Below are 57,096 nucleotides of genomic sequence, written 5' to 3'. Positions count from 1 at the left end.
GGTGACGGTGCCGAGGATGCCCTTGATCTCGGTCAGCGGCTCCCAGTGGCCGCTGAAGTTGCGGACGGCGTGGTACTGGCGGGCGCCGTTGTCGGTGGCGATGACCACGTGGGTCTGGTCCCCGGAGCCGACCGTGCTGAGGGAGGTGATGGGACCGGTCGGGCCGGCGGCATCGGCGACGTTGCCCCAGGCGAGCCAGTTGCCACTGGCCTGGCGGATGGTGTGGTAGGCCTTGCCGCCGCTGACGGTGGTGACCTGGAGCTCGCCCCGGACGACGGCGGTGGCCGCGGCCGTCACGTTGCCGACCTTGCCGGAGGTGATGTCCTGGAAGGGCGTCCAGTGGCCGCTCGCGTTGCGGATGGTGTGGAACGCCTTGCCGTCGGCGACGGCGACGACGTGGAGATCCCATCCGTGGTTGGTCGCCGTGACGCCGGTGAGGTTGCCGAGGGAGTTGGCCACACCGAAGACGTCGCCCCAGGTGCCCCAGGTGCCGTCCTGCTTGCGGATCGAGTGGAACAGCCTGCCGTTGTCGCTGACGGCGAGGACGTGGGTGTCGCCGTTCATGCCGACGACAGCGGAGCTGCGGATGCCGCCGATGTCGCCAGCGCCCTGGGTCCGGATGTCCTCGAAGCCGGTCCAGGAACCGTCGTTCACCCGGACGCCCTGGTGGAGGGTGGTGCCGGACTGCACGAGGGCTTGGGTCTTCCAGCCCGGGGACTGGGCGCGGACGCGCTGGAACCAGCCGTGGAGGTCGTCGACCCGGGTGCTGAAGGCCCCGGTGCGGGTCTCGGTGGCGGGGGTGCCGAGGCAGCCGCCCTGCCAGCCGAGGCTGGTGATGCCGACGAGGGCGGGCTTGCCGCCCTCCGTGCGGAACGCGGGACCGCCGGCGTCGCCGGCGCAGACGGTGGCGTCGGCCGGGGTCCTGGCGGCGAGGCCGAAGCCGGTCGCGGTCACGTCGCCCGCGGTGAACACGGCCGCGTGGCGGGTCACCGGGACCCAGTCGGTCCTGGTGCGGCCGAAGCCGGCGACGGTCAGTTCCTGCCCGTCGGCGGGCGCGGTGGCCGCCAGCGGGACGGGGGTGATGTCATGGGCGGGCTGCGCGAGACGGGCCATGACGAGGTCACGGTCGGCGTGCGGGATCAGCTCGGCGATGTCGCTGGAGTGGCCGCCGCTGGTGATCAGGAGGGACTTGCCGACCACGGCGGTGGTCTTGTCCTTCGGGGCGCCCGCGGTCACGGTGTTGCTCTTGGCGGGGTCCTCGGCGAAGCAGCTCTTGGCGGTCAGGACCCAGTACGGGTCGACGAGCGCACCGGAGCAGGCGCGCTTGCCGTCGCCGACGGTCAGCTTGGTGTTGAAGGCGAGCCCGGCCGTGTCGATGGGCTGTCCGGCCCCGAGGGGAGCGGTGCTGCCGGTGACCCGGAGCTCCAGCAGGACGGCGGCGGACGGGTCTGCGCCCGCCTCGCCGAAGCCCTTGCTGCTGCTGTCGGGGATGTCCAGGCTCTGCGTCTCGTTCTTGACGGAGATGCTGGCCTTCACCGACCGCTTGTAGGTCTGGATCCGGTACGCGCCCGGGATCGAGACCGTGAGGTGACCGGTGCCCATCGGGGCGGCGAAGCACATCCGCTCCTCGGGCAGCTTCAGATCGCGCGCCCACACCTTGATCTGGTACGGACCGTCGCAGGAGGTGTACGTGATGCCGCCGTCACCGCTGATCAGCTTCGCGCCGGTCTCGGCCAGCACCTCGGCGCTGTTCGGGTAGGTGCCGTCCTCGAAGACGAACGGGGCGCCGGGGTCGGCGGCCGGCTCTCCGGCGGCCGAGGCCAGGGGTGTCGCGGCCCCCATGAGGACCGCCGCGGTCGCGGTCGCGGCCGGCAGCCACCGGCGTGTGCGCAGTGCCATGAACATCACTTTCGTCATGTCGCCTGTCGAGCAGGCGAGTCGAGGGGTCGCCCGGCTCGTGCGGGACGACAGGATGAGGTAAGGAGGGGCCTTCGCGCGATGCGTCAGCGAGGCAGTCTGGCGACCGATTCGATGAGTGCGACGAGGGGCTGGGCGGTGTCCTCGGGCACGTCGGCGAGCGCCCGCGCGGCCTGGCAGGCGACGTTGTCGAGGTCGCAGCCGGAACCGGGGGCCCCGGCGGAGCCGGAGTTCCCCAGCAGCCGGATCACCAGGTCCGTGTGGATCTGCCGCAACACCCGGTCCAGGGCACGTGCCGGAGGGTCCGTCAGGAACTCGATGCCCTCGCCGAAGAACGCGGCGATCTCGGCCGCGTGGACGAGGTTCGGCGCCCTGCCGGTCTTGAGCACCCGGTCGAGCCACTGCGCGCTCATTCCCGCACTCGCGGCGATCTCCGCCAGGGGGTGGGTGCGCCTGCTGCCGTCCTCGGTCGTCTTGAACCGGGTCCCGCGCAGGAAGAGGATCCGGTCGACGACCTGGCGGTGACGGGTCGTGGCGGTGTCCGGCCGTTCGCTGTCTCCGCGGAGTAACGGCGTGGCGGTGTCGTGCCGTTCGCCGTCTCCGCGGAGTAACGCCTCCACCTCGGCCACGGCGAGGCCCGACGCGAAGGCGAGACCGCCCTCGCCCTCGACCCTCAGCACGTCATCGCGGTCGAGCCCCGCCCGTCGGATCAGGTCGACGATGCGCGTGAGCGTGTCGATCGGCTCGGGAATCGGCCTGGCACTCACCGTGTGGCCTCCCCCCGGATCCCTGTGCTCGTGGCTTTCGAGGGGAGACGGTAACGGCTCAGCGCCCGCTTATCAACTGTCGCTGACTGGACATCAACGCCAGTTGAAATCCTTCGGGTTCCTCCCTAGGGTCCTCACAGGTCGGGAGACCCCCATGCCTGCAAAAGGGCCGTGGTCAGCCGTTTCCGCGCCTCGTCCACCCGGCGCGACCCCGCGACGGGCAGCGCGGTTCCCGTCGGCGGCCCGGGGCGTCCTTGCCTGACAGACCTTCAACTTCCCGCCCAGTCCGGCGGGGTTCCACGCACGCCGGTCCCGGCGGGTCCGGCAGTACAGAGGGGGATATCCGTGCGTCACACAACAGGCCGACCACACGGCGGGGAGAGGAGGAGACCCGGCGTTTCGCGCTTGCTGGTAGGCGGCCTGCTTCCGCTGGCCCTCCTGTCGACCCTGGTGTCCGCGGCACCGGCGGCCGCGGTCGAGGAGACACCGGTCAGTGACCGGGAGAAGACCGTCGCCCACTGGAAGTCCGGCGGTCTGGCGATGAAGTCCGCCGCCGGGGCCGCCCTGACGGGATCGGACGCGGACATCCGCGCCTTCCTCGACAAGGGCCGCGCCATCGCGGAGAACCTCGACGACCGCGAGGCGGCCCTCGAGGTCATCGCAGAAGCCGGACCGGCGGTACGCAAGGCGGCCGAGCAGGCGCTGGAGGGCACCCCGGAGCAGCTGGACGCCTTCCTGAAGGAGGGCTGGAAAGCGCCTCTGGACCAGGACCAGCGGGTCGAGGCGGCCCGGATCGGCGAGGCCGGCGGCAGGACTCTGAAGGAGGCCGCCGATGCCGCACTGAACTCCGACATCGAAGCCGTACGGACCTTCCTGAGCGAGGGTCAGTACAAGAAGCGCGACTCCGACGCACGGGTCCGCGTGGCGCAGCTCGAAACGGCCGGCGGGCCCAAGCTCCGCGCCGCCGCCACCGCGGCCCTCAACGGCTCGATCGAGGACGTCCGCGAGTTCCTCACCTTCGGCCAGCACGTGGCCCGGGCGCAGGACCAGGAGCACGCCTCCGTCAGCGAACTCGCCCAGCAGGCCAAGGAGGCCGGCGACGCGGCGGAGCGGGAGAGCAAGGCTGCCAAGGAGTCCGCCGACAAGGCCATCGCCCTGTCCCTGCTGGCCCGGAAGGAGACCGAGCGGGCCAGGGACGAGGCGAACGCCGCCGAGAAGGACGCCGCCAAGGCCGCCGACGCCGCCCGCCGCGCGGCGGAGTCCACCCGGCGTGCCGCCCAGGCCGCGCAGGCGGCGATCTCCTCCGCACGCTCCGCGAACTCCGCGGCCCAGGTCGCCGCCGCAGCCGCCACGGCCGCCGCCCGTGCCGCGTCCGGAGCCGCCAACGCCGCGGCCAAGGTGCTCACCTTCGCGGCGGCGGGCAAGCGCGACGAGGTGCTCGCCGCCCATGCCCGGCAGGCCGCCGACGCCGCCGACGCCGCCGCGACCGCCGCGGACCGGGCAGCGATCTCCGGCGACGCCGCCGCCGCGTCCGCGAAGGCCGCCGCGTCCTCGATCGTGAACGCGGACGGCGCAGCCGCCGCCGCGGAGGAAGCCGGCCGGTACAACGAGGAAGCCGGCGGTTCCGCCGCGGAGGCCCGCCAGGCCGCGGCCACCGCCCGCCGCCACGCGGCGGAGGCCACCCGCGCCGCGAACCAGGCCGCCGCGCACGCGGCCGACGCCGCACGCGCCGCCCGCGAGGCACGCGACGCGGCCCGCTCGGCCGCCAAGCACGCGCGCAACGCCGCCGATGCCGCCATGAAGGCCGGCGAGCACGCGGCCGGATCCAGGGCGGCGGCCGAGGAGGCCAAGGCCCACGCCGACGCGGCCCTTCAGCGCGCGAACGAGGCCATGGCGGCCGTGGGCAAGGCCAAGGAGATCCACGACCAGGCCCGCAAGGCCCAGGCCGAGGAACTCGCCGCCCGCAAGGCCACCGGCATCAACCAGGCCAAGGACATGAAGGCCGCGTACGACAAGACCCTGGCAGACGAGAAGAAGGCCAAGACGGACGCCGAGACGCTCCAGGCCGACTTCGCCCGCCTCGCCCAGGACGCCGCACAGCCCTCGGCCGACCCCGCCCAGATCGCCACGTCGGGCCGGAAGATGGCCCTGGCCGCCCTCCAGACCCAGGGCCCGTGGAGCCGCGCCGCCGCCGAGAGCGTCCTCGGCGCCCCGGACGCCGTCGTGGTGGAGTACGCCCGCAACGGCTGGCGTGCGGCGGAGCAGCGGGACGAACGCGACCACGTCCTCAAGCTGGCCGACGACTCGCCGTACCAAGCGGTGAAGGACGCCGCCACCGCCGCACTGAGCGGCGATGCGGCGCGTATCCACACCTTCTTGGTGGACGGTCAGCACAAGGCAGCCGTCTCCGACTACCGGGTGGAGGTCGCGCGCATCGGCAACGCCGGTGGCTCGGCCATCAAGAAGGCCTCGGACGCCGCACTCAACGGCACCGGATATCAGCCGCTGCTGGATTTCCTCACCACCGGTCAGTACACCGCCCGTCACAGCGACGACCAGGCGACCGTGGCAGGCCTGGCGGAGAACGCCGGACCGGAGGTGAAGGCCTACGCCGACATCGCCATCGAGGGCCCCGGCCCGGGCCTGCACACTTTCGTGGAGAACGGCCAGTACAAGGCGGCGCGCCGGGATCAGATCAACTCCGGCCATGTCGCGCAGATCCAGAACATCATCGCCGGCTCGGCACAGGTGGCGGCCGGCGCCCAGCAGCGGGCGGCCGAGGCCCAGAAGAACGCCGCGACCGCGCTGGACGCGTCCAACGAGGCGACGGAGTACGCCCAGCAGGCCCAGGTCTACGCCGCCCAGGCCGCAGGCTTCGCCACCCAGGCCGACGAATCCGCCAAGCAGGCCGAAGCCTCCGCGAAGAAGGCGGCCGAACACGCGGCCACCGCCCGCAATGCCCAGCGGCAGGCCCGTGCCAGTGCGAACAGCGCCAACGCCTCCGCGGCCTGGGCCGAAGCCAGCGCCGAGCTGGCCCGCGGCTATGCCGCCGAGGCCTATGCCGGGGCCGAGGCCGCACGCCAGTCATCCATCAACGCCGGAGCCGACGCGAACGCCGCGGCCGCCACCTACCAGCGGCATCTCGACGCATACCTCGTCGAAAAGGCGCGGGCGAACGAGCAGACCTGGTGGAAGAAGGCCCTGGAGAAGTACCAGTCCTACGGGCAGATGTTCGTGGAGGGCGTGGAATACGGCGTCGACTACGCCAAAGAAGCCGCCAAGCAGACGCTGCACTGGTATCTCAACCTCTCGTACGCGGACAAGATCCGCCTGAAGGGGGAGTTGATCCACGCCGGGTCCGACCTGGTCGGCGGGGTCCCCGGCCTGGGAGAGTTCTTCGACGGCTACAACTGCCTCACCTACGGCCTGGATGGAATCGCATTCGGAGACTCGAGCAAGTTCACCGATGCGGCGTGGTCCTGCGCTGCCGCCGTCCCGTTCCTCGGTTGGGGTGCCTATATTCCCAAGGGGAAGAAGTGGTACAACAAGGCTGAGTCGCTCTGGGAAAAGCTGAAGCGCTTCGAGAAGAAGATCGACAACGCGGTGCGTTGTCCCGACAAGAAGCACAGCTTCCCCGCCGGCACGCCGGTGCTGATGGGTGACGGAACCTCCCGCCCCATCGAACGTGTCGGAGTCGGCGACGTCGTCCTGGCCACCGATCCCGTCACAGGGAAGTCCGGAACACGCCGCGTCGAGGGGACGATCCACACCCCCGATGACGTCGACTTCACCGGAATCACTCTTGATGCCGCCGCCGGCGGCGGTTCCCTCACGGCAACCGGCCACCACCCGTTCTGGGCCCAGAACCGTCGGCAGTGGACCGACGCGGCGGCCCTCGACGTCGGCGACACCCTGCGCACCCCGGTCGGCGATGTCGCCCGGATCGCCAAGGTCACCCACTGGAAGAAGCTCCAGCCCGCGTACGACCTGACGGTGAACGACCTGCACACGTATTACGTGCTGGCAGGCCGGACTCCGGTCCTCGTGCACAACTGGACGCCTTGCCAAGAGGCCCTCGAAGCCGTCTGGATGTCCCCGAACAAGCCCCTCGCCGTCAGCTTCACCGAGCACTACAAGAAGCACGCCACGGCATTCGGGAAGACGGAACAGGAGTATCAGGCGGACGCGCAGGCATGGCTTGCGTCGAATCCGGCCAGGCAGCATTTGAACGCGGATCTGATCGACCTGGCGGACGGGACGCAGGGCGTCAGGTATCGGACTCCGGGAGGGAAGGGGCCGGGAGGTATCATCAAGAACCGGAAGCTCGTCACCTTCTGGTACAACGACAACGACAGGCCTTAGGGAGAGGTGTACCGGGAAATGGAATTCATGGATTCCTACAGCCTGTGGCGACAGCTCGTCCGCCCCCCGCAGGGGGTGGACGAGGAAACCCGGGATCTCCGAATGGATCTGCTGGTGTCCGACGAATTCCTTTTGTCGGTGACGAACCTGGTCGACTACGGGATCTATGACCCTCCGAAAGTCGACGTCCTCTCCTACCTGGACGGACTCCTGCTCCGGGCGGAGAAGATGATCGCTGTAGGCAGTCCCGAGGTCAGGGAATCCGCCCGCAACCTGCGTGCGTACGCGGCGCTTTCGCGTCTGATGTACCGGCAGTACCTTGATGTCGGCCCGTCGGATGACGTTCCCGAGGAGCCGCGAGACGAGTGACCCTGGAGCCCCGCCGGTCCCGCCGGTGGGGCTTCCGCGCCTCGTTCACCGGGCGTCACCTGTCTGGGTGGGGATTGTCTGCCCTGCGTGGCCTGATGGACGGCGTGATCGATGAGCATGTGCGCCTGAGCCTGGGCGTCGACCAGTTCGCCGTCTACGACATGCACGACAACCGGGAGGGCACCATCGACGCGTACGGCTCCGAGGTCATCCCCGCGCTCGGCGCGTGAGGGCGGTTCGTCGGGGCGCCGGGAATCCGTCAGGTCGAGCGGGTGGGGCGCCGGGTCTCACCCGATGTCGGAGGCGTCCGCGCTCCGCATCTCGGTCGCGATCAGATAGCCCAGGTGGGTGCGGTTGCGGGCGCCGAGCTGGGTCATCAGCTTGGAGATGTGCTGCCGGCAGGACCGCTCGCTGATGCCCAGGTGCCGCGCGATCGCCGCGTCCTTGTCCTCCTCCATCAGGAGTCGCGCGATGGACCGCTGCATGTCGGAGGCGATGACCCGCCGGCGGCGCGTCTCGTACGCGGAGGCGAAGGGCTGGGCGGCCCGCCACGCCGTCTCGAAGGTGCTGACCAGGAAGGCCACCAGGTCGGGCTGCCTGACCCGGAGCGCCCCGGATCCGTCGACGAGCGGGACGAAGGCGACCCGCTGGTCGAAGACGATCACCCGGGGGAAGAGCGTGTTCAGGGTGCGGACCTCGCCGCCGGCCTCGGCGATCCGCTCGACGTACCCCTCGGTCGCCTGGCTGTAGCGGGCGCTGTGCTGGTAGATCGTCCGCATCCGCACGCCTCGTTCCAGCATCTCCATGTCCCGGTCCACCGCCTCGGAGAGGATGTTCACGGGCCGGGCGCCGCCGGGCTGGGCGGTGAGGAGGTCGGTGCGGCATGCCGCCGCGCCCTCGTCGAGCATCGCGTTGACGTCCTCGGCCGAGAGCAGCAGGAGGTCCCCGTTCGCCGCGTGGGCGCCCGTCGCCCCCTCGTACACGTCCTTGAGCCCGGCCAGCTCCAGGACGGAGCCGGCGAGACGGTCCTCCATCTCGCGGAGCGCGTGCCGCAGCGGGTGCAGCGCCCGCGCCTCCGCCACCTCCGGCGGGCGTCCCAGGAGCTGCCCGGGCCGTTCGTCCGACGGCTGCAGGAGATGCAGGGACAGCAGCCGGTCGACGGCCTCGGACGCGTCCCGCTCCGTCCACCGGTCCTCGTCGTGGCCGAGGACGCACCCCACGAGCTCGTCCCTGGTGGCACCGTCGCGCCGCAGCGCGGCGCGGTACACCGCGCGCATGACCGGCGACACCGCCACAGCCGGGAATCTGTCCGTAATCTTCTGTTTGCTTGTCATTCGTTCATGCTTCCTCTTTCGTACATGCCTGTTCATGATCCCTGACGGATCTAGCCAACCCCGAACGTCGTGGCCAGGATCGATCGTGTCGGACGGGAAACCGAGACCACCGACACATCGCAGGTCAGACGCACATCACGGGGAATGAACATGAGCAAGACCAAGCAGTGGTTTCTGGCCGTCGCGGCGACCGTCGTCGCGGCGACGGCGCTGACGCTCCAGGCCCAGGCGGCCGGCGTCGAGGGCGGCGGGACGACGTCCTTCACCGTGCAGGCCCGGGCGGCCTCGGACACCGGCTGGGGATGACCGGCCCGGGCGGTCCGCGGAATCCGGCGACAGCCGGGTCCCCTCGGACCGCCCGCCGCCCCCGGAATCCGTCCCCGAAGAAGAAGTGAACATCGACATGGCTGGTCCCTCCCTCCTTCTGCTGGTCCGAGTCGGCTGCCTGCGCGAGCGGGCCGTGACCGCCTGGACCGCCCGGCCGGACCTGAGCCTGGCGATGGCCGAGAGCGCCACCGCCGCCTACCTCAGGCTCGCCGACCTCCAGATCCCCCTCTCCCCCCAGCGCCCCGCCGACGAGGTCTACGAAGCCTGCCGGGCCGCCCTGGCCGCCGAACCCGGGCGCAAAGGGGTCATCGGATTCCTCGACTCCACGCTGCCGACGGTCGCGCGCCTCGCGGAGGAGTTCGGCCTGCCCGGCTGCTCGCCCGACACGCTGACCCGGCTCACCGACAAGACCTGGGCCCGCGCACGACTGGCGGAGTCGGCGGTGCCGGGCCCCGGATTCCGCGTGCTCGACGCCGCCACCGCCGACCCGGCGGAACGGCGCGCCGCCGTCGACGGCCTCCGCTACCCGCTGATCCTCAAGCCCGCGGACTCCTCCGCCGGACGCGGGGTGACCCGGGTGTCGAGCCCGGCCGAGCTCGACGCGGAGTGGGACGCGACCGCCCGCCACACCAAAAACGGCCGCCTCCTCGCCGAGGAGGAGATGATCGGCGAGGAGATCAGCGTCGAGACGGTCACCGTCGCGGGTGTCACCGGCGTGGTGGCGACGACCGAGAAACTGACCACGCGCGGCACGGCGTTCGTCGAGTACGGCCACGCCGTTCCGGCCCGCATGCCCGCTGCCCTCGTGGCCGAGGCCGGGGACATCGTCCGGGCCGCGCTGAAGGCCGTCGGATTCGACCACGGCCTCGCCCACACCGAACTCATCCTCACCGCCGACGGTCCCCGGGTCGTGGAGATCAACCCGCGCCCGGCCGGCGACTGCATCCTGGACCTCGTCCGGCTCACCACCGGCACCGACCTGTACGACACCGCCGCGGACCTCGCCCTCGGCGAGCCCGTGGACCCGGACGCCCTCGCGGGGACCGCGTTCACGGGAGGCGCCGCCATCCGCTTCCTCACCGCCGCACCCGGCGTGGTCCGCCGCGTCGACGGCGTCGCCGAGGTGTCCGCCGAGCTCGACCCGCGCCGCGAACGGCTCGTGCTGCTCACCCGCGAGGGTGACCGCCTCGACGGCGCGACCAGCAATCTCCACCGCCCCGGCTACGTCATCGCCGTGGGGTCCGACACGACGAGCGCCATCGCGCGCGCCGAGCGTCTGGCAGCCGCCGTCACCGTCGTCACCTCACCCGCCGCGCCCGACGAGCCTCCCCTGAACCGACTTCCCAGCTCCGAATGCTGGACCTGATCGAGAGCCCTATGAGATCCCCCGATTCCTACTGGCTGGAGAGCGGTCCGCAGTGGACCGCGACGCACCGGCCACCGCCCGCCCGCACCGAACTGTGCGTCCTCGGAGCCGGTGTCATGGGTTCCACCCTCGCCTACTGGCTGGCCCGGGACGGACGCCGTCCCGTGGTCCTCGACCGCAACCCCGCCCCCGCCATGGGCTCGTCCGGCCGTAACGCCGGCCGGATGATCCAGGGAGGCAACCTCCAGCACGCCCCGGCCGTCGAGAAGTTCGGCCACGCCGAAGCCCTCGCCATCTACCGCGCCACCCTGCGCAACCAGGACCTCCTGGACGAGGTCACGGAGCGGGAAGGGCTGGGCGGAACACGGTTCACCACGGCCAAGATCGACCTGGCCGTCTCCGAGGACGAGGCACTCGAACTCGAACGGACCGCCGACGCCCTGACCGCCGACGGCATCGCGGCCGCATGGCTCGACGCCGACGGCGTACGCCGGGCCTTCGGCACGGAGCTGTCGGACGACGTCATCGGCGGTCTGCACAAGCCGGACCAGGACGCGGTGCACTCCGTCGCCTACGTGCGCGGCATCGCCGCCGCCGCCGTCCGGCACGGAGCCGAGTTCTGCCTCGGGGTCACCGCCACGACCGTCGAACCCCACGGCGGCCGCTGGCTGGTGCGGACCGACGCCGGGACCGTCGAGGCCGACCAAGTCGTCGTCGCCCTCAACGCCTGGACCCCCCGGCTCCTTCCGGAGCTCGACCCCTTCATCACCCCGGTGCGCGGCCAGCTCGTCCAGACCGCGCCCGTGCCGTTCCGCATCCCCCAGTGGGGGCTCGACCGCGGTCTGCTGTACGGCGGCCAGGCCCCGGACGGGTCGCTGCTCGTCGGCGGCCTCCGCAACACCGTGCCCGGCCGCGACGAGGGCATCGCCGTCGAACCCGGCGCCAACACCCCCCTCTTCGCGCCCGACCTGGCCGACCGGCTGGCCGACGCGCTGCCGGCCCTGCTGCCGGAGGCGCGCGGCGCGGAGGTCGTCAGGGCCTGGAGCGGAGTGATGGCGTTCACGCCCGACCGCCGCCCGCTCGTGGGCCGATGGCCCGGGGCCGAGGGACTCTGGGTGATGGCCGCCTTCAACGGCCACGGGATGCCGTACTCCCAGATCGTCCCGCAGCAACTGGCCGAGCGGATGGCGGGTGGCGACGGCGGGCACATCCCGCTCACCTTCGATCCCGCCCGATTCCTGACCGGGGGCGGTACCTCATGAGCATCATCGAGATCGAGACCGGCACCCGGCAGGGAGACCCGTACGGACCGGAGGGCTCGTCCCCCTCCGCACCCCTGCTGGTGATCGGCGCGGGCCCCAAGGCCGTGGCCCTGGCGGCCAAGGCGAGCGTCCTGCGCGACCTGGGCGTCGACGTGCCCGAGGTCGTCGCGGTCGAGCGCGACCGCACCGCCGCCACCTGGCGTCCTGGCGCCGGCTACACCAACGGCCGGCAGCGCCTGGGCACCTACCCCGAGAAGGACCTCGGATTCCCCTACGACCGCACGGCCTGGGGCGGCCCCGACAGTCCCGTCGCCCGTCGCGTCGCGCGGCGCATGACCGGCTTCAGCTGGGCCGGCCACCTGCTCGCCGAGGGCCGGTACGCGGAATGGATCGACCGCGGCAGGCCGCAGCCCTCCCACACGCAGTGGGCCGACTACCTGGAGTGGGCGGCCGGCGAGGCGAACCTGCGCGTGGTCAGGGGAGAGGCCACCCGCGCGGAGCTCCACGACGGCGGATGGGAGGTGACGGTGACCCGCGACGGCGTCCGGCAGGAGATCCACGGCCGCGGCCTGGTCGTGTCCGGACAGGGCGCCCCCCGGGGCGGCCCCCTCGCGGCCGACGGAGAACGCGTCCTGAGTGTCGCCGACTTCTGGGGCCTGGCGATGACCGGGCTTCCCGACCGGGTCCGCCACGTGGCGGTCGTGGGGGCCGGCGAGACCGCCGGCGCCGTCGTCCGCGAGGCCGCCGTCCACCAGGACCGCAGGGTCACCGTCGTCACCCCGGGAGCGACGCTCTACAGCCGGGGCGAGAGCCTCTTCGAGAACCGCGGCTACAGCGACCCCGCGGGCTGGACGGCCCTCGACGAGGCCGACCGCCGGGAGTTCATCCGGCGGACGGACCGCGGGGTCTTCTCCCAGGAGGTGCAGCGCGACCTGGCCACGACCGACCTGGTGGCCTGGCGGCCCGGGCGGGCCGCGGACGCGCGGCGTACGGCGGACGGCGACGTCGCCGTCTCCGTCGGCTACTCCGGTCGCAGGACGGAACTGCGCGCGGACGTCGTGGTGGACGCCACCGGAGGGGACCACCTCTGGTTCACCGGGATCCTCGGCCCGCACGCGCTGGACGCCCTGAGCGCCGCCGTCGGCGGGCCGATCACCCGACCCGCGCTGGAGCGCTCCATCGACCGGGCCCTCTCCGTCGCGGGCATGGCGGCCCGGCTGCACCTGCCCAACCTCGCGGGACTCACCCAGGGGCCCGGTTTCTCGAACCTGAGCTCCCTCGGGCTGCTCTCCGACCGGGTGCTGCACGCCCACGCGGCCTCCGTACCCCTCCCCGCCGGCGCCGCCGACGCGGCACCCCGGCACAGCTCGCGCTGCTTCCGATAGGAGAAGACCGATGGCGTCCCGCCACTCACCCGACCGCGTTCCGGACTTCGTCCAGCTGCTCTTCACCGACATCGCGGGTCGGCTCAAGACCCTGGAGATCCCCGGCTCCCGCTGGGAGGACGTCCGCGAGAGCGGATGGACCGTGGACGGCGCCGTCCTCCTCGGCCACGGGGACCCCGCCCACAGCGACCTGCGGCTCCGGCCCGACGAGAGCACCCGCGTCCGCCGTCCCTGGTGCACCGCCTCCGGGCTGACCGTCGACCTGGTCTTCTGCGACGTCCTCACCCCGGACGGACAGCCGTTCGCGGGCGACCCGCGCGCCGTGCTCCGCAAGGCCGTCGAGGCGTCCGAACACCGCGAGCAGCGGCCGGTCCTCGGCGTGGAGGCCGAGTTCTACCTCCTGCGCCCGGCGGCCGACGGCACGGCCGCCCGCCCCGCCGACTCCCACGGCTACTGGGACCTCGGACACGACGAGCAGGTGGACGAGGTCTGCCGCGACGTCAGCCAGGCCCTGGAACTGATGGGCGTCACCGTCGACGGACACCACCACGAGGTCTGCCCGGGACAGCGGGAGATCGTCTTCCGGCACGGCGGCGCCCTGGAGACGGCGGACCGGCTGCTGCTGCTCAAGCACACGGCGCGATCCATGGCACGCCGGCGCGGTCTGAAGGCCGTGTTCATGCCCAAGCCCCTCGCGGAGCTGTACGGGAACGCCCTGCACGTCCACGTCTCGCTGGAGAGCACGCGGTCGGGGGCGACACCGCTCTTCCACGACGCCTCGGACCCGCACGGCATGTCCGAGCTCTTCCGGCACAGTCTCGCCGGCGTCCTGGACCACGCCCCCGCCCTCACCGCGATCGGGAACCCGACCGTCAACTCGTACAAGCGCCTCGTGCCGCGCTCGGGAACCCCGATCCACCGCAGCTGGGCCCGTCACAACAGGTCCACGGCCTTCAAGGTGTGCGGCGACGGCCGCGTGCCCTCCTCGATGCGCCTCGAACTGCGCAGCCCCGACCCGGCCGCCAACCCCTACCTGCTCTTCAGCGGGATCCTGGCCGCCTTCGCCGACGGGCAGGACCGGAAGCTCGAACTGCCCGACCCCTGCGAGGACGCGGTCGCCGAACTGTCCGACGCGGAACTGGCCCTGCGCGGCATCGGAGCGCTCCCCACGGACCTCCCCGACGCCCTGCGGGCCCTCGGCGACGACCCCGTCGTCCGCGCCGGTCTCGGCGAGCTCGCCACGCACGCCGCCGTCTCGTCGAGCCGTGCCGACTGGAACGCCTGGCACCGACTGGTCACCGCCTGGGAGACCGAGCGCTACGCGGAGTCCGAGTGACGCCCCGCCGCGAGCGAGCCCGCACCACGCCCACCCCTTCGCGCAGGAGAGACCGATGAGTACGACCGCCGCGACCGACCGGGGCCCTGTCGGGATCCCGTCCCCCGACCACGAGTGGACCGTTCTGCTCTTCATCACCGAGCCCGGCATCGGGGAGACGCTGCCGCGACTCGCGGGCTGCACGACCGGGCTGTGCTCGGCGCGTGACGAGGCCGCCTCGTTCGCCCGCGCGGACGCGCGGGTCCTCGGCGTCAGCGCGCACGCCCCGGGGGCGCTGGCCGCGTTCGCCCGCGAGCGGGAACTCGGCTACCCGCTCGTCGGGGACGAGAGCCTGGAGCTCGGGCGGGCGTTCGGCGTCCCCGAAGTGCGCGTGGGGGAGCGGACCCTGTACGAGAGGGCCGTGGTCGTCCTCGACCGGAGCGGCCGGGTGCGCAGCCTCGTCCACCCCGTGCCCGACCCCGCCCGGCACGCGGCCAGTGCCCTGGAGGCCCTGGCGGAACTCGGGCGCGCGCCCGAGACCGACGATGTCTGAGCCCTCCGCGGACCCGGCCCCCGTCCGCCCGTCCCCGCTCCGGCGGGCGATCGCGGCCCTCCCCGCACCGGGCGCCCCCCGCGCGCTGGCCGTGTCCACCCTCGTGGGACAGACCGGCAGCGGCCTCCTGCTGCCGGTGAGCGCCCTCTTCTTCACCCGCTCCGTGGGCCTGAGCGCCGCGCAGGTCGGTCTGGGTCTGGCGGTCGCGGGGCTCGTCGGACTGGCCGCGGGCGTACCGCTGGGGCGGGTCGCCGACCGGTTCGGCGCGCGGGGCACCTACGCCGGCGCGCTGTGCGTCCAGGCCGCCGCCACCGCCTCGTTCACCCTGGTGCACTCGATGGGCGCGTTCGTCGCCGCCGCCACGCTGGCCGCGCTGGCCGAACGCGGCGGAAGCGCCGCGCGCGGGGCCGTCATCGGCTCCGTCGGCACCGGCGAGGCGCGGGTGCGGCTGCGCGCGCTGCTCAGGTCCGTGACCAACGTGGGCCTGAGCATCGGCACCGCGCTCGCGGGCCTGGTGCTGGCCGCCGACACCCGTACCGCGTACGTGACCGTGGTCCTCCTGAACGCCGCCGCCTACGTGCTGGCCGCGCTGCCGCTGGTCAAGGTGCCCGCGGTCGTGCCCGTGACGACGGCCCCCGGGGGGCCGCCGCGCCGGGCGGTCCTGCGCGACCGCCCGTACGCCCTCGTGACCGCGCTCTGCGGACTCACCAGCATCCACTACGACGTGCTGTCCCTGGCCCTGCCCCTGTGGATCGCGAGCCACACCGCCGCCCCCAAGTGGAGCATCTCGGCCGTGATCCTGGCGAACACCGTCCTGGTGGTGCTGCTCCAGGTGCCGTTCTCCCGGGGAAGCGGCACCGTGGAGGGCGCCGCTGCGGCGGTCCGCCGTTCGGGCGGGCTGCTCTGGGCGGCCTGGATCCTGATCGGCTGCGTCACGTTCACCCACTCCCCGGTCCTGGCGGTCGTGCTGCTCGTGGCCGGGATGGCGGTGCACACGGCCGGAGAGCTCTGGCACGCCGCCGGCGCGTACGGGCTGAGCTACGAACTGGCGCCCGCCGGCTCCCACGGCGAGTACCAGGGCTTCTTCTCCCTGGGGCGCGGCGCCGCCGGAGCGGTGGCCCCCCTCGTGCTCACCACCGTGTGCCTGGCACCGGGACCGGCCTGGCGCCCGGTCGCCGGGTGGATCGCGCTCGGAGCCGTGGTCGCGGTCGCGAGTCTCGCGGTTCCCGCCGCGGCGCGTCGCGCGGCGGCCGCCGCCGGCGGCGAGGCCGTCGCCCCCACCACCGCGGACAGCCCGTCCGCGCCCCCTACCCGCACTCTCGTCCAGGAGTCCTCATGACCGACCTCGCGCCGGATCCCGCCCCGGCCGCGCGCCCGGGCCGCGCCGCCGTCCTCGTCCTGGGAGGCGGCACCCGGCTCCCCGCCGCCCTGCGCGGCCACGGCCGCCACGTCGTCTACTTCGGCACCCCCGAGGAGTTCACGCCGGCCCATCACGAAGCCTGCGACGAGGCGTGGCTCCTTTCGGGGGGTTCGGAGGATGCGTGGGTACGCCGGGCCGTCGCCCTGCACCGGGAGGTCCCCTTCCAGCAGGTCGTCACCGTCCGCGAGCGCTTCCTGGTCGCCGCGGCCCGCATCACGGACGCGCTCGGCCTGGGCGGCAACAGCCTGGACACGGTACGGACACTCAAGGACAAGGCCCTCATGCGGGAGAGCCTGCGGGCCCTCTCCGGCGAGGGCGGTGTGCGGGCCGGTCTGATGCGCACGGGCGCGGACGTGGACGCGTTCGCCGCGGAGAGCGGCCTGCCGCTCGTGCTCAAGCCGCGCGACGGCTCCGGCAGCGAGGGCGTGCTCGTCGCGCGCGGCGAGGAGGACCTGGCCGCGGCGCGCGCCCGCGTCGAGCGGGAACCGGGCGCCCTGCTCGCCGAGGAGTTTCTCGACGGCCCGGAGTTCAGCGTGGAGACGTTCTCCCGCGCGGGGATCCACGAGGTCCTCGCGGTCACCGAGAAGTTCACCGACTCCCGCCGCGTCGAGATCGGCCACGTCGTGCCGGCCCGGGTGGACGAGGAGCGGCGCGCCGCGCTGGCGGACGCCGCCTGCCGCTTCCTGGAGGCGGTCGGCCTCGCGGAGGGGCCCGCGCACACGGAGATCATCCTCACCGCCGCCGGCCCCCGCGTGGTCGAGTCGCACAACCGGCCGGGTGGCGACGGCATCGTCGACCTCGTCCGCCACGTCACCGGGCGCGACGTACGCGACCTGCTGGCCGCCCGGATCGCCGGTGTCGACGTGGCACCCGCGTCCGGACGCGCGGGCGCGGCGGCCACCTGGTTCATGACCGCGGACCCCGGAGTCGTCGCCGAGGTGACGGGCCTGGAGACGGCCGCCGGCCACGAGGGCGTCGTCGGCGTGTCCTGCGACGTGGAGCGCGGGGACGAAGTACGTCCCACGGCTTCCTCCGGCGACCGCTGCGGGTCCGTCACCGCCCTCGGCGGCACCGCCGACGAGGCACTGGCGCGCGCCCGCGCGGCGGCGGCCGCCGTCGTGATCAGGCGGGAGGAGGCGTGAGCGAGATCACGGCCGTCCGCGCCGCCGTCGACGCGGCCCGCAACCCCCTCACCGAGCGGTATCTGAACGCCCCGGTCGGGCGGCGGGGCCTGTGGCCCGCCGCGACCGATCCCGGGCGGCTGCACCTCGTCGAGCAGGGCCTGGAGGACCGCTTCCTGACCCGTCCGGTGTTCCTGGAGGCGGCGGAGGCCGAGGGGCTGGCCGCCGACCTCTCCGGGATCGTCGACCTGCTGTTCGCGCTGCCCGACCGGCTCTTCGACGGCGACCGCGCGGCTTTCGGCCGGGCCGTGGGCCTGCGCCCGGAGCAGATCCGGCTCGCGCTGCGTCCCCCCGTGCCGCACCCCGGGCGCATCGGCAGGGCCGACCTCTACCACGACGGTGACGGCTTCCGGCTCCTGGAGTTCAACCTCAGCAGCGCGCTGGGCGGCACGCAGACCCCCGAGCTCAACCGCCTGCTGCTCGACGACCCGGCCTTCGCCGCCTTCGCGGAGGCCGAGCGCCTGGAGTTCCCCGACACCGTGGAGCTGCTGGCACAGGCCGTGAAGGCCGCCGCCCGCGAGGCGGGCCGACCGGACGGACACGTCCGCGTGGCCCTGATGGACTGGTCGGCCGGATTCGACAAGACGCGGGCGGACCTGAGCACTTTCGCCGAACTCCTGTCCCGGCACGGCGTGGAGGCGTTCGCGTGCCACACCGGCCAGGTCGAGGAGTCAGGCGGCCGGGTCCTGGTGGAGGGCCGTCCCGTGGACGTCGTCTACCGCTTCTTCACCCTGGGGGAGCTGACGGCCGACGCCGCCTCGACGGCCGTCGCCGAGCGGCTGCTCGACACCTTCGCCCGCTGCGGCGTGGCGCTGGTGTCCCCCCTGTGCACGTCGATGCACGGCAACAAGCGCGCTCTCGCGATGCTCTGGGACGAGCGCTTCCTGGCGTCGTGCGCCTCCGCCGAACGCGCCCTGGTGGAAAGGCTCGTGCCCTGGACCCACGAGGTCCGCCCGGGCCGGATCCGGGTACGCGGCGAGGGCGCGGACTTCCTCGCGTACTGCGCGCGTCACCGGGAACGACTCGTCCTCAAGCCGGCCCACGGCCTCGGCGGCACCGGCACGGTCCTCGGCCGCGCCGTCACCCCCGGGCAGTGGAGCGACCTGCTCCTCGGCGCGGCTCCGGGCCGCTACGTCGTCCAGGAACTGGTCTCCCCGCGCGCCGAGCACTTCCCGGCCCGCGCCCCCGGGGACCCCACCCGCTGGGTCCTCAACTGGGGCGCCTTCCTGATCGGCCGCCGCTACGCGGGCGGCTTCATCCGGGGGCTGCCCGAGCACGGCGCCGACGTCATCTCGTACGACAACAAGGCGCACGCCACCGGCGTGTTCCAGTCGACGCGCCACTGAACCGAGGGGGCGAGCGGTTCGCCGGAGCGGCGCGGGGGCGACCGGGAACGGGTCCCGCGCGCCCTGGAGGAGACCGCCGCGACCCGGCTCGTCGGGGTCCGGCACCCACGATGAACTCATGCGCCTGGGAGGCCGCTACGTCGACCTGTACGGCCTCCAGGCCACCGCCTACGCCGGCTGGGCTCCGACCCGGCAGTCCTGACGAGACGTCATGGTGACTTCGGTGCGGCCCCGTTCGCCGGATGGGGGCATCGTATGGTTGCCGTATGGATGAGGCGAGTCGATCCGTGTCCGCCGGTGGCCCGCGGCTGACGGCGGTGAGCGACCTGCACGTGACGTCGGGTGAGAACCGCGCCGTGGTCGACGCCTTGCGGCCCGGGCACGAGGACGACTGGCTGATCGTGGCCGGGGACGTCGTCGAGGACAGCGCGCTCTTCGCCCGGACGATGGCGTCCCTGGCGGACCGGTTCCGCCGCGTCGTCTGGGCGCCCGGCAACCACGAACTGTGGACCCGTCCCTCCGATCCGTCGCAGCGGCGCGGCGAGGAGCGGTACCGGCATCTGGTGGAGACCTGCCGGGCCCTCGGCGTGGACACCCCCGAGGATCCGTACCCCGTCTGGCAGGGCCCGGAGGGGCCGGTGGCGGTGGCGCCGCTGTTCGTGCTCTACGACTACAGCTTCCACCCGCCGGGCGCCACGACGGTCGAGGAAGGACTCGCGATCGCCCACGCCTCCGGCATCGTCTGCACCGACGAGTACCTGCTGCACCCCGATCCGTATCCGAGCCGGCAGGAATGGTGCCGGGCGCGCCTGGAGTACACCGCCGCGCGGCTGGCCGCCGTCCCGCCGGACACGAGGACGGTCCTCGTCAACCACTACCCGCTCGTCCGGCAGCCCACCGACATCCTGCGGTACCCGGAGTTCGCGCAGTGGTGCGGGACGGTGGGCACGGCCGACTGGCACACCCGGTTCCGTGCCGAGGCCGTCGTCTACGGGCACCTGCACATCCCCCGCACGACGTACCACGACGGGGTGCGCTTCGAGGAGGTTTCCCTCGGCTACCCCCGGGAATGGCGCCCCCGGTCCACGGAGTACGCGCCGCGCGTCATCCTGCCGGGCCCGCGCTGAGGATCGCCGCTCCCGACCGGCCCAACACCGCCCCGGCCCCGGCGCGGCACCGGCCGCAGGGCGGACGGCGTGCCTAAGGTCGCACGCACACAGCCACCCCCCCCAGAGGAGCGACCCGTGGCCTCCCGGCTCAACCCCTACATCAGCTTCACCGGCCAGGCGAAGCAGGCACTCGACCTCTACCAGGACGTCTTCGGCGGCGAACTCGCCGTCAACACCTACTCCCAGTTCGGCGAGGCGCCGCCCGGGTTCGAGGACAAGGTCATGCACGGCATGCTGGAGACCCCGGCCGGCTTCACGCTCATGGCCTCGGACACCCCGCCCGGCATGGACAACACCCCCGGCAACAACATCAGCGTCAGCGTCAGCGGTGAGGACGAGGCCGAGCTGCGCGGCTACTGGGCCAAGCTCTCCGCGCGCGGCACGGTCACCGTCCCGCTGGAGAAGCAGATGTGGGGCGACGTCTTCGGCATGTGCACGGACGAGTTCGGCATCACCTGGATGGTCAACATCTCCGTCGAGCCCTCCTGACCCGCTGACCACCGGAAACACGGGTGAGAAGCACCTCGAACACCTGATAGATTGATGTTCGTCGCCGCGCGGGAGACCGCGGGCGGCGGACACCTTGTCCGGGTGGCGGAATGGCAGACGCGCTAGCTTGAGGTGCTAGTGCCCTTTATCGGGCGTGGGGGTTCAAGTCCCCCCTCGGACACCATCGACGACGAGCCGTGCAGGCCGGTGCGAACCGGCGCGCACGGCTCGTCGTCGTTCGCGCTCCCGACCGGCCGCGCGCCGGTGAGGAGGCCGGTGGGCGCCGGTCAGGAGGCCGGTGGGCGCAGGCCCGTGGTGCGGGTGAGCCAGGAGAGGTGGGCGGTGATCCTGGTGTTCACCGCGGGGGTGTCGGTGGCGCAGCCCCGGCCGTAGGAGACCAGCGCGGCCAGGACGGGGCGGCCGTCGGGGGCGCGGTGGACGAGGGGGCCGCCGGAGTCGTAGACGCAGGTGTCGCGGCCGGGGGTCCAGGTGCAGAGCTGGGCGGGGGTGAGGCCGTCGATCCCGCGCAGGGCGCAGGCGGGGTTGGGCAGGGTGTCCAGGGTGACCGTGCGCAGCACGGGGGAGGGCGCCTCGCCGAAGGAGGTCGCGCCCCAGCCGACGGCTTCCAGACGGGTGTGGGCGAACGATTCTCCAGCGGTGGGGAGCGCGATCGGGCGGACCCCGGCGTCGGCCGGGACCGGGGCCGTGAGGGTGATGACGGCGAGGTCGTCGTGGTGGGTGCGGGCGTCGTGGCGCGGGTGCGGGGTGAAGCGGGCGGGGCGGGCCACGCGCGCGTGGCGGGACTCCGTCGCCGTCCGCAGGTCGTGGTCGCCGAGGAGGACCGCGACCCGGCCGGGGTCGGCGTACGAGCCCGTCAGGCAGTGGGCGGCCGTCAGGACGTGCCGGGGACCGATCAGGACGCCGCCGCAGAACTGCCGGTGGCGGGCGGTGTCGACGAGAGCCGCCGCGTACGGGTACGTCCCCGGGGCCGCCTCCCGGCCGCCGACGATCGCCGCCGCGTCGGGCGGCGCGACCGGTGCCGTCGCCAGGAGCGCCCCCAGACAGGCCCCCAGGAGTGCCGCCGTCCGTGTCCTCGTCCGTCCCAAGGTGCCCTCCGTGGCCGTCGACCCAGCGTGTCCATGGCGTCAACGAGCCGGTACGGAGCAGGTCACCGGCACGGTCGCGCCCGCCGGGACCCGTCCCGCGCCGGCTCCCCGAAGGGTCCTCTAGGGCACGCGCGCCGTCCACTCCGGGGAGGAGAACTTCGACCGCGCCAGCTCCTCGGCGAGCGCCAGCTCCTCCTCCGTGACCCGGCCCTCCGTGAGGCCGTAGCGCTGCCGGAAGGAGTCGATCATCCGCTCGATCACGGCCTCGCGCGGCAGGCCGGTCTGGCGGCGCAGCGGGTCCACGCGCTTCTTCGCGCTCCTGGTGCCCTTGTCGGAGAGCTTCTCGCGCCCGATCCGCAGCACCTCGGTCATCTTGTCGGCGTCGATGTCGTAGGCCATCGTCACGTGGTGCAGCACCGCGCCGTCGCCGGTGACCATCCGCTTCTGGGCCGCGCCGGCGATCTTCCCGGCCTCGGTGGCGATGTCGTTGAGCGGCTGGTACCACGCCTTGACGCCCATGTCGCCGAGGGCGCCGAGCACCCAGTCGTCGAGGTAGGCGTAGCTGTCGGTGAACGACAGGCCCTGCACCAGGGCGTCGGGGACCGACAGCGAGTACGTGATGGTGTTGCCGGGCTCGATGAACATGGCGCCGCCGCCGCTGATCCGGCGCACCACCCGGATGCCGTGCCGCTCGGCGGCCTCCGGGTCGACCTCGTTGCGCAGCGACTGGAAGCTGCCGATGACGACGGCGGGGGCGCCCCACTCCCAGACGCGCAGGGTCGGCGGGCGGCGGCCGGCCGCGACCTCTGCGGTGAGGACCTCGTCGAGCGCCATGTGCAGGGCGGGGGGCTGCGGCGGTTCGTGGATCAGCTGCCAGTCGTAGTCGGTCCAGTCGGTGGCGTGCGCGAGGGCCCGGCGGACCGCCACCCCGATGCCCTCCGTGGTGAGGCCGAACATCTGGGTGCCGGGCGGCAGCGCCGCGTCGATGCGGGCGGCGAGCCCGGAGGCGTCGGTGTCGGCGGGGGCGCCCTCCAGGGCGCGGTCGATGGCGAGGATCGCCTCGTCGGGTTCGAGGAAGAAGTCGCCCGCCACCCGGACCCGGGCCAGCGCCCCGTCCTCCACGTCGAGGTCGACGACGACCAGCTTCCCGCCGGGGACCTTGTACTCGCCGTGCACCGGACCGACCTGCCTCTCGGGGACCTCGAACACCAAGGGGTGAAACCGTCCAAAGCGTACTCCCGAGGCCCTGTACCGATTGTCGGACCCGCGTGCTTAGCTGGACGCATGATCGAATCCTTCCTTGAGCACGTCCTCGACGGCGGTACGACCGAGGTGGAGGAAGCGGTCCGCAAGGCGGCCGCGGCGGAGGTCATGCCGCGCTTCCGACAGCTCGCCGACCACGAGATCGTCGAGAAGAAGGGGCCGTACGACCTGGTGACGGTCGCCGACCGGGCCGCCGAGGAGCACCTGACCGAGGCGCTGACCGCCCTGCTGCCGGGCTCCGTCGTGGTCGGCGAGGAGGCCGTCCACGCCGATCCCGGGCTCTACGGGCGGCTCCGCGGCGACGCGCCCGTCTGGATCGTCGACCCGGTCGACGGCACCCGCCAGTTCGTCCACGGTGACCCGGCGTTCTGCACCCTGGTCGCCCTCGCCCAGGGCGGCGAGCTCCTCGCCTCCTGGACCTACGCGCCGGCCCTCGGCGAGCTGGCCGTCGCCGTGCGGGGTCGCGGCGCGTTCCTGAACGGCGAGCGGATACGGTCCGGCTCGCCCGCTCCGGGCGCGGTCCTGGAGGTCGCCACCTCGCACCCCGACTACACCACCGCCGACCAGAAGCGGGCCCTCCTGGGCCTGGTGACCGAAGGCGTCCGGCCCCGACCGTGCGGCTCGGCCGGCCTGGAGTACCTGGCGATCGCCCGGGGCGAGCTGGACGCCACCGCCTTCAGCTGGGAGCTGGCCTGGGACCACGCGGCGGGGCTGCTGCTGGTCGCGGAGGCGGGCGGCGCGCAGACCACCGTGACCGGCGAGCCGTTCCGGATCACCGGGGGCAACACGCTGCCGTTCACGGCCGCCCGGGACGCGGCCACCGCCGAGCGGATCCGCGCCCTCCTCTCCGGCGGCCCGGCCGGGGACTGACCCATGACCCGGAGCGAGCGGGGCCGGGCCTATCCTGGCCCTTCCGTACCGTCGGCCGACGTGAGGAGTCCGAGGTGACGTCGCTGCTCGATGCCGTCGTCGTGGGGGCGGGGCCCAATGGACTGACCGCCGCCGTGGAGCTGGCCCGGCGCGGCCGCTCCGTGGCCGTCTTCGAGGCCAGGGAGACCGTCGGCGGCGGAGCCCGTACGGAGGAACTGACCCTCCCCGGCTTCCGCCACGACCCCTGTTCCGCCGTCCACCCGCTCGGCGCCGGTTCGCCGGTCTTCCGGACCATGCCGCTCGACCGGTACGGCCTGGAATGGCTCCACCCCGAGCTGCCCATGGCGCACCCCTGGGACGACGGCACCGCGGCCGTCCTCTCCCGCTCCGTCGCCGAGACCGCCGCCTCCCTCGGCCCGCGCGACGCCGGCACCTACCGCCGGCTCGTCACGCCCTTCCTCGGCCGCTGGGACGACCTCGCCCGGGACTTCATGCAGCTGCCGCTGACCGCGCTGCCCCGGGACCCGGTGACCCTCGCCCGCTTCGGCCTCACCGGGCTCCAGCCCGCCACCTGGATGCTGCGCCGCTTCCGGGACGAGAAGGCCCGCGCCCTCCTCGCCGGCATGATCGGCCACGTGATGGCCCCGCTCGACGGGTTCGCCACCTCCGCCGTCGGCCTCGTCTTCGCGCTCGCCGCGCACGCCGTCGGCTGGCCCGTGCCCCGGGGCGGCTCCCAGGCCATCCCGGACGCCCTCACCGCGTACCTCACCGAGCTCGGCGGCACCGTCCACACCGGGTACGAGGTCAAGCGCCTCGACGACCTGCCGCCCGCCCGCGCCTACCTCTTCGACACCTCGCCCACCGCCCTCGCCCGCATCACCGGCTTCGGCGCCCACCACTACGCCCACTACGCGTACGGCGCCGCCGCCTTCAAGATCGACTACGCCCTGGACGGGCCCGTGCCCTGGACCGCCGAGGCCGCCCGCCGCGCCGGCACCGTCCAGATCGGCCCCTCCGTCCGCGAGATCGACACCGCGCTGCGCCAGGCGTCCTCCGGCACCGCCCCCGACACCCCGTTCCTCATCACCGCCCAGCCCAGCCTCGTCGACCCGAGCCGCGCCCCCGAGGGCCGGCACGTCTTCTGGGCGTACGGGCACGTGCCCAACGGCTGGCGCGGCGACCTCACCGACGCCATCGAGCGCCAGATCGAGCGCTTCGCCCCCGGCTTCCGCGACCGCGTCCTCGCCCGCGCCACCGCAGGACCGCCCGAACTCGCCGCCCGCAACGCCAACTACGTCGGCGGCGACATCGCCTGCGGCGCCGCCCGAGGCCTCCAGCTCGTGCTGCGCCCGACCCTCTCCCCGTGGCCGTACCACACCCCCCATCCGGCGGTCTTCCTCTGCTCCTCCGCCACCCCGCCCGGCCCCGGCGTCCACGGCATGTCCGGGCACAACGCCGCCAAGGCCGTCTGGCGCCACCTCAGAAACCTCGACGGCGCCGGAACCTAGACTCACCCCATGGCCAAGTACATCGACGTGCACCCCGAGAACCCCCAGCCGCGCATCATCGACGGCGTGGCCGACTCGATCCGCAAGGGCGGACTCATCGCCTACCCCACCGACTCCTGCTACGCCCTCGGCAGCCGGATCGGCAACCACGACGGCCTCACCCGCATCCGGGAGATCCGCCGCCTCGACGACCGGCACCACTTCACCCTGATGTGCGCGGACTTCGCGCAGCTCGGCCAGCTCGTGCACATCGACAACCGGGTCTTCCGCGCCGTCAAGGCCGCCGTCCCCGGCGCCTACACCTTCATCCTGCCCGGCACCAAGGAGGTGCCCCGCCAGCTCCTCCACCCCAAGAAGAAGACCGTCGGCGTCCGCATCCCCGACCACCGCGTCACCCAGGCGCTGCTCGCCTCACTCGGCGAACCCCTGCTCTCCTCCACCCTCCTCCTGCCCGACGAGGAGGAACCGCTGACCCAGGGCTGGGAGATCAAGGAGCGGCTCGACCACCAGGTCGACGCCGTCCTCGACTCCGGCGAATGCGGCACCGTCCCCACCACCGTCGTCGACTTCTCCAGCGGCGAGCCCGAGATCGTCCGCGTCGGCGCCGGCGACCCCGACCGCTTCGAGTGATCGAGAAGGGCCACATCGCGTCCGGTGGCCCTTACGCCGCCGCACGCGATCACCGTACGGTCGGCCGGGTGAACCGCCGTCCACCCCGACCGCCGGAGGCTCCCGCGTGATCGTCATCGCCCACGTCAGCGACATCCACATCGACGCGGGGGAGCGCGCCACCGCGCGCACCCGCGCCGTCCTGCGCCACCTGGAGGACCTGCCGTACGACCTGGCGGCCGTCCTCGTCTCCGGCGACATCGCCGACCACGCCGACCCCGCCGAGTACGACCGCGCCCGCGCCCTCCTCACCGGCCGCCACCCGCTGGTCGTCTGCCCCGGCAACCACGACGACCGGGCGGCCTTCCGGGCCGGCCTCGGGCCGCTGCTCCACGAGGACGGCGATCCGGCCCCGGCCGCCCCCGTCGACCAGGTGCTGCGCGGCGACGGCTTCGTCCTCGCCGTCTGCGACTCGTCGATCCCCGGCAAGGACGACGGGTACCTGGAGGACGGCACCCTGGAGTGGCTGGACCGCGTCCTCACCGACACCCCGCGCGACACCCCCGTCCTCGTCGCCTTCCACCACCCGCCGGTGCCCCTGGGCACGCCGTACGTGGACGAGATCCGCCAGGTCGGCGAGGAGCGGCTCGCCGCGCTCGCCGGGCGCCACCCGCACCTCAGGGCCTTCCTCGCCGGACACGCCCACACCGCGGCCGCCACCACCTTCGCCGGCCGCCCGCTGCTCGTCGCCCCCGGGGTCGTCTCCACCATCCGGCTGCCCTGGGAGCACCCGAGCCCCGACAGCCAGTACGTGCACCGGGACGCCCCGCCCGGGGTCGCCTTCCACGTCCTCGACGCCGAGGGCCGGCTCACCACCCACTACCGGACGGTCACCGTCGGCGACTGACCCGCGCCGGGGACCATGACCCGGCCCGTGAGGTCGATGTCGCTTTTCTGCCAGCCTGACGCCCGCGCATCCCCGATCATGGATCCATGCACACCGAGACCGAGCGCTGTGTGCGGGCCGTCCAGTCCAAGGACGCCCGCTTCGACGGCGTGTTCTTCACCGCTGTCCTGACCACTCGGATCTACTGCCGGCCCAGCTGCCCCGTGGTCCCGCCCAAGCCCGAGAACATGGAGTTCCACCCCAGTGCCGCCGCCTGCCAGCGGGCCGGATTCCGGGCCTGCAAGCGGTGCCGCCCCGACACCAGTCCCGGCTCCCCGGAGTGGAACGTGCGCGCGGACGCCGTCGCCCGCGCCGTGCGGCTCATCCAGGACGGGGTGGTGGACCGGGAGGGCGTCCCCGGACTCGCCCGCCGGCTCGGCTGGTCCGCCCGGCAGGTCGAGCGCCAACTCCTCGCCGAGCTCGGCGCGGGCCCGCTCGCCCTGGCCCGCGCCCAGCGCGCCCAGACCGCCCGCACCCTCGTCGAGACCACCGGGATGCCCTTCGGGGAGATCGCCTTCGCCGCCGGCTTCTCCTCGATCCGCTCCTTCAACGACACCGTCCGCCAGGTCTTCGCCCTCACCCCCGGCGAACTCCGCGCTCGCGCCTCCCAGCCCGCCGCGCCGCACACCCCCGGCGTGATCAGCCTCCGGCTGCCCTACCGGGCCCCGCTCGAACCGTCCAACCTCTTCGGCCACCTCGCCGCCACCGGCGTCCCCGGCGTCGAGGAGTGGCGCGACGGCGCCTACCGCCGCACCCTGGCCCTCCCGTACGGGCACGGGATCGTCGCCCTCGCCCCGCGCCCCGGCCACATCGCCTGCCGGCTCTCGCTCACCGACCCGCGCGACCTCACCCACGCCATCAGCCGCTGCCGCAGGCTCCTCGACCTCGACGCCGACCCCGTCGCCGTCGACGACCAGCTCCGCTCCGACCCGCTGCTCGCCCCCCTCGTGGACAAGGCACCGGGCCGACGCGTCCCCGGCACCGTCGACCCGGCCGAGTTCGCCGTCCGCGCCGTCCTGGGGCAGCAGGTCTCCACGGCCGCGGCCCGCACCCACGCGGCCCGCCTGGTCACCGCGCACGGCGTTCCCGTCGAGGACCCCGAGGGCGGCCTCACCCACCTCTTCCCCACCCCCGAGGCGCTCTCCGGGATCGACCCCGAGACCCTGGCCCTGCCCCGCAGCCGGCGCACCACGCTGCTCACCCTCGTCCGCGCCCTCGCCGACGGCGAACTCGCCCTCGGCCCCGACACGGACCGCGCGGAGACCCGCGCCCGGCTGCTCGCCCTGCCCGGCTTCGGCCCCTGGACCACCGAGGTCATCGCCATGCGCGCGCTCGGCGACCCCGACGCCTTCCTCCCCGGCGACCTCGGCGTCCGCCGCGCCGCCGAGGGCCTGGGCCTGCCCGGCACGCCCGCCGCGCTCACCGCCCGCTCCGCGCAGTGGGCACCCTGGCGGGCCTATGCCGTCCAGTACCTCTGGGCGACCGACTCCCACCCGATCAACCACCTCCCCGCGTAAGGAAGTCGCACCATGCCTCGCACCGTCGTGCACACGGTCGTGGACAGCCCCTACGAGCCGCTGACCCTGGTGGCCGTCGACGGCGTCCTCAGCCGCGTCTACATGACAGAACAGCGCCACCGCCCACCGGAGGACACCTTCGGGGAGCGCGACCCCCGCCCCTTCGGCGAGACGATCCGCCAGCTCGACGCCTACTTCGAGGGCGAGCTCACCGAGTTCGACCTCCCGCTCCACCTGGAGGGGACCCCCTTCCAGCAGAGCGTCTGGGAGCAGCTCCAGCTCATCCCGTACGGGGAGACCCGCACCTACGGCGAGCTCGCCGAGGCCCTCGGCAAGCCGGGCGCCTCCCGCGCGGTCGGCCTCGCCAACGGCAAGAACCCGGTCGGCATCATCGTGCCCTGCCACCGCGTGATCGGCTCCGGAGGCAGCCTCACCGGCTACGGCGGCGGCCTCGACCGGAAGAAGCGGCTGCTCGCCTTCGAGGCGGGCGGCTCGGACCAGCCCGACGCGCTCTTCTAGACGAGCCGCCGGAGGAGCGCCGGGAGCGCCGGGAGCGCCGTGCCGATCGGCTCACGAAGCACCTCGGCGGCGAGCGGGAGCGGGTCGTACGGGGTCGGCTCGGCGTTCACGACGATCAGCCGGGCCCGGACGTCGGGGTCCGCCGTGCACGGCCCGTAGGTGACCAGCCGTTCGCCCTCCGGGTCCCGCCGCCGGAGCCCGTTCGGCCCCCGGTGGTCCGGGATGCCCGAGTCCGTGGAGATACCGGCACCGCTGAGGATCGCGACCCCCGTCACGCCGGGAGGGCGGGCATCGCCGATCGGCTCCCGCGAGCGGGTTTCCCGGTGTTAGGTTCCCGTCCATGGCCAAGGTGAACATCGCGCTCGACGCCGAACTCGTCGTGGAAGTCATGGTCCTGGCGGGCGCCGGCAGCCCCCAGGACGCCGTCGAGGCGGTCGTCCGCGACTACATCGCGCGCGGGCACCGCACGGAGGCCAGGACCGCCTCCCGCGACGAGGCGAACCGCACCGGCGACATGCTGCCGCCGGAGCCCCCGCAGGGCTGACCGCCCGGTCCCGCCGGAAACCACGGGACCGGCACCGGCCCCCGCGCGGGCCTACGCGCAAGCCGCCTGGGCTCCCGCGCAGACCGGCAGCGGCTTCCGCGCAAGCCGCCTGGGCTCCCGCGCGGGCCGGCTCCGGCCCTCGCCCAGACCGGCAGCGGCCTCCGCGCCGAGCGGCCGGGCCCCGGCGCGGATCGCGCGGAGCCTCGCGCCGATCGCGCGGGGGCGGCGGTCAGCCGGCCGCCGGCAGGCCGTTCTCCAGCTCGGCCGGGCCCCGGCCGCCGTCCAGCACGTCCAGCGCGGCCAGCACCCGCAGGCTCAGGCCGGCGGGCAGGTACGCCGGCACCTCGGACCGCTCGATCAGCTTCCAGGAGAGCAACTCCTCCTCCTGGAGCCGGATCTCCGCGAGGCGCCCCTCGTCCAGCACTCCGCCGTCGTACAGGTACGCCACGATCGGCGGCCGGACCGGGCTCTGCACCCAGTCCACCACGAGCAGCGGGCCCAGCGGCACGTCCAGGCCGATCTCCTCGGCGGTCTCCCGGCGCGCACCCTGCCGGGGCGTCTCGCCCGTGTCGGACTCGACCGTCCCGCCCGGCAGCACCCAGCCCTCGCGGTAGTTCGGCTCGACGATCAGGATCCGCCCCCCGGCGTCCCGGAAGAGCGCGGCGGCCCCGGCGAGGACGCGCGGGAGGCCGGCGATGTACGTGGCGTAATCGGTGGTGGTCACGGGGGAAGCGTAGCCAAGCACGGAATCCGCTCGTCGGGTGCGCGGACTCCGGCGCCGCCGAAGCCGTACACCGCGCCTCCCACCCGTTCGCGCGGCGGCCACGAGCACCGCGGCGGGATCGCCGCCGCCCCGGGCGGCACCCGGGCCGTGGGTCCGGCCGCCGCTCCCCGCCGGTGTCCGGGTCCGGCGCGCCCCGGGGGCGTCCGTCAGGCCCCGTCGTCCTTCGGCGGCTCGCCGCCCCGCGTGTCCGCGCGGGAGCGGGCCGCGCGGTGGAGGCGGTGGTGCCGGGGGCCGCCGCCCTGCTCGGTCATCGCCTCGCCGACCAGCGCGCGCACCGCGTCCCGCATCCCGTGCAGGGCGTGGTGACGGGCCGGGCCCGCGCCCGGGTCCTCCCGCAGCTCCTTCACCAGAGCCCAGCAGAGCACCAGCATGACCACCACGAACGGCAGCGCCACCAGGATCGTCGCCGTCTGGAGCGAGTTCAGCCCGCCCGCCACCAGCAGCACCGCCGCGACCGCCGCCATCAGCACGCCCCAGGTCACCACCAGCCACGTCGGCGGGTGCAGCGAGCCCCGGCTGGTCAGCGAGCCCATGACGAGGGAGGCCGAGTCGGCGCTGGTGACGAAGTACGTCATCACCAGCAGCATCGCGACGACCGAGGTGACCGTCCCCAGCGGCAGCGCCTCCAGCATCGCGAAGAGCGACGCCTCCGCCCCGTCCTTCACCGCCGTCGCCAGATCGGCCTCGCCGGTGGACTCCAGCCGGATCGCCGTGCCGCCCATCACGCAGAACCAGACCACCGTCGCGCCAGACGGCACGAGCAGCACGCCCACCAGGAACTCGCGGATGGTCCGGCCGCGTGAGATCCGCGCGATGAAGGTGCCGACGAACGGCGCCCAGGACAGCCACCACGCCCAGTAGAAGATCGTCCAGGCGCCCAGCCAGTCGCGGTCGGTGAAGGCACCGGTCCGGCTCGCCATCGGCAGCAGCTGGTGCAGGTAGCCGCCGACCGAGGCCGGGATCGTGTCCAGGACGTAGACGGTCGGGCCGAGCAGGAAGACGAAGAGCGCCAGGCAGCCGGCGAGCACGATGTTCAGCGTCGACAGCCACTTCACGCCCTTGTGCAGCCCGGAGAAGGCCGACAGGACGAAGGCGGCCGACAGCGAGGCGATGATGATCAGCTGGGTGGCGGTGGAGTCCTCGACGCCCATCGTGAGGTCCAGGCCCTCGGACACCTGGAGCGCGCCCAGGCCCAGGCTGGTCGCCGTGCCGAAGACGGTCGCGAACACCGCGAGCAGGTCGATCGCCCTGCCCTGCCAGGACGCCGCCCGGCGGGCGCCGAGGAGCGGCACGAAGGCGCTGCTCAGCCGGTTGCCGCGGCCCTTGCGGAAGCCCGCGTACGCGAGCGCGAGCCCGGCGATGCCGTAGATCGCCCACGGGGTCAGCGTCCAGTGGAAGAACGAGTACTCCATCGCCGTCCGCGCCGCCGCGCCCGTCCCCGCCGGACCACCGCCCGGCGGCGGGTCCAGGAAGTGCTGGAGCGGCTCGCCGACGCCGTAGAACATGAGGCCGATGCCCATGCCGGCGCTGAACATCATCGCGATCCACGCCAGGTTGGTGAACTCCGGCTCCGAGTCGTCCGCGCCCAGCCGGATCCGGCCGAACCGGCTCAGGGCGAGCACCACGCAGAGCACCAGGAAGGTGTCGGCGGCGATCACGAACAGCCAGGCGAAGTTGTTCAGCACCCAGGAGAGGGCCGCGGAGGAGGCGCTGTCGAAGGACTCCTTGCCCAGCGCGGCCCAGCCGACGACCGCGACGACCGCGGCCACCCCGATCCCGATGACCCTCGCGTCGGGCGCGTGCCGTTCCGGTACGTGATCCGGAAGGGTCCCGTCGTTCATATCCGTGCTCATGTGAGCCCACTATGGTCGGACATTTCGTCGTATCCGGGGGTGGCACGCCGTCTGGCCGTACGGATAGGGTCGGCCCTGGCGCGACTGCCTGTTCGAAAGCAAGGGATGCAAGGTGACGGACGGAGCAGCAACTCAGGTCGCTCACGTGCTCGTGGCGGCCGACAAGTTCAAGGGCTCGCTCACGGCCGTACAGGTCGCGGAGCGGGTCACGGCGGGACTCCGGAAGGTCGTCCCCGACCTCTCGGTCGAGGCCCTGCCCGTCGCCGACGGCGGCGACGGCACGGTCGCGGCGGCCGTCGCGGCCGGGTTCGAGCGACGAGAGGTGGAGGTCGCGGGGCCCGTCGGCACACCGGTCACCGCCGCGTTCGCGCTGCGCGGCACCACGGCGGTCGTCGAGATGGCGGAGGCGTCCGGCCTCCAGCTCCTCCCGGCCGGTACGTTCGCCGCGCTGACCGCCACGACGTACGGCTCCGGCGAACTGCTCCGGGCCGCGCTCGACGCCGGCGCCACCACGATCGTCTTCGGCGTGGGCGGCAGCGCCACCACGGACGGCGGCGCGGGCATGCTCGCCGCGCTCGGCGCCCGCTTCCTCGACGCGGCCGGCGAGCCCGTCGGCCCCGGCGGCGCGGCCCTGGCCGAGCTGGCCTCCGCCGACCTCTCCGACCTGGACCCGCGCTTCGCCGAGGTCGAGTTCATCCTCGCCAGCGACGTCGACAACCCGCTGACCGGCCCCAAGGGCGCGCCGGCGGTCTACGGCCCGCAGAAGGGCGCCACGCCGGAGGACGTCGAGACGCTGGACGCGGCGCTCGCCCACTTCGCGCAGGTCCTGGAGAAGGCGATCGGCCCGAAGGCCGCCGAGCTCGCCGCCTCGCCCGGCGCGGGCGGTGCGGGCGGCATCGGCTACGGCGCCCTCCTCCTCGGCGCGAGCTTCCGTCCCGGCATCGAGCTGATGCTGGAGGTGCTGGGCTTCGCCCCGGCCCTGGAGCGCGCCACCCTCGTCATCACCGGCGAGGGCTCCCTGGACGAGCAGACCCTCCACGGCAAGGCCCCGGCGGGCGTCGCCGCGGCCGCCCGCGCCGCCGGCAAGGAGGTCGTCGCGGTCTGCGGCCGCCTGGCCCTCCCGCCCGAGACGCTCGGCGCGGCCGGCATCCGCCGCGCCTACCCGCTCTCGGCCCTGGAGCCCGACCCGGCCAAGTCCATCCCGAACGCCGGCCCCCTCCTGGAGGAGGTCGCCTCCCACATCGCCCGGGACTTCCTGGCGTAGCGGTACGAGGGCCGGGCGCTGCGGGCGCCCGGCCGCCGTCGGTCCGTTGCGACGGTGTCCGTCAGCCGTCAGTCCGTCCCGACGGTCCGGTGCGGTGTGCCGGTGGCGGGGTCCAGGGTGATCCTCGTCGTGCCGTCGGTGTCGGTGACCAGGAGGGCGTCCGGGCCGTCCCAGGCGACCGCGTGGAACCCCGTGGTCTCGCCGTACGACGCCACCGGATGGCTCCGGGCGGTGAGACCCGACCCCTCGACCACCGACACCCGCCACAGCGGGTCAATCATCGCCGAGCCCTGCTCCACCCGCACGGTGCGCTCCACGCCGCCCGGTGCCGGTATCCGCTCGGTCTCCTCCCAGCCGGCGCTGAAGACGTCGAACAGCACCAGCCGGAAGAACACCACGAGCACGGCCCCCGCCGCGCACACGGTCGCCACCGACCGCCGCACCCTGCGCGGCGCACCGGTCCGCAGCACGCCCGCGCCGCCCAGCACGAACAGCGCCAGCCAGTAGGGCCAGGCCGCCGCGAACGCGTCGAGCAGCACGACGTACCGGGTGGACTCCGCCACCAGAGACCCCACCAGCTGGGCCATCGGCGCCAGCACCCCGACCGCGATGAGCGCGGGCCCGAGGGCCGGCGGCCGGGTGGTGCGTGTGTTCGTCATGATCGTCATCGTCACATCCTGCCAGCCCGCCCCGTGCCGCGTCGCCCCTTTCGCCCGTCACCCCGGCACCCCGCACGCCCCCCGCCCCGTGCCGCGTCGCCCCTTTCGCCAGTCACCCCGGCACCCCGCCCCGTCGCCCTGCCACACCGCCCCGTCACCCCGGCGACGTCAGCCGGAAGGCGTCCAGGGCCAAGGTCATCTCCGTGAGGTCCCGCGGACGGGACAGCGACCGGGAGGTCAGCTGCTCCAGGCGCCGGAGCCGGTTGAAGACCGTGTTGCGGTGGCAGTAGAGACGGCCGGCCGCACGGCCCGCCGACCCCTCGCAGTCGATCCAGGCGTCCAGCGTCTCCAGGAGCACCGCGCGGTCCGCCGGATCCAGTTCGAGCAGGGCGCCGAGGACGTCGGTGACGAGGATCTCGGCCAGGTCCGGCCGGCCCACGATCAGCGCGCCCGCCATCCTCCGGTCCAGGCGGACCACCTGGCGGGTGCCGGGCGGGCAGGTGCGGAGGGCGAGCTCGGCGAGGCGGCGCGCACGGCCCAGCTCGGTGAGACCCGTGACGACGGGGCTGATGCCGCCGGGGCCCGGGCACCGCCCGTCGAGGAGCTGCGCCAGCGCGTCCAGGCCCGTCCCCTCGGCCAGTGCCACCACCCCGATCTCGCAGTCGGCCCGCATCCGCCACAGGAACCGCAGGCCCTCGCCCCGCACCTGGCGGTGGAACGGCTCCCGCTCCTCCCGCCGGTCAGGACGCAGCACCACCACCGCGTACCGCCCCTGCTCCGGCAGGTCCAGGCCGGCCGCCGCCCGCGCCACCAGCTCCGGCGCCCGCTGACCCCCGAGCAGGGCGTCGACCAGCGCCTGGAGCTGTTCGTCCGTACGCCGCCGCAGCTCCGCCTCGGTCGCCCGGTACGCCTCCGAGGCGCGGTCCGCCTGCGCGTCCACCGCCGACCAGACCGTCGTCGCCGACTGCATCAGCGCCGCGAGCTGCGCCGCGTCCGGGCCCGCGCCCTCGATCAGCGCCTCCCACACCAGATGCCCGGCGTGCCGGTACGCGTGCACCACCAGCTCCAGCGGCATGCCCTGCTCGGCCCGCCGCCGCCCCAGCAGCTCCGCGTGCTCCAGGTCCCGCCGGGGCGAGTGCCGGGGTGCCGAGATCATCTCGATCCCGATCCGCATCGCCTCGTGCGCCTCCTGCCAGTGCTGGTCGTAGGGCACGATCCGCCCGTAGGCGGGCTCGTACGCGTGCAGCTCCGTCAGATGCTCGTCCACCAGCTCCGGCACCCGCTCCAGAAGCGCTGTGCACGCCCGTGCGAGCGCCTTCCAGTCGTCACCGGTCCGCCGTCTGCGCCGTCCCATGGCGGGAGCATCCACCGCCGCGCGCCCCACGGCAACGCCCTGACGCGCAGCGTTGTGCGCATGCACAGCCCTCCGGCGGCCCCGCTGGTCACCGGCAGCGTTTGTGGAGCGGGGCGTGGACGGGCGGTCGGGCGCGGTGCTGGGGTGAGCGCCACCGAACGGCCGAGTAACACGGCCGAGTAACAAGGCGGCCCGGAAGGGGAGTCATGGGAGGTACCGCACCCGCCCTGACGGTGACGGATCTGACGGCGGGATACGGACCGGTGCACGCGCTGCGGCGCGTGTCGCTGACCGTGCCCGCGGGCGCCGTCGTCACCGTCCTGGGCGGCAACGGCGCCGGCAAGTCCACACTGCTGAGGGCGGTCTCGCGCACACTGCGCTTCCACGGCGGGGCCGTGGTCTCCGGCACGGTCACCGCGGCCGGCCGGCCGCTCGACGGGCTGCCGCCCGACCGGGTCGTGGCCGCCGGCGTCTGCCAGGTCCCCGAGGGCCGGCAGGTCTTCGCCCGGATGTCGGTCGAGGACAACCTGCGGGCCGGCGGGCTCGCCCGGCGCGGCGACCGCGCCGCGAAGGCCGCGGCCCTGCGCCGGGTCCACGAACTGTTCCCCGTCCTCGCGGAGCGGTCCCGGCAGCCCGCGGGACTCCTCTCCGGCGGCGAGCAGCAGATGCTCGCCGTCGGCCGGGCCCTGATGGCCGCCCCCGAGCTGCTGCTCCTCGACGAGCCCTCGCTCGGGCTCGCCCCGCTGATGGCCGCCCGGATCGCGGAGGCGGTCCGGGAGATCAACGCGCAGGGCACGGCGGTGCTGCTCGTCGAGCAGAACGCGGCGCTCGCGCTGAAGCTCGCCACGCACGCGTACGTCCTGGAGGTCGGCGAGGTCGCCCTCTCCGGTCCGGCGGAGGAGCTGGCCGCCTCGGACGAGGTCCGCCGCCGCTATCTGGGCGTCGTGGACGCGGAGGCCGCCGAGGACGCCGCCCGGGCCGAGGCCGCCCACCCCGTCCTGTCCCGCTGGGACGCAGAGGCCCGGGTCCCCGCCCGCGCCCCGCGCCGCAAGGAGAACCGATGAGCACCGCCCCACCGCCGGACGGCACCCCCGGCGCCGACGACCCCGGCGTGCCCGCGCCGCGCACCCCCGGTGACGCGGACGCGCCCGCGGCCGGCCCCGCCCCCGCGGCGGGGACCGCGCGCCCCGACGTGCCCGTCCTCACCGTCACCGGCCTCACCGTCCGCTTCGCCGGACTCACCGCCCTCGACGGCGTCGACTTCACCGTGCGTCCCGGGACCGTGCACGCCCTCATTGGGCCCAACGGCGCCGGGAAGTCCACCTGCTTCAACGTGCTCTCCGGGGTGTACCGGGCGACCTCGGGCTCCGTACGGCTCGGCGAGCACGAGCTGACCGCCCTGCCGCCGCACCGGATCGCCGACCTCGGCGTCGGCCGGATCTTCCAGAACCTGGCCCTCCCGCCGCGCGCGACCGTCGAGGACAGCCTCATGCTCGGCCGCCACCGGCTCACCCGCACCGGCTTCCTCGCCGCCGGGCTCCGGCTGCGGTCCGCCGCCCGCGAGGAGGCCCGGCACCGGGCCCGCGTCCGGGAGATCGCGGACTTCGTCGGCCTCGGCGACCAGCTGGCGAAACCCGCGGGCTCGCTCCCGTACGGGCAGCAGAAGCTCGCCGAACTGGCCCGCGCCCTCTGCATGGAGCCCACCCTGCTGCTCCTCGACGAACCGGTCGCCGGCATGACCGCCGACGAACGCCGCCGCACCGCCGCCGTCATCGCCGGCGTCCGCGACGGCCTCGGGATCTCCGTCCTGCTCGTCGAGCACGACATGGGCCTCGTGATGCGGCTCGCCGACTCCGTCACCGTCCTCGAATTCGGCCGCCGGATCGCCGACGGCAGCCCCGCCGACGTCCAGAACGACCCGGCGGTCGTCCGCGCCTACATCGGAGAGGAGACCGCCGCGTGAGCACCTTCGCCGAGTTCCTCATCAACGGGCTCTCCCTGGGCTCCGTCTACGCCCTCATCGCCCTCGGCTTCGTCGTCATCTTCCGCGCCACGGAGGTCGTCAACTTCGCCCACGCCTCACTGCTCCTGGCCGGCGGCTACCTCGTCGCCGTCCTCCACGAACCCCTCGGGTTCTGGCCCGCGCTGGCCGCCGGGATCGCGGGGGCGGCCGTGGTCGGCGCCGCCGTCGAGTTCTTCGTCATGCGCCGCCACCGGGGAGGCGACCACAGCGTCCTCGCCATCGTCACCATCGGCGTCGACATCCTCCTCGCCACCGAGCTGACCCGCCGGATCGGCACCGACATCCTCGCCCTCGGCGACCCGTGGGGCGACGCGGTCGTCACCCTCGGCCCGGTGACGATCGCCGAGACCCGGATCGCCGCCCTGCTCGCCGCCGCCCTCCTCATCACCGCCTTCCTCCTGGCCTTCCGGCACACCTCCTGGGGCGTCGCCATGCGGGCCGCCGCCGAGAGCCAGGAGACCGCCGCGCTGATGGGCGTCCGCCTCGGCCGGGTCTCGCTCGGCGCCTGGGCGGTCGCCGGAGCGCTCGCCGCGGTCGCCGCGCTCTTCCTCACCGTCTTCCCCACCCCCGGCCTGGAACGCGGCACCTCGCTCGCCGCACTCAAGGCGTTCCCCGCCGCGATCCTCGGCGGCCTCGACTCCACCACCGGCGCGCTGGTCGGCGGACTGATCGTCGGCGTCGTCGAGTCCCTCGCCACCGGCTACCAGTCCGACCTGGCCTTCCTCGGACGCGGGATCGGCGACCTCGCCCCGTACCTGGTGATGGTCGCGGTGCTGCTGATCCGCCCGGCCGGCCTCTTCGGCACGAAGGAGCTCGCCCGTGTCTGAGCGCACCGGGATCCCCGCGAAGGCGTACGGGTACGCCGCCGCCGGCCTCGTCCTCCTCGCCCTCCCCTTCTACCTGGAGCGGTTCTGGCTCCAGGCCGGGCTCTTCGCCATCGCCGCCGCCATCGGCGCCATCGGCATCAACCTGCTCACCGGCGCCACCGGCCAGCTCTCCATGGGCCACGCCTTCTTCCTCGCCGTCGGCGCCTACGGCTACTGCGCCCTCGCCGGCGACGGTGGCGACGGCCTCAGCGGCCTCGGCCTGCCGGGCTGGCTCGCCGCCGTCCTCGCCGTCGGCCTCGCGGGCCTGGCCGGCGGGGTGTTCAGTCCCATCGCGGGCCGGCTGCACGGCGCGTACCTCGGCATCGCCACCCTCGCGCTGATCTTCATCGGCCAGCACGTCCTCTTCAACGCCCACGACCTCACCGGCGGCTACAACGGCCGGGCCGTCCCCCCGCTGAACCTCTTCGGCCTCACCTTCGACGACACCGAACTCCTCGTCGCCCAGGTCCCCTTCGGGGCGGTGGAGAAGCTCTGGTACCTGGGCCTCGCCCTGCTCGCCGGCGGGGTGCTGTTCGCCCGCGGGGTGCTCCGGGGCCGCCCCGGGCGCGCCATGAACGCCATCCGCGACCACCGGATCGCCGCCGGCGTCATGGGCATCCCGGTCGCCCGGCACCGGGCCGCCGTCTTCGTCCTCTCCTCCATGTACGCGGGGCTCGCCGGCGTCCTGCTGGCCCTGGTCTTCCAGCGGACCGTGCCCGAGTACTTCGGCATGGCGCTCTCCCTGGAGTACCTGGCGATGATCGTCATCGGGGGACTCGGCTCCGTCGCCGGAGCCGTCGCCGGCGGCGTCTTCGTCGCCCTGCTCCCGCAGGTGCTCAACCGGTACGCCGAAGCCCTGCCGCTGGTCTCCGCGCCCGGCACCGGCGGCATCGCCCCCGGCGAGGCCGCCCGCTACCTCTACGGCGCCGCCGTCGTCGGCGTCGTCCTCTTCCTGCCCGGCGGCCTCGCGAGGCTCGTCGCGCGAACCCCGATCCACCGACCCTCAGGGGAGACTCGATGAAGCACAGACGACAGGCGGCCGTGCGGGGCCTCGCCGCGGCGCTCGCGACGCTGGTCGCGCTCACCGCCGCCGGATGCAGCTCCAAGGCGAAGACCGGAGACGGCAAGGAGACCGGAGCCGGCGGGGTCAAGATGGGGGAGGGCGTCACCGACACGACGATCGCGCTCGGCGCGCTCACCGACATGACCGGCGTGTACGCCACTCTCGGCAAGAGCGTCACCCAGGCCCAGCAGCTGTGGGTGAAGCAGGCCAACGCCGCCGGCGGCATCTGCGGCCGGAAGCTGGAGCTCACCGTCCGCGACCACGGCTACGACCCGCAGAAGGCGCTCGCCGCCTACACCGAGCTGGAGCCCAAGGTCGTCGGCTACCCCCAGTTCATCGGCTCCCCGTTCGTCGCCGCCGTCAAGCAGCGCGTCGACGGCCAGGACAAGGGCCTGGTCATGCCCCAGGCGTGGTCGGCCTCCCTCCTCGGCTCCCCGTACATCCGCGTCCTCGGCTCCACCTACGACGTCGAGACGATCAACGCGGTCGACTTCCTCGTCACCGAGAAGGGCCTCAAGAAGGGCGACAAGCTCGGCCACGTCTACTTCGAGGGCGACTACGGCGAGAACGCCCTCAAGGGCTCCAAGTACGCCGCCGAGCAGGCCGGCCTGACCGTCGTCGAGCAGAAGATCAAGCCCACCGACAACGACATGTCCGCGCAGGTCGCCGCGCTCAAGCAGGCCGGGGTGAAGGCGGTCCTGATCAGCGCGGGACCGCGCCAGGCCGCCTCCCTGGTCGGCGTGGCCGCCGCCACCGGCCTCCGCATCCCCGTCGTCGGCAACAACTCCGCCTTCGCCCCGCAGCTCCTCGGCACCCAGGCGGGACCGGCCCTGGAGCAGATGTACTGGTTCGCCTCCCCGAGCCTCCCGATCGGCGCCGACACCCCGGCCGCCAAGAAGCTCGCCGCCGACTACGCCGCCGCCTACCCCGACGACGGCCTCGACAACGGCGTCGTCGCCGGCTGGACCGCCGCCACGGCCTTCGGAGAGATCCTGAGGAAGGCGTGCGAGCACGAGGACCTCACCCGTGAGGGCCTCGCCAAGGCGCTCCTGATCCTCAGCGCCCACGACCCCGGCTTCGGCATGACCCACGACTTCAGCGACCCGAAGTCCCCGTCGTCCCGCCAGTCCGTCATCATCCAGCCCGACAAGAAGGCCCCCGGCGGCATGCGCACGGTCCGGCAGCCCTTCGTCTCCGAGGCGGCCGAGAGCTACACCTTCTGACCACGCGACTCCCACGGAAAGAGGACAGGGAGTGTCCTCTTTCCGTGGGAGCGTGACGGCATGACCGTCCTCGACGCCCGCGCCCTCAACCGCGCCGCCCTCGCCCGCCAGCACCTCCTCGACCGCACCGACGCCCCGGCCCTCGACGTCGTCGCCCACCTGTGCGGGCTCCAGGCGCAGGAACCGCAGGAACCCTTCACCGGCCTCTGGTCGCGGGTCCGCGACTTCCGCACCGGCACCCTGGACGCCCTCCTGACCGGCCGCGAGGTTGTCCGCACCCACCTGATGCGCCGCACCGTCCACCTCGTCACCGCCGACGACGCCCTCGCCTGGCGGGCCCGCCACGACTCCATGCTCCAGAGCCGCGTCCTCACCACCTACAAGGCCGAACTCGCCGGGGTCGACCCGGTGGAGCTCGCCGTCGCCGGCCGCGCGGTGATGGCCGACGGAGAGCCCCGCACCATGGCCGAACTCGTCGAGGCGGTCGCCGACCGCTGGCCCGGCCCGCCCCGCCGCGCCCTCGGCGAACTGCTCGTCGCCGGTGTGATCCCGATGGTCCAGCTGCCCCCGCGCGGCCTGTGGGGCGCCCGGGCCGGCGTCCGCAACCAGACCCTCGCCGGCTGGCTGGGCCGCGAGGTCCCGCCGCTCCCCGAGGACGCCGCCGACCCCGTCGGACAGACCCTGGTCCGGCGCTACCTCGCCGCCCACGGCCCCGCCACCTCCGGCGACCTGCGCGCCTGGTGCGGCCTCACCGGGCTGCCCGCCGCCGTCAAGGCCGTCCGGGACGAGCTCGTCTCCTTCCGCGACGAGCGGGGCCGCGAACTCCTCGACCTCCCCGACGCGCCCCGCCCGGACCCGGACACCCCCGCCCCCGTCCGCTTCCTCCCCGCCTTCGACAACGCGATCCTCGGCTACCAGGACCGCGGCCGGATCATCGACGACGCCCACCGTCTGCTCTCCGTCGCCGGCGAGCGCGTCCTGCTGGTCGACGGCCGGGTCTCGGCCACCTGGACCCTGGACGAGGGCGTCCTCGCCGTCGCCCCGCTCCGCGCCCTCTCCCGGACCGAACGCGCCGCGGTCACCGAGGAGGGCGGCGCCCTGGCCGCGTTCCTCACCGACGGCGCGAGCGACGGCGTCCGGGTGGCCGCGCCCTGACCCCCCGGCACCTGCCGTCACCTCCCGGAAACCTCCCGGTGTGATGCTCGGATCATGAACGTGCTCATCGAGGAGAACGCCGCCCACCCCGGCCTGCCCGCCCTGCTCACCGCCTACCACCTCGCCACCGAGGCCGAGAAGGGCGCCGCCGTGACCGGCCCGGCCGATCTGCCGGCCGCCCGCCGGGCCGAGGCCGAGGACCCCGTCACCGCCTTCGCCGCCGACACCGTCCTGCTCGCCGTCGCCCCGGAGACCGGCCTGGCCGCCGGCTGCCTCGTCCTGAAGGCCGGTCCCGTGCCCGAGGTCAAGCGGGTCTGGGTCGAGCCGGAGGCCCGGGGGAGGGGGCTCGCCGGCGCGCTGATGGGCGAGGCGCTGCGCCGGGCCGCCGCGGCCGGCGCCGCGTCCGTCCGGCTCACCGTCTGGGAGTGGCGGGAGGGCCCCCTCGCCCTCTACCGCAAGCTCGGCTTCGAGCTCGCCGCCTCCTGGGACGACCGCCCCGGCCTGCTCTGCCTGGAGAAGCGGCTCGCCCCCGGCGACCGCGTCGAGCGCCTCACCCCCGACGCCGTCCGCGCCCACGCCGCGGGCGGCCTCGCCGCGCTCCTCGTGGACGCCGTCGACGACGGCGCCTCCGTCGGCTTCCTCGCGCCCCTGGACCCCGCCGAGGCGGCGGCGTGGTGGACCCGGGCCGCCGGCACCAGGGACGTCTGGGCGGCCTTCGGACCGGACGGAACCCTCACCGGAGCGGTCACCCTCCTCCGTACCGACACCGCCAACGGCCGCCACCGCGGCGAGATAGCCCGCCTCCTCGTCCACCGCGCGGCCCGCGGCCGGGCCCTGGGCCGCCGCCTGCTGGCCTCCGCGGAGGCCCACGCGGCCGCCACCGGCCTGACGCTCCTCGTCCTGGACACCCGGACCGACAGCCCCGCCGAACGCCTCTACCGGGGCGCCGGCTGGATCCCGGCCGGCACCGTCCCGGAGTACGCCGCCGACCCGGACGGCACCCTCCGGGCCACCACGCTCTACTACAAGCTCCTGGCGGCATGACGAAGGGCCCGGAAGCGGGATGCTTCCGGGCCCTTCACCCGTTCCGTACGGCCGGGGGTCAGCGCAGCTGCGCCGCCTCGGCCTGCCGCGCCTCGCGGCTCTCGCGCCGGTTGCCGCGGAAGGTGTTGACGCGGCGGGCGGTCGCGAAGAGGGGGATCACGGCGCCCAGCACGACCTGGAGGGCGCAGCCGGCCTGGAGCAGGAACTGCCCGCCGGGGGCGTCGAAGGCCCAGGCGGCCAGCATGGCCATGGCTCCGACGATCCAGCTGAGCATGGCCGCCGCGAGGACGCCCCGCGGCTTGGGGTACTCGACCCGGCTGACCATCAGCCACGCGGTGCCGATGATCGCGAGCAGCGTCGGGATGAACGGCAGCTCCAGCAGGATGATCGAGACCACCGTGAGCGCGCCGAAGGGGCTCGGCATGCCCTGGAACATGCCGTCCTTCATCGTCACGCAGGAGAACCGCGCGAGGCGCAGCACCACCGCGAGCAGCACCACGATGGCGGCGACCGCCGAGACCTTCTGCTGCGCGTCGTCCGCGACCATGCCGTAGACGAGCACGAAGTACGCCGGGGCCAGACCGAAGCTGATCAGGTCCGACAGGTTGTCGAGCTCGGCGCCCATCGGCGAGCTGCGGAGCTTGCGCGCCACGATGCCGTCGAAGAGGTCGAAGATCGCCGCGCACAGCATCAGTATCACGGCGGTGGCGGCGCTGTTGCGCGCCATGCCCGTCTCCGTGCTGCCGGTGAGGTGCGGGATCAGGATGCCCGTGGTGGTGAAGTACACCGCCATGAAGCCACACGTGGCGTTACCGAGCGTGAGGGCGTCCGCTATGGACAGCCTCAGCGACAGCGGCATCTCCTCCGCCTCCTCGGCCCCCTCCGACTCGGAGTCGGCGGCCCAGTCGGCGGCTCGTGTGTCGGGATCAATCACGGTCAATGCGAGTCACCCCCGCGGTCGTGACCTGCCCCACCTCGACGTCGACCTCGACACCCTCCGGAAGGTAGATGTCGACCCGCGAGCCGAAGCGGATCAGGCCGATCCGGTCACCCTGCTCGACCTTGGTCCCCTGCGGGATGTACGGCACGATGCGCCGCGCCACGGCACCCGCGATCTGGACCATCTCGATGTCGCCGAGCTCGGTGTCGAAGTGCCAGACGACGCGCTCGTTGTTCTCGGACTCCTTGTTGAAGGCCGGGACGAAGCCGCCGGGGACGTGCTCGACCGAGGTCACCGTGCCGGCCAGCGGCGCACGGTTGACGTGCACGTTGAGCGGGCTCATGAAGATGGCGACCCGGGTGCGCCCGTCCTTCCACGGCATGATGCTCTGCACCACGCCGTCGGCGGGGGAGATGACCCGGCCCTGAGCGATCTCGCGCTCGGGGTCGCGGAAGAACCACAGCATGCCGGCCGCGAGCGCGGTGGTCGGCACGGCGATTGCCCTGGCGCGCTTCGAGCGGCCGGAGCGCGCGAGGCTGAGCGCCGCCGTGGCGACGGTCGGCAGAAGCCACGGCGATGCTCCGCGTGCGATGCGTGCGCCCTTGAGGCTGTCGCGGTGTGCAGAGTTTGGGCTGTGGGGCATGGATGACCTTCGTAGCGGATGATGCCGCGCTGGCAACGGGGGACGGCGGCTTTCCGGCGATGCTATCGGTTGCGGGGCGCAACTGGGCAAGCCAGGAACCGAGTCGACGGCCGGAAGACGAACACGGGGTGTGATCTTCTTCGCGGCCGTATCGACTCAAAACCGACAATCAACCCTGAAGGCGGTACTCCTCCAGGAGTCGGCGGCCAATGATCATTTTCTGGATCTCGGCGGTACCTTCACCGATGAGCAGCATCGGCGCCTCACGGTAGAGACGCTCGATCTCGTACTCCTTCGAGAACCCGTAGCCGCCGTGAATGCGGAACGCATCCTCCACGACCTCCTTGCAGTACTCGGAGGCGAGGTACTTCGCCATCCCTGCTTCGAGGTCGTTTCGTTCCCCGGAGTCCTTTTTGCGTGCTGCGTTCACCATCATGGCATGGGCGGCCTCGACCTTGGTAGCCATTTCGGCCAGCTTGAACTGGATCGCCTGGTGCTGGGCGATCGGCTTTCCGAACGTCTGGCGCTGCTGGGCGTACCCCACACCGAGCTCGAAGGCACGCTGAGCGACGCCGCAACCACGGGCCGCCACGTTCACGCGGCCGACCTCGACACCGTCCATCATTTGGTAAAACCCTCGACCGGTGACACCGCCGAGGACCCGATTGGCCGGAATGCGCAGGCTGTCCATGATGAGCTCGGTGGTGTCGACACCCTTGTAGCCCATCTTGTCGATCTTGCCGGGGATGGTGAGGCCGGGGCGGACCTCTCCGAAGCCGGGCTCCTTCTCGACGAGGAAGGTCGTCATCGACCGGTGGGGCGCGGTGCCCTCCGGGTGGCCTTCGTCACTTCGGACGAGAACGGCGACCAGCGTTGACGTACCGCCGTTGGTCAGCCACATCTTCTGGCCGTCGAGGACGTACTCGTCGCCGTCCCTGACCGCCTTCGAGGTGATGGCGGACACGTCCGAGCCGAGACCCGGCTCCGACATCGAGAAGGCGCCGCGCGTCTCGCCGGCCGCCATCCGCGGGAGGAAGTACTCCTTCTGCTCCTGGGTGCCGTGCTGCTTCAGCATGTACGCCACGATGAAGTGCGTGTTGATGATGCCGGAGACCGACATCCAGCCGCGGGCGATCTCCTCCACGCACAGCGCGTAGGTGAGCAGCGACTCGCCCAGGCCCCCGTACTCCTCGGGGATCATCAGACCGAAGACGCCGAGCTCCTTGAGCCCGTCGACGATCTGCTGCGGGTACTCGTCGCGGTGCTCCAGCTCCGTCGCGACCGGGATGATCTCCTTGTCGACGAAGTCCCGCACGGTGGCGAGGATCTCCTGCTGGACATCGGTCAGGCCGTGGGTGTGGGCGAGTCGCGCCATGGCTACTTCTCCGGCTTCTTGGAAGGCTCGATGAGCTCGGGGCGGCCCGGCTGCTCGCCGCCGCGCGCGTCGATGTACTCGGCGGTCGGGACCATCACCTTGCGGCGGAAGACGCACACGAGGGTGCCGTCCTGCTTGTAGCCCTTGGTCTCGACGTACACGATCCCGCGGTCGGTCTTCGACCTCGACGGGGTCTTGTCGAGGACCGTCGTCTCGCCGTAGATCGTGTCGCCGTGGAAGGTCGGCGCCACGTGCCGCAGCGACTCGATCTCCAGGTTGGCGATGGCCTTGCCGGAGACGTCCGGCACGGACATCCCGAGCAGCAGCGAGTAGATGTAGTTGCCGACCACCACGTTCCGCTTGAAGTCGGTCGTGTTCTCCGCGTAGTTCACGTCCATGTGCAGCGGGTGGTGGTTCATGGTGAGGAGGCAGAAGAGGTGGTCGTCGTACTCGGTGACCGTCTTCCCGGGCCAGTGCTTGTAGACGGCACCGACCTCGAACTCCTCATAGGTACGTCCGAACTGCATGGCGCTACGCCTCCGGGATCTCGAACTTGCCGGTGCGCCGCATGCCGGCGGCGCGGCCCTTGCCGGAGATGACCAGGGCCATCTTGCGGGAGGCCTCGTCGATCATCTCGTCGCCGAGCATCGCGGAGCCCTTCTTCCCGCCGGCCTCGGACGTGTAGTAGTCGTACGCGTCGAGGATCAGCTCGGCGTGGTCGTAGTCCTCCTGCGAGGGCGAGAAGATCTCGTTCGCGGCGGCGACCTGGTCCGGGTGGAGCACCCACTTGCCGTCGAAGCCCAGGGCGGCGGCGCGCTGCGCGACCGCGCGGTACCCCTCCTGGTTGCGGATCTGGAGGTAGGGGCCGTCGATCGCCTGGAGGTTGTTGGCGCGGGCCGCCATCAGGATGCTCATCAGGATGTGGTGGTACGCGTCCGCCGGGTAGCCGGGCGGCTGCTCGCCGACCACCAGCGACTTCATGTTGATGGAGGCCATGAAGTCGGCCGGGCCGAAGATGATCGTCTCGACGCGCTGCGAGGCCTGCGCGATCGCGTTCACGTTGTTCAGGCCCTGGGCGTTCTCGATCTGCGCCTCGATGCCGATCTTGCCGACCTCGAAGCCCATGGTCTTCTCGATCTGGGTGAGCAGCAGGTCGAGGGCGACGATCTGCTGGGCGTCCTGGACCTTCGGCAGCATGATGCAGTCGAGGTTCTGGCCGGCGCCCTCGACGACGGTGACGACGTCGCGGTACGTCCAGTGGGTCGTCCAGTCGTTGACGCGGACCACGCGGGTCTTGCCGGTCCAGTCGCCCTCGTTCAGGAACTTCACGATGGTGTGGCGGGCCTCGGGCTTGGCCAGCGGTGCGCAGGCGTCCTCCAGGTCCAGGAAGACCTGGTCGGCGGCGAGGCCCTGGGCCTTCTCCAGGAAGCGCGGGTTGGAGCCGGGCACCGCGAGACAGGAGCGGCGGGGGCGCAGCCGGTTCACAGGGGAAGCGGTGCTGGTCATGCGGGGACCTCCGTGCTTTCAGTGACGTGCAGGGGGTGAAGCCTGTTGGCTTTCCGGATCTCGTCGACGATACGGCCGATGATCTCGGTGATGCCGAAGTCCTTCGGGGTGAAGACCGCGGCCACGCCCGCGCGGCGCAGTTCCTCGCCGTCGGCGTTCGGGATGATCCCGCCGACCACGACCGGGATGTCGGTGGCGCCGGCCTGCTTGAGCCGGTCCAGGACGTCCGGGACGAGCTGGGCGTGCGAACCGGAGAGGATCGACAGGCCGACGGCGTGCACGTCCTCCTCCAGGGCGGCGTCCACGATCTGCTCCGGAGTGAGCCGGATCCCCTGGTAGACCACCTCGAACCCGGCGTCGCGGGCCCGGACGGCGATCTGCTCGGCGCCGTTGGAGTGCCCGTCCAGGCCCGGCTTGCCGACCAGGAAGCGGAGCTTGCCGATGCCCAGGTCCTCGGCGGTGCGGTCGACCCTGCGGCGGACCTCCGCCAGCGGCGAGCCGGACTCGGCCGGCACGGCGACCGGGGCGGAGGAGACGCCGGTGGGGGCGCGGTACTCGCCGAAGACCTCGCGCAGCGCCCCGGCCCACTCACCGGTGGTGACACCGGCGCGGGCGCACTCCAGGGTGGCCTCCATGAGGTTCTCGGTGCCGCGCGCGGCGTCCTTGAGCTGCTCCAGGGCCTGCTGGGTGGTGGGGAAGACGAACGGGTCGCCGTCTCCCTGGCGGTCCGTGGACTCCTGGCGCTCGGCACGCCAGCGGGTGACGGCGCCGACCACGCGGGCCTCGACGGCGGGGTCGACGGTCTGGATCGCGGTGTCGAGGTCGGCGGTGAGCGGGTTCGGCTCGGTCGTCTCGAAGACGTTGACGCCGATGATCTTGTCCTCGCCGGACTCGATCCGGGCGCGCCGCTCGGCGTGCGAGGAGACCAGCTGGGCCTTGAGGTAGCCGGACTCGACGGCGGCCATCGCGCCGCCCATCTCCTGGATCCGGTCGATCTCGGCGAGGCACTCGGTGACGAGGGAGTCGACCTTGGCCTCGACGACGTGGGAGCCGGCGAAGATGTCCTCGTACTCCAGCAGGTCGGACTCGTGGGCGAGGACCTGCTGGATGCGCAGCGACCACTGCTGGTCCCAGGGCCGGGGGAGGCCCAGGGCCTCGTTCCAGGCCGGGAGCTGGACGGCCCGGGCGCGGGCGTCCTTGGAGAGGGTGACGGCCAGCATCTCCAGGACGATCCGCTGGACGTTGTTCTCCGGCTGGGCCTCGGTGAGGCCGAGCGAGTTGACCTGGACGCCGTAGCGGAAGCGCCGCTGCTTGGCGTCCTCGATCCCGTACCGCTCGCGGGTCACCGTGTCCCAGATGCGGCCGAAGGCGCGCATCTTGCACATCTCCTCGATGAAGCGGACGCCCGCGTTCACGAAGAAGGAGATGCGGGCGACGACCTCGCCGAACCGCTCCTCGGGGACCTGCCCCGAGTCGCGGACGGAGTCGAGGACCGCGATGGCGGTGGACATCGCGTACGAGATCTCCTGGACCGGAGTGGCCCCCGCCTCCTGCAGGTGGTAGCTGCAGATGTTGATCGGGTTCCACTTCGGGATGTTGTTGACCGTGTACGCGATCATGTCCGTCGTGAGGCGGAGCGAGGGGCCGGGCGGGAAGACGTGCGTCCCGCGCGACAGGTACTCCTTCACGATGTCGTTCTGCGTGGTGCCCTGGAGCCTGGTGATGTCCGCACCCTGCTCCTCGGCCGCCACCTGGTAGAGCGCCAGGAGCCACATCGCCGTGGCGTTGATCGTCATCGAGGTGTTCATCTGCTCCAGGGGGATGTCCTGGAACAGCCGGCGCATGTCACCGAGGTGCGAGACGGGGACGCCGACCCGGCCGACCTCGCCGCGGGCGAGGATGTGGTCGGGGTCGTAGCCCGTCTGGGTCGGCAGGTCGAAGGCGACCGACAGACCGGTCTGTCCCTTTGCGAGGTTGCGCCGGTACAGCTCGTTGGACGCCTCGGCGGTCGAGTGACCGGCGTACGTCCGCATGAGCCACGGCCGGTCCTTCTGGCGCTCAGTCATCTTCGGGACCTCAGATGTTCCGGAAGCGGTTGATGGCGTCGATGTGCTGGGCCCGGAGCTCGGGGTTGCTGACGCCGAGGCCCTCCTCGGGGGCGAGCGCGAGGACGCCGACCTTGCCCTGGTGGAGGTTGCGGTGGACGTCGTAGGCGGCCTGGCCGGTCTCCTCCAGGCTGTACGTCTTCGAGAGGGTGGGGTGGATCTTGCCCTTGGCGATCAGGCGGTTGGCCTCCCACGCCTCGCGGTAGTTGGCGAAGTGCGAGCCGATGATCCGCTTCAGCGACATCCACAGGTAGCGGTTGTCGTACTGGTGCATGTAGCCCGAGGTGGAGGCGCAGGTGGTGATGGTGCCGCCCTTGCGGGTGACGTAGACCGAGGCGCCGAAGGTCTCGCGGCCCGGGTGCTCGAAGACGATGTCGATGTCCTCGCCGCCGGTCAGCTCGCGGATCCTGGAGCCGAAGCGCTTCCACTCGCGCGGGTCCTGGGTGTTCTCGTCCTTCCAGAACCGGTAGCCCTCGGCGTTGCGGTCGATGACCGCCTCGGCGCCCATGGCGCGGCAGATGTCGGCCTTCTCCGGGGAGGAGACGACGCAGATCGGGGTGGCGCCGCCGGCCAGGGCGAACTGGGTGGCGTAGGAGCCGAGGCCGCCGCTGGCGCCCCAGATGAGGACGTTGTCGCCCTGCTTCATGCCGGCGCCGTTGTTGGAGACCAGCTGGCGGTAGGCGGTCGAGTTGACGAGGCCGGGGGCCGCCGCCTCCTCCCAGCTGAGGTGGCCGGGCTTCGGCATCAGCTGGTTGGACTTGACGAGGGCGATCTCGGCGAGGCCGCCGAAGTTGGTCTCGAAGCCCCAGATGCGCTGCTCGGGGTCGAGCATGGTGTCGTTGTGGCCGTCCGAGGACTCCAGCTCGACGGAGAGGCAGTGGGCGACGACCTCGTCGCCGGGCTGCCAGGCGTTGACGCCGGGGCCGGTGCGCAGGACGACGCCGGCCAGGTCGGAGCCGATGACGTGGTACGGCAGGTCGTGGCGCTTGGTCAGCTCGGAGAGGCGGCCGTAGCGCTCCAGGAAGCCGAAGGTCGAGACGGGCTCGAAGATCGAGGTCCAGACCGAGTTGTAGTTGACCGAGGAGGCCATGACGGCGACGAGCGCCTCGCCCGGGCCGAGCTCGGGCAGGGCCACGTGGTCGAGGTGGAGCGACTTGCGGGGGTCCTTGTCGCGGCTCTCGACCCCGGCGAACATCTCCGCCTCGTCCTTGTGGACGGTGACGGCCCGGTACGACTCGGGGAGCTTGATGTTCGCGAAGTCGGCGGAAGTGGAGTCCGGCGACTGGATCGCGTCCAGGATTTCCTTCACGGTGTGCCTCCGGCGGAGAGCGTCCGGGAGCGGACGCCTGAGGGGATACGTCGGGGAGTGCTGCTGCTGTGGAGGTGTGCCGTCGGTTCGGCTCGGTGGTGCTGCGGCGGCGCCGTGGTGGGGCGCGAGGGTGCCTGTGACGCAGGCGTCCGGGCGCACGGCCGTGGGGCTGTGGGGACAGCCGGAGCACGAGCTTTCTCTGCGCCCCGGCCACCCGGACAACATCAACGTATGGCACGCCGTGTCACGTGACAAGGCACTGCGTGCCAACAATTTCTCTCAGATGCGAAAAGGTCCTCACGGATGAGCGATGATCGATCGAATGCGCCTCTGAGCAGGGGAAACGCGACGAGGGCCGCCCCCGGGAAACCGGGGGCGGCCCTCGTGTCGGACCTTCGAAGGTGCGGGAGAAGGGCCCCTCAGCCCTTCGTCAGCGCCTCCTGGATGGTGCGCATGACCTCGTCCAGCGGAGCGTCGGTACGGGCCACCGCGACGACCACGTCACCCGAGGCGGCGACCCGCGCCGGCGGCTCGGCCGCGGGCTCACGGTCGGGCTGCCCCGCCGGGACCGGCTGGGCGGAGGAGGGGGCCGGACGGCCCGCGCCTATCCCGGTGCCGAAGGTCTCGCGGACGATCGCGAAGGCGTGGTCCAGCTGGGTCTCCACGTCCCCCTGGCCACCGGCCCGCAGCCAGCGGCGCAGCACGTGGTTGTGGGCGGTGACCACCGCGGAGGCCGCCACCTCGGCGAGCAGCGGGTCGTCGTTCCCGTCGTGGTGGTCGCGCTCGTCGAAGTGGCCCAGGAGGTAGCGGGTGAAGAGCCGCTCGTAGCGGGCCACCGAGGCGATCTCCCGCTCCCGCAGCGTCGGCACCTCACGGGTCAGCCGGTAGCGGGCCACGGAGATCGCGGGGGAGCCCGCGTACATCTTCATGACCTCCTTGATGCCCCGGCACACCGTGTCGAGCGGGTGCTCGTGCGGCGGCGCCGCGTTCAGCACCGCCTCCGCCCGCACCAGCGTGTCGTCGTGGTCCGGGAAGATCGCCTCCTCCTTGGACCGGAAGTGGCGGAAGAAGGTGCGCCGGGCCACCCCGGCCGCCGCCGCGATCTCGTCGACCGTGGTGGCCTCGTACCCCTTCGTCGCGAAGAGCTCCATCGCGGCGGCCGCCAGCTCCCGCCGCATCTTCAGCCGCTGCGCGGCGGCACGGGTCCCCGCCGCGCTCTCCTGAGCGTCGGACGGGGAGGTGGCACGGGGTGTCTTCACGGCCTTGGGCATGACCCGAACGTACTGCATCGGCGCAGGAAGACGCGCCTGCGGGGGCGGGCCGCCGGAGGGCTCCAGGAGCCCTCCCCACCCCCGTCGAGGCTCGGTGGGCTCAGCGCCGGGCATATTCGCGGAAGCCGCGCCCCGTCTTGCGGCCGAGGCAGCCGGCCGCCACCAGGTGCTCCAGGAGCGGCGCCGGGGCCAGACCCGGGTCGCGGAACTCGCGGTGCAGCACCTTCTCGATCGCCAGCGAGACGTCCAGACCGACCACGTCGAGCAGCTCGAACGGGCCCATCGGGTAGCCGCCGCCCAGCTTCATCGCGGTGTCGATGTCGTCCAGCGTCGCGTAGTGCTCCTGGACCATCTTGACCGCGTTGTTCAGGTACGGGAACAGCAGCGCGTTCACGATGAAGCCGGCCCGGTCGCCGCAGTCCACGCCGTGCTTCCTGATCCGCGCGGTGACCTCGCGGACGGTGGCGTGCACGTCGTCGGCGGTCAGGACCGTACGGACGATCTCGACCAGCTTCATCGCCGGCGCCGGGTTGAAGAAGTGCATGCCGATGACGTCCTGCGGACGCGAGGTGGCCCGGGCACAGGCCACCACCGGCAGCGAGGAGGTCGTGGTGGCGAGCACCGCGCCCGGCTTGCAGATCTTGTCCAGGCGGGCGAACAGCTCCTGCTTGATCCCCAGGTCCTCGGCGACCGCCTCGACCGCCAGGTCGACCTCGGCGAAGGAATCCAGCGAACCGGCCGGGGAGATCCGGGCCAGTGTCTCGTCGCGGGCCTCGGCGGTCAGCCGGCCCTTGTCCACCGAGCGGGCCAGCGACTTGGCGATGTACGCCTTGGCCGCGTCCGCCTTCTCCTGCGAGCGGGCGGCGAGGACCACGTCGTACCCGGCCTTGGCGAAGACCTCGGCGATGCCGGAGGCCATCGTGCCCGAGCCGGCCACGCCCACCGAGCGGACCTCGCGGCCCGCGCCGCCGGCGCCCGACGCCCCGGGGGTCAGCGCGTCGGCGACCTTCTCGGCCGAGCCCGGCGCCGCGTACGTGTAGAAGCCGCGGCCCGCCTTGCGGCCGGTCAGCCCCGCCTCGGCGAGCTGCTTCAGGATCGGTGCGGGGGCGTGCAGCCGGTCGTGGGACGCCTGGTACATCGCGTCGAGGACCGTACGGGCGGTGTCGACGCCCACCAGGTCGAGCAGCTCCAGCGGGCCCATCGGCAGGCCGCAGCCCAGCTTCATCGCCGCGTCGATGTCCTCGCGGGAGGCATAGCGGGCCTCGTACATCGCGGCGGCCTGGTTCAGGTAGCCGAAGAGCAGCCCGTCCGCGATGAAGCCGGCCCGGTCACCGACGGCCACCGGCTCCTTGCCGAGGTCCTGGGCCAGCCGGGTGACCGCGTCCACCGCCCGCGGGTCGGTCAGGACCGAGGAGACCACCTCGACCAGCTTCATCGCCTGGACCGGAGCGAAGAAGTGCAGGCCGAGGACGCGCTCGGGGTGCGCCGAGTCGGCCGCGAGCCGGGTCACCGAGAGGGCGTTGGTGCCGGTCGCGAGGACGGCGTCCGGGCGGACGATGCCGTCCAGGGCCCGGAACACCTCCTGCTTGGTCTCGTACTCCTCCGGGACGACCTCGATGACGAGGTCGGCCGCGGCGGCTGCCTGGAGGTCCGAGTAGACGCGGAAGCGCGCCAGCGCGTCCTGCCGCTCGTCCTCGGTGATCCGCTCGCGGGCCACCGAACGGGCGGTGGACGCCTCCAGGGCGGCGACGGCCCGGGCGGCCGCGGACTCGCTGACGTCGATGCCGACGACCTCACGGCCGGCCCGGACGAGGACGTCGGCGATGCCGGTGCCCATGGTGCCGAGGCCGACGACGGCGATGGTGGAGAGAGGGGTGTCCATCAGGGGACTCCTGGGAGGAAGAGTGACGACTGAGGGCGGTGCGCGCGGAAGAAGAGGGGCGCGTGAAATGCCGAGGGCGCGGCCCGCTGCCCGGAGGCAGCGCCGCGGCGTACGGGAATGCGGACCCGGCGCACGGCGGCGAGGGGCCTGAAGAGAGAAAAGGGAGGACGAAAGCTCTGTCCCTGAGCCACGTCGAGAACTGCCGAACCGACCAGCGCCCACCTCGGCTGCGTCACCAGGCCGAGGCGAGAAAGTGCGGGGGTTCCCCGCTCAGTTGAGATTAACCGGCCGGTAACGAGCGCGCCAGTCCTGGGAAGTCGGGAAAATGTGATCTGGATCGCGGATAGCCTCGGATTCATGGAAAACCCCGAGGGAATCTCCGAGGATCCCGAATTCTGCTCGATGATCGATCGATTGCGGGACGAGATCGAGAACGAAGAGGGAAGTCTTCCCGCCGCATTCGGAGAACTCGCCCGCACCGCCGACCCCGAAGAACTCCACGACCTGCTCACCGCCCCCGGCCGGCCCCTCTGGGCCCGCGAGATCGCCGCCTACCGGCTCGGCGTCGCCGGGGACCCGAGGGCCTTCGAGGCCTTGGTCCTCCTCCTCAACCACCGGGACCCCGAGCGCTGCGTCACCGCCGCCCACGCCCTCGTCCGGCTGGCCGACCCGCGCACCGCCCGGGCCGCCGCGGCCCTCGCCACCAACGAACTCCGGGCCGCCTACGCCCTCCTGCCGGTGCGGCTCCTCGCCGATCTGCGCGCTCCCGAGTCCGTCCCCGCCCTCGTCACCGTCCTGGAGCGCCGTCTCGCGACGGGCGACCCGCACTGGCGGGTCGGTCTCGCCTGCGTCGAGGGCCTGGGCACGCTGGGCGACCCGCTGGCCCGGGACGTCCTCGAAGCGGCCCTCCCGCACCCCCGGCTGGGCCGCGCCGCCGAACGCTCCCTGGGACTCCTCGCGGGGTGAAGCCGGTCCGGGGCGGGGCCCGGCGGTCCGGGGTCGGGGTGCCTCAGCGTATGAGCCGGAGCTCCGTCGGGCCCTGCTCCGGTCGCTCCTCCGGGACCAGCGCGAACGCCTCGATCTCCAGGAGCAGTTCGGGCCGCACCAGCGCGTCCACCTGCACCGCGGAGCTCGCCGGCAGCGGCAGTCCGGCGAAGGCCGCGTCCCGCGCGTCCCGCACGGCCGGGAGGTGTGCCACGTCGGTGAGGAAGTAGGTCAGCTTCACCACGTCCCCGAAGCCCGCGCCGGCGGCGGCCAGGCAGCGCTCCAGATTCGCGAAGACCTGCCGGGCCTGTGCGGCCGGGTCCGCCGCGCCGACCACGGCCCCCGAGGCGTCGGTGGCGATCTGGCCGGAGATCGCGACGAACCGGCCCGTGCCCCACACGACGTGGCTGTACTGCGGACTGGGCGCGACGCCCTCGGGGGCGGGGACGTGGGTCAGGTGGCTGGTCATGCCCCACATCCTCGCCCATGCCACTGACAACGCCCGCGCCTCCGAGCGGCGCGGGCGTGGTCGGTGAGGGGAACGCCCAGGTCAGCGCACGTGACCCAGGAGTCCGTGGAGGGTCGCCCCGGCCGGCTGGACCCGGGCCCGGACCTTCGCCGCGACGGCCTCGGCGGAGGCCTCCGGGGCGCCTTCGGTCGCGGCCTCGGCGGAAGTCTCCGGGGCGCCTTCGGCGGCGGTCCCGGCGGGGATCTCCGCCGGGGTCTCCCTGGTCGTCGGCGCGGCCGGGACCGGGTCGGGCTCGGGCTCCGGCAGGGCCGCGCAGACGGCGTCGACCTCGGACGTGCCCTCGGCGCGCGGCACGGTGCCGGTGGCGAGGAAGGTGCTCAGGTGCTTGTCGAGGCAGTCGTTGCCGGCCAGGGTCACGCCGTGGTTCCCGCCGCCCTGCTCGACGACCAGGCTGGAGCCGCGGAGCATCCGGTGCAGGGCGAGCCCGCCCTCGTACGGGGTGGCGGCGTCGTCGGTGGCCTGGAGGATGAGGACCGGCGGCAGCTGGTCGTTGCCGACCTCCGGCGGGGTGAGCGGCGCCACCGGCCAGAACGCGCAGGGGGCGTTGTACCAGGCGTTGTTCCAGGTCGAGAAGGGCGCCTTGGCGTGCACCTCCCAGTTGTCCTTGCGCCAGACGTTCCAGTCCTTGGGCCAGGCGGCGTCCCGGCACTGCACCGCGGTGTAGACCGAGTAGCCGTTGTCGGCGGCGGCGTCCGCCTCGCCGTACCGCTCGTAGGCGGCCTTGAGCGGCGCCGGGTCCTGCTTGTTCACGTACGCGGAGAAGGCGGTGGCGAGCTTGGGCCAGTAGCCGTCGTAGTACCCGCCGGGCAGGAAGGTGTCCTCCAGCTCGCCGGGGCCGACCTTGCCGCCCGCGGGCGAGTCGCGCAGCTCCTCGCGCATCCGGTACCAGGCGGCCTCGACGGCGGCCGGGTCCTGGCCCAGCTTGTAGACGGCGCTGTGCTTCGCCACCCAGGCCATGAAGTCCTTGTGGCGGGTGTCGAAGGCGTAGTCCTGGGCGATGTTGTCCTCGTACCAGACGCCGTTGGGGTTGACGACGGAGTCCAGCGCCATCCGCCCCACCCGCTCGGGGTGCAGCCGGGCGTAGACCGCGCCCAGGTAGGTGCCGTACGAGTAGCCGAGGTAGTTGATCCGCTCGGCGCCGAGCGCCTTCCGGATGAGGTCCAGGTCGCGGGCGGTGGAGACGGTGTCGATGTACGGGAGGACGTCGGCGTGCTTCTTTCCGCAGGCGGCGGCGAACGCCTGGGCGCGCTCCAGGGCGGTCCGCTCGGCCCTCGTGCCGCGCGGCACCGAGTCGGGCCGGACGGGGTCGAAGTGGCCGGGCCGGCAGTCCAGGGCGGGCTCGCTCCTGCCCACGCCGCGCGGGTCGAAGCCGATGACGTCGTACTGGGCGGCGACCTCTGCGGGCAGCGAGGAGGCGACGTAGCCGGCCATGCCGCGGCCGCTGCCGCCCGGCCCTCCGGGGTTGACGACGAGCGGGCCGAGGGACGTCTTCGCGGTGTGCGGGACCCGGGTCAGCGCCAGCGTGATGCTCCGGCCGGCCGGGTCGTCGTGGACGAGCGGCACCTTGAGGGTGGCGCACTGGAGCCGGGGGTACGCCTGCGTGCCGCAGGCGGTCCAGGCGAGCGGGGGGAGGGGGCGGGGGGTCGGCTCGCCGGTGCCTGCGGCGGACGCCGGCAGGACGGTGACCGTCCCGGCGACCAGTGCCCCAGCGGCGATCAGCATTCCTGCGCGGGTGGTCATGGAGCGTGGAGTGCCCCGCGGGGCGCGGGACACGACCTGTTCCGCCGGTAATCGACCCGAACGGCGGGGGCGATGACGGC

General features: G+C 73.1%; 51 protein-coding genes and 1 tRNA gene (1 of these 52 only partly in view). 31 read left to right on the top strand and 21 right to left on the bottom strand.

From position 1 onward, the window contains the following. Together ACF1BN_RS01940 and ACF1BN_RS01935 are read right to left on the bottom strand one after the other, a co-directional pair. Positions 1-1,899, bottom strand: partial view of a trypsin-like serine protease gene (locus ACF1BN_RS01940; protein WP_392329623.1) — the 5' portion only. 183 nt of this gene lie to the left of the window's left edge; 1,899 of the gene's 2,082 nt are visible here — the first part of the coding sequence; its start codon is at positions 1,897-1,899; its stop codon lies off the left edge, out of view. Positions 1,900-2,003: 104 nt separating this feature from the next. Beyond that, positions 2,004-2,684 carry a hypothetical protein gene (locus ACF1BN_RS01935; protein WP_392329622.1) on the bottom strand — a complete coding sequence of 227 codons (681 nt, stop codon included), beginning with the start codon at positions 2,682-2,684 and terminating at the stop codon, positions 2,004-2,006. Between the two features lie 450 nt (positions 2,685-3,134). Here ACF1BN_RS01935 and ACF1BN_RS01930 point away from each other — a divergent pair, with 450 nt between their 5' ends. From ACF1BN_RS01930 to ACF1BN_RS01920, 3 genes are all read left to right on the top strand, one after another. Beyond that, positions 3,135-7,046, top strand: coding sequence for a polymorphic toxin-type HINT domain-containing protein (locus ACF1BN_RS01930; RefSeq protein ID WP_392329621.1), 3,912 nt, complete (start codon positions 3,135-3,137; stop codon positions 7,044-7,046). An 18-nt stretch (positions 7,047-7,064) separates the two neighbouring features. Then, positions 7,065-7,415, top strand: a complete 351-nt coding sequence (locus ACF1BN_RS01925) for a hypothetical protein (protein ID WP_392329620.1) — start codon at positions 7,065-7,067, stop codon at positions 7,413-7,415. Between the two features lie 104 nt (positions 7,416-7,519). Next, complete coding sequence (locus ACF1BN_RS01920; protein ID WP_392329986.1) at positions 7,520-7,645, top strand: hypothetical protein; 126 nt, start codon at positions 7,520-7,522, stop codon at positions 7,643-7,645. 57 nt (positions 7,646-7,702) lie between these two features. On the opposite strand, the gene ACF1BN_RS01915 is transcribed toward ACF1BN_RS01920, so the two are convergent. After that, entirely contained in the window at positions 7,703-8,710 is a 1,008-nt protein-coding gene (locus ACF1BN_RS01915; protein WP_392329619.1) for a LuxR C-terminal-related transcriptional regulator, read from the bottom strand. 189 nt (positions 8,711-8,899) lie between these two features. Here ACF1BN_RS01915 and ACF1BN_RS01910 point away from each other — a divergent pair, with 189 nt between their 5' ends. The 12 genes from ACF1BN_RS01910 to ACF1BN_RS01855 all read left to right on the top strand — a co-directional run bounded on the left by ACF1BN_RS01910 (position 8,900) and on the right by ACF1BN_RS01855 (position 20,746). Then, the gene (locus ACF1BN_RS01910; RefSeq protein ID WP_392329618.1) at positions 8,900-9,055 is read left to right on the top strand and encodes a hypothetical protein; all 156 of its coding nucleotides are present in this window, start codon (positions 8,900-8,902) and stop codon (positions 9,053-9,055) included. 97 nt (positions 9,056-9,152) lie between these two features. Then, positions 9,153-10,442, top strand: coding sequence for an ATP-grasp domain-containing protein (locus ACF1BN_RS01905; RefSeq protein WP_392329617.1), 1,290 nt, complete (start codon positions 9,153-9,155; stop codon positions 10,440-10,442). Positions 10,443-10,453: 11 nt separating this feature from the next. Further along, positions 10,454-11,704 carry an NAD(P)/FAD-dependent oxidoreductase gene (locus ACF1BN_RS01900; RefSeq protein WP_392329616.1) on the top strand — a complete coding sequence of 417 codons (1,251 nt, stop codon included), beginning with the start codon at positions 10,454-10,456 and terminating at the stop codon, positions 11,702-11,704. Further along, entirely contained in the window at positions 11,701-13,089 is a 1,389-nt protein-coding gene (locus tag ACF1BN_RS01895) for a SidA/IucD/PvdA family monooxygenase (protein ID WP_392329615.1), read from the top strand. Before ACF1BN_RS01900 ends, ACF1BN_RS01895 begins: the two co-directional genes overlap by 4 nt. A gap of 10 nt (positions 13,090-13,099) precedes the next feature. Beyond that, a complete protein-coding gene (locus ACF1BN_RS01890; RefSeq protein ID WP_392329614.1) occupies positions 13,100-14,425 on the top strand; it encodes a glutamine synthetase family protein in 1,326 nt (441 codons plus the stop codon). Between the two features lie 55 nt (positions 14,426-14,480). Then, entirely contained in the window at positions 14,481-14,957 is a 477-nt protein-coding gene (locus ACF1BN_RS01885; protein WP_392329613.1) for a redoxin domain-containing protein, read from the top strand. Then, on the top strand, positions 14,950-16,296 hold the full coding sequence (locus ACF1BN_RS01880; protein WP_392329612.1) for an MFS transporter: 1,347 nt from the start codon (positions 14,950-14,952) through the stop codon (positions 16,294-16,296). The genes ACF1BN_RS01885 and ACF1BN_RS01880 overlap by 8 nt, the downstream gene beginning before the upstream one ends. Beyond that, the gene (locus ACF1BN_RS01875) at positions 16,293-17,519 is read left to right on the top strand and encodes an ATP-grasp domain-containing protein (protein WP_392329611.1); all 1,227 of its coding nucleotides are present in this window, start codon (positions 16,293-16,295) and stop codon (positions 17,517-17,519) included. Before ACF1BN_RS01880 ends, ACF1BN_RS01875 begins: the two co-directional genes overlap by 4 nt. Further along, positions 17,516-18,904, top strand: a complete 1,389-nt coding sequence (locus ACF1BN_RS01870) for a hypothetical protein (protein WP_392329610.1) — start codon at positions 17,516-17,518, stop codon at positions 18,902-18,904. Before ACF1BN_RS01875 ends, ACF1BN_RS01870 begins: the two co-directional genes overlap by 4 nt. Positions 18,905-19,170: 266 nt before the next feature. Continuing rightward, the gene (locus tag ACF1BN_RS01865; protein WP_392329609.1) at positions 19,171-20,031 is read left to right on the top strand and encodes a metallophosphoesterase family protein; all 861 of its coding nucleotides are present in this window, start codon (positions 19,171-19,173) and stop codon (positions 20,029-20,031) included. A gap of 117 nt (positions 20,032-20,148) precedes the next feature. Next, positions 20,149-20,562 carry a VOC family protein gene (locus tag ACF1BN_RS01860; protein WP_392329608.1) on the top strand — a complete coding sequence of 138 codons (414 nt, stop codon included), beginning with the start codon at positions 20,149-20,151 and terminating at the stop codon, positions 20,560-20,562. A 96-nt stretch (positions 20,563-20,658) separates the two neighbouring features. Continuing rightward, a tRNA-Leu gene (locus ACF1BN_RS01855) sits at positions 20,659-20,746 on the top strand. A gap of 103 nt (positions 20,747-20,849) precedes the next feature. Here ACF1BN_RS01855 and ACF1BN_RS01850 read toward each other — a convergent pair. After that, a complete protein-coding gene (locus ACF1BN_RS01850; RefSeq protein ID WP_392329607.1) occupies positions 20,850-21,668 on the bottom strand; it encodes a S1 family serine peptidase in 819 nt (272 codons plus the stop codon). A 120-nt stretch (positions 21,669-21,788) separates the two neighbouring features. Then, positions 21,789-22,844 (bottom strand): biotin/lipoate A/B protein ligase family protein, encoded by a 1,056-nt coding sequence (locus ACF1BN_RS01845; RefSeq protein ID WP_392329970.1) that lies wholly within the window; start codon positions 22,842-22,844, stop codon positions 21,789-21,791. Positions 22,845-22,952: 108 nt separating this feature from the next. On the opposite strand from ACF1BN_RS01845, the gene ACF1BN_RS01840 reads away from it, so the two are divergent. The 6 genes from ACF1BN_RS01840 to ACF1BN_RS01815 all read left to right on the top strand — a co-directional run bounded on the left by ACF1BN_RS01840 (position 22,953) and on the right by ACF1BN_RS01815 (position 28,900). Beyond that, positions 22,953-23,801, top strand: coding sequence for an inositol monophosphatase family protein (locus tag ACF1BN_RS01840; protein WP_392329606.1), 849 nt, complete (start codon positions 22,953-22,955; stop codon positions 23,799-23,801). Positions 23,802-23,875: 74 nt separating this feature from the next. Beyond that, complete coding sequence (locus ACF1BN_RS01835; protein ID WP_392329605.1) at positions 23,876-25,309, top strand: phytoene desaturase family protein; 1,434 nt, start codon at positions 23,876-23,878, stop codon at positions 25,307-25,309. Positions 25,310-25,318: 9 nt separating this feature from the next. Then, positions 25,319-25,939 (top strand): L-threonylcarbamoyladenylate synthase, encoded by a 621-nt coding sequence (locus ACF1BN_RS01830; protein WP_392329604.1) that lies wholly within the window; start codon positions 25,319-25,321, stop codon positions 25,937-25,939. 106 nt (positions 25,940-26,045) lie between these two features. Beyond that, entirely contained in the window at positions 26,046-26,825 is a 780-nt protein-coding gene (locus ACF1BN_RS01825; RefSeq protein ID WP_392329603.1) for a metallophosphoesterase, read from the top strand. 86 nt (positions 26,826-26,911) lie between these two features. Beyond that, positions 26,912-28,381: an AlkA N-terminal domain-containing protein gene (locus ACF1BN_RS01820; protein WP_392329602.1), complete on the top strand. Its 1,470-nt coding sequence runs from the start codon at positions 26,912-26,914 to the stop codon at positions 28,379-28,381. Between the two features lie 12 nt (positions 28,382-28,393). Then, a complete protein-coding gene (locus ACF1BN_RS01815) occupies positions 28,394-28,900 on the top strand; it encodes a methylated-DNA--[protein]-cysteine S-methyltransferase (protein WP_392329601.1) in 507 nt (168 codons plus the stop codon). Here ACF1BN_RS01815 and ACF1BN_RS01810 read toward each other — a convergent pair. Then, on the bottom strand, positions 28,897-29,175 hold the full coding sequence (locus ACF1BN_RS01810; protein ID WP_392329600.1) for a hypothetical protein: 279 nt from the start codon (positions 29,173-29,175) through the stop codon (positions 28,897-28,899). The two genes, ACF1BN_RS01815 and ACF1BN_RS01810, sit on opposite strands and share 4 nt — an antisense overlap. A 65-nt stretch (positions 29,176-29,240) precedes the next feature. On the opposite strand from ACF1BN_RS01810, the gene ACF1BN_RS01805 reads away from it, so the two are divergent. Next, positions 29,241-29,444 carry a type II toxin-antitoxin system VapB family antitoxin gene (locus ACF1BN_RS01805; RefSeq protein WP_392329599.1) on the top strand — a complete coding sequence of 68 codons (204 nt, stop codon included), beginning with the start codon at positions 29,241-29,243 and terminating at the stop codon, positions 29,442-29,444. 229 nt (positions 29,445-29,673) lie between these two features. Here ACF1BN_RS01805 and ACF1BN_RS01800 read toward each other — a convergent pair whose 3' ends face one another. Beyond that, a complete protein-coding gene (locus ACF1BN_RS01800; RefSeq protein WP_392329598.1) occupies positions 29,674-30,168 on the bottom strand; it encodes an NUDIX domain-containing protein in 495 nt (164 codons plus the stop codon). Positions 30,169-30,374: 206 nt separating this feature from the next. After that, positions 30,375-32,081 carry a BCCT family transporter gene (locus ACF1BN_RS01795; RefSeq protein WP_392329597.1) on the bottom strand — a complete coding sequence of 569 codons (1,707 nt, stop codon included), beginning with the start codon at positions 32,079-32,081 and terminating at the stop codon, positions 30,375-30,377. Between the two features lie 112 nt (positions 32,082-32,193). On the opposite strand from ACF1BN_RS01795, the gene ACF1BN_RS01790 reads away from it, so the two are divergent. Further along, on the top strand, positions 32,194-33,345 hold the full coding sequence (locus ACF1BN_RS01790; RefSeq protein ID WP_392329596.1) for a glycerate kinase: 1,152 nt from the start codon (positions 32,194-32,196) through the stop codon (positions 33,343-33,345). A gap of 68 nt (positions 33,346-33,413) precedes the next feature. Here ACF1BN_RS01790 and ACF1BN_RS01785 read toward each other — a convergent pair whose 3' ends face one another. Then, entirely contained in the window at positions 33,414-34,004 is a 591-nt protein-coding gene (locus ACF1BN_RS01785) for a hypothetical protein (RefSeq protein WP_392329595.1), read from the bottom strand. 154 nt (positions 34,005-34,158) lie between these two features. Next, positions 34,159-35,358 (bottom strand): PucR family transcriptional regulator, encoded by a 1,200-nt coding sequence (locus ACF1BN_RS01780; protein ID WP_392329594.1) that lies wholly within the window; start codon positions 35,356-35,358, stop codon positions 34,159-34,161. A gap of 281 nt (positions 35,359-35,639) precedes the next feature. Here ACF1BN_RS01780 and ACF1BN_RS01775 point away from each other — a divergent pair, with 281 nt between their 5' ends. Genes ACF1BN_RS01775 through ACF1BN_RS01745 form a run of 7 tightly spaced genes read left to right on the top strand, consistent with a single transcriptional unit; the run spans position 35,640 to position 42,732 of the window. Next, positions 35,640-36,422, top strand: coding sequence for an ABC transporter ATP-binding protein (locus tag ACF1BN_RS01775; RefSeq protein WP_392329969.1), 783 nt, complete (start codon positions 35,640-35,642; stop codon positions 36,420-36,422). Further along, entirely contained in the window at positions 36,419-37,321 is a 903-nt protein-coding gene (locus ACF1BN_RS01770) for an ABC transporter ATP-binding protein (RefSeq protein WP_392329593.1), read from the top strand. Before ACF1BN_RS01775 ends, ACF1BN_RS01770 begins: the two co-directional genes overlap by 4 nt. Further along, a complete protein-coding gene (locus ACF1BN_RS01765; RefSeq protein WP_392329592.1) occupies positions 37,318-38,208 on the top strand; it encodes a branched-chain amino acid ABC transporter permease in 891 nt (296 codons plus the stop codon). The genes ACF1BN_RS01770 and ACF1BN_RS01765 overlap by 4 nt, the downstream gene beginning before the upstream one ends. Further along, positions 38,201-39,268 (top strand): branched-chain amino acid ABC transporter permease, encoded by a 1,068-nt coding sequence (locus ACF1BN_RS01760; RefSeq protein WP_392329591.1) that lies wholly within the window; start codon positions 38,201-38,203, stop codon positions 39,266-39,268. Before ACF1BN_RS01765 ends, ACF1BN_RS01760 begins: the two co-directional genes overlap by 8 nt. Continuing rightward, the gene (locus ACF1BN_RS01755; protein WP_392329590.1) at positions 39,265-40,533 is read left to right on the top strand and encodes an ABC transporter substrate-binding protein; all 1,269 of its coding nucleotides are present in this window, start codon (positions 39,265-39,267) and stop codon (positions 40,531-40,533) included. The genes ACF1BN_RS01760 and ACF1BN_RS01755 overlap by 4 nt, the downstream gene beginning before the upstream one ends. A 60-nt stretch (positions 40,534-40,593) precedes the next feature. Then, complete coding sequence (locus ACF1BN_RS01750; protein WP_392329589.1) at positions 40,594-41,688, top strand: winged helix DNA-binding domain-containing protein; 1,095 nt, start codon at positions 40,594-40,596, stop codon at positions 41,686-41,688. A gap of 54 nt (positions 41,689-41,742) precedes the next feature. Then, positions 41,743-42,732: a GNAT family N-acetyltransferase gene (locus ACF1BN_RS01745; RefSeq protein WP_392329588.1), complete on the top strand. Its 990-nt coding sequence runs from the start codon at positions 41,743-41,745 to the stop codon at positions 42,730-42,732. A gap of 58 nt (positions 42,733-42,790) precedes the next feature. Here ACF1BN_RS01745 and pssA read toward each other — a convergent pair whose 3' ends face one another. The 9 genes from pssA to ACF1BN_RS01700 all read right to left on the bottom strand — a co-directional run bounded on the left by pssA (position 42,791) and on the right by ACF1BN_RS01700 (position 53,763). Continuing rightward, positions 42,791-43,666, bottom strand: a complete 876-nt coding sequence (pssA, locus tag ACF1BN_RS01740) for a CDP-diacylglycerol--serine O-phosphatidyltransferase (RefSeq protein ID WP_392329968.1) — start codon at positions 43,664-43,666, stop codon at positions 42,791-42,793. Continuing rightward, complete coding sequence (locus ACF1BN_RS01735) at positions 43,659-44,315, bottom strand: phosphatidylserine decarboxylase (protein ID WP_376598911.1); 657 nt, start codon at positions 44,313-44,315, stop codon at positions 43,659-43,661. Before ACF1BN_RS01735 ends, pssA begins: the two co-directional genes overlap by 8 nt. Positions 44,316-44,484: 169 nt before the next feature. Further along, positions 44,485-45,690 (bottom strand): acyl-CoA dehydrogenase family protein, encoded by a 1,206-nt coding sequence (locus tag ACF1BN_RS01730; protein WP_392329587.1) that lies wholly within the window; start codon positions 45,688-45,690, stop codon positions 44,485-44,487. A gap of 2 nt (positions 45,691-45,692) precedes the next feature. Continuing rightward, the gene (locus ACF1BN_RS01725; RefSeq protein WP_391077020.1) at positions 45,693-46,217 is read right to left on the bottom strand and encodes a MaoC/PaaZ C-terminal domain-containing protein; all 525 of its coding nucleotides are present in this window, start codon (positions 46,215-46,217) and stop codon (positions 45,693-45,695) included. Between the two features lie 4 nt (positions 46,218-46,221). Then, positions 46,222-47,196, bottom strand: a complete 975-nt coding sequence (locus ACF1BN_RS01720) for an HpcH/HpaI aldolase/citrate lyase family protein (RefSeq protein WP_392329586.1) — start codon at positions 47,194-47,196, stop codon at positions 46,222-46,224. Then, the gene (locus ACF1BN_RS01715) at positions 47,193-49,262 is read right to left on the bottom strand and encodes a protein meaA (protein ID WP_392329585.1); all 2,070 of its coding nucleotides are present in this window, start codon (positions 49,260-49,262) and stop codon (positions 47,193-47,195) included. The genes ACF1BN_RS01720 and ACF1BN_RS01715 overlap by 4 nt, the downstream gene beginning before the upstream one ends. 10 nt (positions 49,263-49,272) lie before the next feature. Further along, a complete protein-coding gene (gene ccrA, locus ACF1BN_RS01710) occupies positions 49,273-50,610 on the bottom strand; it encodes a crotonyl-CoA carboxylase/reductase (RefSeq protein WP_392329584.1) in 1,338 nt (445 codons plus the stop codon). Between the two features lie 419 nt (positions 50,611-51,029). Next, positions 51,030-51,881, bottom strand: a complete 852-nt coding sequence (locus ACF1BN_RS01705) for a TetR family transcriptional regulator (RefSeq protein WP_392329583.1) — start codon at positions 51,879-51,881, stop codon at positions 51,030-51,032. 100 nt (positions 51,882-51,981) lie between these two features. Further along, positions 51,982-53,763, bottom strand: coding sequence for a 3-hydroxyacyl-CoA dehydrogenase family protein (locus ACF1BN_RS01700; protein WP_392329582.1), 1,782 nt, complete (start codon positions 53,761-53,763; stop codon positions 51,982-51,984). A 357-nt stretch (positions 53,764-54,120) separates the two neighbouring features. On the opposite strand from ACF1BN_RS01700, the gene ACF1BN_RS01695 reads away from it, so the two are divergent. After that, positions 54,121-54,729 (top strand): HEAT repeat domain-containing protein, encoded by a 609-nt coding sequence (locus tag ACF1BN_RS01695; RefSeq protein WP_392329581.1) that lies wholly within the window; start codon positions 54,121-54,123, stop codon positions 54,727-54,729. A 43-nt stretch (positions 54,730-54,772) separates the two neighbouring features. Here ACF1BN_RS01695 and ACF1BN_RS01690 read toward each other — a convergent pair whose 3' ends face one another. Next, on the bottom strand, positions 54,773-55,216 hold the full coding sequence (locus ACF1BN_RS01690) for a RidA family protein (RefSeq protein ID WP_392329580.1): 444 nt from the start codon (positions 55,214-55,216) through the stop codon (positions 54,773-54,775). Positions 55,217-55,297: 81 nt separating this feature from the next. Further along, the gene (locus ACF1BN_RS01685; RefSeq protein WP_392329579.1) at positions 55,298-57,016 is read right to left on the bottom strand and encodes an alpha/beta fold hydrolase; all 1,719 of its coding nucleotides are present in this window, start codon (positions 57,014-57,016) and stop codon (positions 55,298-55,300) included. Positions 57,017-57,096: the final 80 nt, after the last annotated feature.

This window comes from Streptomyces sp. NPDC014861, from assembly GCF_043081625.1.
GTDB lineage: Bacteria > Actinomycetota > Actinomycetes > Streptomycetales > Streptomycetaceae > Streptomyces.
This window is presented reverse-complemented; position numbering and strand designations above follow the sequence as displayed.

Excerpts from the sequence above, each read along its gene's own strand:
- ACF1BN_RS01925 (WP_392329620.1), top strand. The coding sequence starts at position 7,065 with ATGGAATTCATGGATTCCTACAGCCTGTGGCGACAGCTCGTCCGCCCC.
- ACF1BN_RS01910 (WP_392329618.1), top strand. The coding sequence starts at position 8,900 with ATGAGCAAGACCAAGCAGTGGTTTCTGGCCGTCGCGGCGACCGTCGTC.
- ACF1BN_RS01905 (WP_392329617.1), top strand. The coding sequence starts at position 9,153 with ATGGCTGGTCCCTCCCTCCTTCTGCTGGTCCGAGTCGGCTGCCTGCGC.
- ACF1BN_RS01900 (WP_392329616.1), top strand. The coding sequence starts at position 10,454 with ATGAGATCCCCCGATTCCTACTGGCTGGAGAGCGGTCCGCAGTGGACC.
- ACF1BN_RS01895 (WP_392329615.1), top strand. The coding sequence starts at position 11,701 with ATGAGCATCATCGAGATCGAGACCGGCACCCGGCAGGGAGACCCGTAC.
- ACF1BN_RS01890 (WP_392329614.1), top strand. The coding sequence starts at position 13,100 with ATGGCGTCCCGCCACTCACCCGACCGCGTTCCGGACTTCGTCCAGCTG.
- ACF1BN_RS01885 (WP_392329613.1), top strand. The coding sequence starts at position 14,481 with ATGAGTACGACCGCCGCGACCGACCGGGGCCCTGTCGGGATCCCGTCC.
- ACF1BN_RS01880 (WP_392329612.1), top strand. The coding sequence starts at position 14,950 with ATGTCTGAGCCCTCCGCGGACCCGGCCCCCGTCCGCCCGTCCCCGCTC.
- ACF1BN_RS01875 (WP_392329611.1), top strand. The coding sequence starts at position 16,293 with ATGACCGACCTCGCGCCGGATCCCGCCCCGGCCGCGCGCCCGGGCCGC.
- ACF1BN_RS01865 (WP_392329609.1), top strand. The coding sequence starts at position 19,171 with ATGGATGAGGCGAGTCGATCCGTGTCCGCCGGTGGCCCGCGGCTGACG.
- ACF1BN_RS01840 (WP_392329606.1), top strand. The coding sequence starts at position 22,953 with ATGATCGAATCCTTCCTTGAGCACGTCCTCGACGGCGGTACGACCGAG.
- ACF1BN_RS01830 (WP_392329604.1), top strand. The coding sequence starts at position 25,319 with ATGGCCAAGTACATCGACGTGCACCCCGAGAACCCCCAGCCGCGCATC.
- ACF1BN_RS01820 (WP_392329602.1), top strand. The coding sequence starts at position 26,912 with ATGCACACCGAGACCGAGCGCTGTGTGCGGGCCGTCCAGTCCAAGGAC.
- ACF1BN_RS01815 (WP_392329601.1), top strand. The coding sequence starts at position 28,394 with ATGCCTCGCACCGTCGTGCACACGGTCGTGGACAGCCCCTACGAGCCG.
- ACF1BN_RS01805 (WP_392329599.1), top strand. The coding sequence starts at position 29,241 with ATGGCCAAGGTGAACATCGCGCTCGACGCCGAACTCGTCGTGGAAGTC.
- ACF1BN_RS01795 (WP_392329597.1), bottom strand. The coding sequence starts at position 32,081 with ATGAGCACGGATATGAACGACGGGACCCTTCCGGATCACGTACCGGAA.
- ACF1BN_RS01785 (WP_392329595.1), bottom strand. The coding sequence starts at position 34,004 with ATGACGAACACACGCACCACCCGGCCGCCGGCCCTCGGGCCCGCGCTC.
- ACF1BN_RS01780 (WP_392329594.1), bottom strand. The coding sequence starts at position 35,358 with ATGGGACGGCGCAGACGGCGGACCGGTGACGACTGGAAGGCGCTCGCA.
- ACF1BN_RS01770 (WP_392329593.1), top strand. The coding sequence starts at position 36,419 with ATGAGCACCGCCCCACCGCCGGACGGCACCCCCGGCGCCGACGACCCC.
- ACF1BN_RS01755 (WP_392329590.1), top strand. The coding sequence starts at position 39,265 with ATGAAGCACAGACGACAGGCGGCCGTGCGGGGCCTCGCCGCGGCGCTC.
- ACF1BN_RS01750 (WP_392329589.1), top strand. The coding sequence starts at position 40,594 with ATGACCGTCCTCGACGCCCGCGCCCTCAACCGCGCCGCCCTCGCCCGC.
- ACF1BN_RS01745 (WP_392329588.1), top strand. The coding sequence starts at position 41,743 with ATGAACGTGCTCATCGAGGAGAACGCCGCCCACCCCGGCCTGCCCGCC.
- ACF1BN_RS01735 (WP_376598911.1), bottom strand. The coding sequence starts at position 44,315 with ATGCCCCACAGCCCAAACTCTGCACACCGCGACAGCCTCAAGGGCGCA.
- ACF1BN_RS01730 (WP_392329587.1), bottom strand. The coding sequence starts at position 45,690 with ATGGCGCGACTCGCCCACACCCACGGCCTGACCGATGTCCAGCAGGAG.
- ACF1BN_RS01725 (WP_391077020.1), bottom strand. The coding sequence starts at position 46,217 with ATGCAGTTCGGACGTACCTATGAGGAGTTCGAGGTCGGTGCCGTCTAC.
- ACF1BN_RS01720 (WP_392329586.1), bottom strand. The coding sequence starts at position 47,196 with ATGACCAGCACCGCTTCCCCTGTGAACCGGCTGCGCCCCCGCCGCTCC.
- ACF1BN_RS01715 (WP_392329585.1), bottom strand. The coding sequence starts at position 49,262 with ATGACTGAGCGCCAGAAGGACCGGCCGTGGCTCATGCGGACGTACGCC.
- ACF1BN_RS01705 (WP_392329583.1), bottom strand. The coding sequence starts at position 51,881 with ATGCCCAAGGCCGTGAAGACACCCCGTGCCACCTCCCCGTCCGACGCT.
- ACF1BN_RS01700 (WP_392329582.1), bottom strand. The coding sequence starts at position 53,763 with ATGGACACCCCTCTCTCCACCATCGCCGTCGTCGGCCTCGGCACCATG.
- ACF1BN_RS01695 (WP_392329581.1), top strand. The coding sequence starts at position 54,121 with ATGGAAAACCCCGAGGGAATCTCCGAGGATCCCGAATTCTGCTCGATG.
- ACF1BN_RS01690 (WP_392329580.1), bottom strand. The coding sequence starts at position 55,216 with ATGACCAGCCACCTGACCCACGTCCCCGCCCCCGAGGGCGTCGCGCCC.
- ACF1BN_RS01685 (WP_392329579.1), bottom strand. The coding sequence starts at position 57,016 with ATGACCACCCGCGCAGGAATGCTGATCGCCGCTGGGGCACTGGTCGCC.